55 protein-coding genes, 1 tRNA gene and 2 pseudogenes (1 of these 58 running past the window's edge) are annotated in these 56783 nt (G+C 63.1%); 30 read left to right on the forward strand and 28 right to left on the reverse strand.

Going from position 1 to position 56783, the window contains the following annotated elements; translation table 11 throughout:
- The 4 genes from QWE_RS20420 to thrC form a co-directional block, all read right to left on the reverse strand.
- Positions 1–188 (reverse strand): hypothetical protein (locus tag QWE_RS20420; protein ID WP_006728074.1); only part of this gene is annotated, 188 nt, incomplete at its 3' end.
- Complete coding sequence (locus QWE_RS20425; RefSeq protein ID WP_006728075.1) at positions 185–796, reverse strand: GNAT family N-acetyltransferase; 612 nt, start codon at positions 794–796, stop codon at positions 185–187. The genes QWE_RS20420 and QWE_RS20425, both read right to left, overlap by 4 nt.
- A 61-nt stretch (positions 797–857) precedes the next feature.
- Positions 858–2156: a M16 family metallopeptidase gene (locus tag QWE_RS20430; RefSeq protein WP_006728076.1), complete on the reverse strand. Its 1299-nt coding sequence runs from the start codon at positions 2154–2156 to the stop codon at positions 858–860.
- A gap of 20 nt (positions 2157–2176) precedes the next feature.
- The gene (thrC, locus tag QWE_RS20435) at positions 2177–3583 is read right to left on the reverse strand and encodes a threonine synthase (RefSeq protein ID WP_040300795.1); all 1407 of its coding nucleotides are present in this window, start codon (positions 3581–3583) and stop codon (positions 2177–2179) included.
- Positions 3584–3886: 303 nt separating this feature from the next.
- On the opposite strand from thrC, the gene QWE_RS20440 reads away from it, so the two are divergent.
- Positions 3887–4441 carry a hypothetical protein gene (locus QWE_RS20440; protein WP_006728078.1) on the forward strand — a complete coding sequence of 185 codons (555 nt, stop codon included), beginning with the start codon at positions 3887–3889 and terminating at the stop codon, positions 4439–4441.
- Positions 4442–4496: 55 nt separating this feature from the next.
- Here the strand turns inward: QWE_RS20440 and QWE_RS25380 are convergent, their stop codons facing one another.
- A complete protein-coding gene (locus QWE_RS25380) occupies positions 4497–4661 on the reverse strand; it encodes a hypothetical protein (protein WP_157790745.1) in 165 nt (54 codons plus the stop codon).
- A gap of 316 nt (positions 4662–4977) precedes the next feature.
- Positions 4978–5559, reverse strand: a complete 582-nt coding sequence (locus QWE_RS20450; protein ID WP_006728080.1) for a helix-turn-helix domain-containing protein — start codon at positions 5557–5559, stop codon at positions 4978–4980.
- Positions 5560–5687: 128 nt separating this feature from the next.
- Between QWE_RS20450 and QWE_RS20455 the strand changes: the two genes are divergently transcribed.
- Together QWE_RS20455 and QWE_RS20460 are read left to right on the forward strand one after the other, a co-directional pair.
- Entirely contained in the window at positions 5688–7049 is a 1362-nt protein-coding gene (locus QWE_RS20455) for an LLM class flavin-dependent oxidoreductase (RefSeq protein WP_006728081.1), read from the forward strand.
- 183 nt (positions 7050–7232) lie between these two features.
- Positions 7233–8153, forward strand: a complete 921-nt coding sequence (locus QWE_RS20460) for a diacylglycerol/lipid kinase family protein (RefSeq protein WP_040300797.1) — start codon at positions 7233–7235, stop codon at positions 8151–8153.
- 20 nt (positions 8154–8173) lie between these two features.
- Here the strand turns inward: QWE_RS20460 and QWE_RS20465 are convergent, their stop codons facing one another.
- From QWE_RS20465 to QWE_RS20475, 3 genes are all read right to left on the reverse strand, one after another.
- Positions 8174–8863, reverse strand: a complete 690-nt coding sequence (locus tag QWE_RS20465; protein ID WP_006728083.1) for an HAD family hydrolase — start codon at positions 8861–8863, stop codon at positions 8174–8176.
- 111 nt (positions 8864–8974) lie between these two features.
- Entirely contained in the window at positions 8975–9577 is a 603-nt protein-coding gene (locus QWE_RS20470; protein WP_006728084.1) for a TetR/AcrR family transcriptional regulator, read from the reverse strand.
- Complete coding sequence (locus tag QWE_RS20475; RefSeq protein ID WP_040300799.1) at positions 9577–9921, reverse strand: DMT family transporter; 345 nt, start codon at positions 9919–9921, stop codon at positions 9577–9579. Before QWE_RS20475 ends, QWE_RS20470 begins: the two co-directional genes overlap by 1 nt.
- 216 nt (positions 9922–10137) lie before the next feature.
- Here QWE_RS20475 and QWE_RS20480 point away from each other — a divergent pair, with 216 nt between their 5' ends.
- Positions 10138–10872, forward strand: coding sequence for a carbonic anhydrase (locus tag QWE_RS20480; RefSeq protein ID WP_006728086.1), 735 nt, complete (start codon positions 10138–10140; stop codon positions 10870–10872).
- 296 nt (positions 10873–11168) lie between these two features.
- Here the strand turns inward: QWE_RS20480 and QWE_RS20485 are convergent, their stop codons facing one another.
- Both QWE_RS20485 and QWE_RS20490 read right to left on the reverse strand, forming a co-directional pair.
- Entirely contained in the window at positions 11169–11543 is a 375-nt protein-coding gene (locus tag QWE_RS20485; RefSeq protein WP_100220956.1) for a nuclear transport factor 2 family protein, read from the reverse strand.
- Positions 11544–11634: 91 nt separating this feature from the next.
- A complete protein-coding gene (locus tag QWE_RS20490; protein ID WP_006728088.1) occupies positions 11635–12321 on the reverse strand; it encodes an ArsR/SmtB family transcription factor in 687 nt (228 codons plus the stop codon).
- A gap of 165 nt (positions 12322–12486) precedes the next feature.
- Between QWE_RS20490 and QWE_RS24865 the strand changes: the two are divergent.
- The 11 genes and pseudogenes from QWE_RS24865 to QWE_RS20540 form a co-directional block, all read left to right on the forward strand.
- Positions 12487–12792 (forward strand): annotated as a pseudogene (locus QWE_RS24865) (NIPSNAP family protein); the annotation flags it as partial.
- Between the two features lie 19 nt (positions 12793–12811).
- Positions 12812–13156, forward strand: a complete 345-nt coding sequence (locus QWE_RS20495; RefSeq protein WP_006728089.1) for an antibiotic biosynthesis monooxygenase family protein — start codon at positions 12812–12814, stop codon at positions 13154–13156.
- 62 nt (positions 13157–13218) lie between these two features.
- A complete protein-coding gene (locus tag QWE_RS20500) occupies positions 13219–13464 on the forward strand; it encodes a type II toxin-antitoxin system ParD family antitoxin (RefSeq protein ID WP_006728090.1) in 246 nt (81 codons plus the stop codon).
- Positions 13451–13765 (forward strand): type II toxin-antitoxin system RelE/ParE family toxin, encoded by a 315-nt coding sequence (locus tag QWE_RS20505; protein ID WP_006728091.1) that lies wholly within the window; start codon positions 13451–13453, stop codon positions 13763–13765. Before QWE_RS20500 ends, QWE_RS20505 begins: the two co-directional genes overlap by 14 nt.
- Before the next feature lie 55 nt (positions 13766–13820).
- Positions 13821–14501: a GntR family transcriptional regulator gene (locus QWE_RS20510; protein WP_006728092.1), complete on the forward strand. Its 681-nt coding sequence runs from the start codon at positions 13821–13823 to the stop codon at positions 14499–14501.
- 432 nt (positions 14502–14933) lie between these two features.
- On the forward strand, positions 14934–15524 hold the full coding sequence (locus QWE_RS20515; protein ID WP_006728093.1) for a biotin transporter BioY: 591 nt from the start codon (positions 14934–14936) through the stop codon (positions 15522–15524).
- A 26-nt stretch (positions 15525–15550) separates the two neighbouring features.
- Positions 15551–15982, forward strand: coding sequence for a DUF1284 domain-containing protein (locus tag QWE_RS20520; protein ID WP_006728094.1), 432 nt, complete (start codon positions 15551–15553; stop codon positions 15980–15982).
- Positions 15983–16055: 73 nt separating this feature from the next.
- Positions 16056–16298 carry a DUF1902 domain-containing protein gene (locus QWE_RS20525; protein WP_006728096.1) on the forward strand — a complete coding sequence of 81 codons (243 nt, stop codon included), beginning with the start codon at positions 16056–16058 and terminating at the stop codon, positions 16296–16298.
- Between the two features lie 63 nt (positions 16299–16361).
- Entirely contained in the window at positions 16362–16499 is a 138-nt protein-coding gene (locus QWE_RS25845; protein WP_006728097.1) for a hypothetical protein, read from the forward strand.
- Between the two features lie 18 nt (positions 16500–16517).
- Positions 16518–16859, forward strand: coding sequence for an MmcQ/YjbR family DNA-binding protein (locus QWE_RS20535; RefSeq protein WP_052018241.1), 342 nt, complete (start codon positions 16518–16520; stop codon positions 16857–16859).
- A gap of 192 nt (positions 16860–17051) precedes the next feature.
- Complete coding sequence (locus QWE_RS20540; RefSeq protein ID WP_006728099.1) at positions 17052–18182, forward strand: site-specific DNA-methyltransferase; 1131 nt, start codon at positions 17052–17054, stop codon at positions 18180–18182.
- Positions 18183–18363: 181 nt separating this feature from the next.
- Here QWE_RS20540 and QWE_RS20545 read toward each other — a convergent pair whose 3' ends face one another.
- On the reverse strand, positions 18364–18975 hold the full coding sequence (locus QWE_RS20545; RefSeq protein WP_006728100.1) for an HAD family hydrolase: 612 nt from the start codon (positions 18973–18975) through the stop codon (positions 18364–18366).
- Between the two features lie 3 nt (positions 18976–18978).
- Positions 18979–20085, reverse strand: a complete 1107-nt coding sequence (mutY, locus tag QWE_RS20550) for an A/G-specific adenine glycosylase (RefSeq protein WP_006728101.1) — start codon at positions 20083–20085, stop codon at positions 18979–18981.
- 82 nt (positions 20086–20167) lie between these two features.
- Between mutY and QWE_RS20555 the strand changes: the two genes are divergently transcribed.
- On the forward strand, positions 20168–20659 hold the full coding sequence (locus tag QWE_RS20555) for a DUF721 domain-containing protein (protein WP_006728102.1): 492 nt from the start codon (positions 20168–20170) through the stop codon (positions 20657–20659).
- A 200-nt stretch (positions 20660–20859) separates the two neighbouring features.
- Positions 20860–23130: a SulP family inorganic anion transporter gene (locus tag QWE_RS20560; protein WP_006728103.1), complete on the forward strand. Its 2271-nt coding sequence runs from the start codon at positions 20860–20862 to the stop codon at positions 23128–23130.
- Between the two features lie 11 nt (positions 23131–23141).
- Here the strand turns inward: QWE_RS20560 and QWE_RS20565 are convergent, their stop codons facing one another.
- The 3 genes from QWE_RS20565 to QWE_RS24525 are packed head-to-tail and all read right to left on the reverse strand — an operon-like array spanning position 23142 to position 29249.
- A complete protein-coding gene (locus QWE_RS20565; RefSeq protein ID WP_006728104.1) occupies positions 23142–25349 on the reverse strand; it encodes a CHASE2 domain-containing protein in 2208 nt (735 codons plus the stop codon).
- A 26-nt stretch (positions 25350–25375) separates the two neighbouring features.
- Positions 25376–27928, reverse strand: coding sequence for a FecR family protein (locus tag QWE_RS24520; protein WP_006728105.1), 2553 nt, complete (start codon positions 27926–27928; stop codon positions 25376–25378).
- A gap of 10 nt (positions 27929–27938) precedes the next feature.
- Entirely contained in the window at positions 27939–29249 is a 1311-nt protein-coding gene (locus tag QWE_RS24525) for a tetratricopeptide repeat protein (RefSeq protein WP_157790746.1), read from the reverse strand.
- A 438-nt stretch (positions 29250–29687) separates the two neighbouring features.
- Here QWE_RS24525 and QWE_RS20580 point away from each other — a divergent pair, with 438 nt between their 5' ends.
- From QWE_RS20580 to QWE_RS20600, 5 genes are all read left to right on the forward strand, one after another.
- On the forward strand, positions 29688–30989 hold the full coding sequence (locus tag QWE_RS20580; protein ID WP_006728107.1) for an NAD(P)/FAD-dependent oxidoreductase: 1302 nt from the start codon (positions 29688–29690) through the stop codon (positions 30987–30989).
- A gap of 10 nt (positions 30990–30999) precedes the next feature.
- Positions 31000–31353, forward strand: coding sequence for a DUF5368 domain-containing protein (locus QWE_RS20585; RefSeq protein ID WP_006728108.1), 354 nt, complete (start codon positions 31000–31002; stop codon positions 31351–31353).
- 185 nt (positions 31354–31538) lie between these two features.
- Positions 31539–32285 carry a DsbA family protein gene (locus QWE_RS20590; RefSeq protein WP_006728109.1) on the forward strand — a complete coding sequence of 249 codons (747 nt, stop codon included), beginning with the start codon at positions 31539–31541 and terminating at the stop codon, positions 32283–32285.
- A 507-nt stretch (positions 32286–32792) separates the two neighbouring features.
- Entirely contained in the window at positions 32793–36257 is a 3465-nt protein-coding gene (locus QWE_RS20595) for a chromosome segregation SMC family protein (RefSeq protein ID WP_006728110.1), read from the forward strand.
- A complete protein-coding gene (locus QWE_RS20600; RefSeq protein ID WP_006728111.1) occupies positions 36254–36676 on the forward strand; it encodes an Ivy family c-type lysozyme inhibitor in 423 nt (140 codons plus the stop codon). The genes QWE_RS20595 and QWE_RS20600 overlap by 4 nt, the downstream gene beginning before the upstream one ends.
- Before the next feature lies 1 nt (position 36677).
- Here QWE_RS20600 and QWE_RS20605 read toward each other — a convergent pair whose 3' ends face one another.
- Together QWE_RS20605 and QWE_RS20610 are read right to left on the reverse strand one after the other, a co-directional pair.
- Positions 36678–37844, reverse strand: a complete 1167-nt coding sequence (locus QWE_RS20605) for an MFS transporter (protein WP_006728112.1) — start codon at positions 37842–37844, stop codon at positions 36678–36680.
- A 384-nt stretch (positions 37845–38228) separates the two neighbouring features.
- Complete coding sequence (locus QWE_RS20610; RefSeq protein WP_040300819.1) at positions 38229–39542, reverse strand: enoyl ACP reductase FabMG family protein; 1314 nt, start codon at positions 39540–39542, stop codon at positions 38229–38231.
- Between the two features lie 358 nt (positions 39543–39900).
- Between QWE_RS20610 and ppdK the strand changes: the two genes are divergently transcribed.
- Positions 39901–42567 (forward strand): pyruvate, phosphate dikinase, encoded by a 2667-nt coding sequence (gene ppdK, locus QWE_RS20615; protein WP_006728114.1) that lies wholly within the window; start codon positions 39901–39903, stop codon positions 42565–42567.
- A gap of 194 nt (positions 42568–42761) precedes the next feature.
- Here ppdK and QWE_RS20620 read toward each other — a convergent pair whose 3' ends face one another.
- A complete protein-coding gene (locus QWE_RS20620; RefSeq protein ID WP_006728115.1) occupies positions 42762–43319 on the reverse strand; it encodes a hypothetical protein in 558 nt (185 codons plus the stop codon).
- 114 nt (positions 43320–43433) lie between these two features.
- On the opposite strand from QWE_RS20620, the pseudogene QWE_RS20625 reads away from it, so the two are divergent.
- Positions 43434–43640: pseudogene (locus QWE_RS20625) on the forward strand (addiction module antidote protein); the annotation flags it as partial.
- A 188-nt stretch (positions 43641–43828) separates the two neighbouring features.
- On the opposite strand, the gene QWE_RS20630 reads toward QWE_RS20625, so the two are convergent.
- Positions 43829–44743 carry an AraC family transcriptional regulator gene (locus QWE_RS20630; protein WP_006728117.1) on the reverse strand — a complete coding sequence of 305 codons (915 nt, stop codon included), beginning with the start codon at positions 44741–44743 and terminating at the stop codon, positions 43829–43831.
- Positions 44744–44857: 114 nt separating this feature from the next.
- On the opposite strand from QWE_RS20630, the gene QWE_RS20635 reads away from it, so the two are divergent.
- The 3 genes from QWE_RS20635 to QWE_RS20645 all read left to right on the forward strand — a co-directional run bounded on the left by QWE_RS20635 (position 44858) and on the right by QWE_RS20645 (position 46943).
- Positions 44858–45601, forward strand: a complete 744-nt coding sequence (locus tag QWE_RS20635) for an SDR family oxidoreductase (RefSeq protein WP_006728118.1) — start codon at positions 44858–44860, stop codon at positions 45599–45601.
- Positions 45602–45711: 110 nt separating this feature from the next.
- Positions 45712–46008 carry a cupin domain-containing protein gene (locus QWE_RS20640; RefSeq protein WP_006728119.1) on the forward strand — a complete coding sequence of 99 codons (297 nt, stop codon included), beginning with the start codon at positions 45712–45714 and terminating at the stop codon, positions 46006–46008.
- Positions 46005–46943, forward strand: coding sequence for an MBL fold metallo-hydrolase (locus tag QWE_RS20645; protein WP_006728120.1), 939 nt, complete (start codon positions 46005–46007; stop codon positions 46941–46943). Before QWE_RS20640 ends, QWE_RS20645 begins: the two co-directional genes overlap by 4 nt.
- 226 nt (positions 46944–47169) lie before the next feature.
- On the opposite strand, the gene QWE_RS20650 is transcribed toward QWE_RS20645, so the two are convergent.
- On the reverse strand, positions 47170–48105 hold the full coding sequence (locus tag QWE_RS20650) for a DUF1499 domain-containing protein (protein WP_006728121.1): 936 nt from the start codon (positions 48103–48105) through the stop codon (positions 47170–47172).
- An 86-nt stretch (positions 48106–48191) separates the two neighbouring features.
- The gene (locus QWE_RS20655; protein ID WP_193353720.1) at positions 48192–49178 is read right to left on the reverse strand and encodes a hypothetical protein; all 987 of its coding nucleotides are present in this window, start codon (positions 49176–49178) and stop codon (positions 48192–48194) included.
- A gap of 115 nt (positions 49179–49293) precedes the next feature.
- On the opposite strand from QWE_RS20655, the gene QWE_RS20660 reads away from it, so the two are divergent.
- Positions 49294–49620 (forward strand): hypothetical protein, encoded by a 327-nt coding sequence (locus tag QWE_RS20660; protein ID WP_006728123.1) that lies wholly within the window; start codon positions 49294–49296, stop codon positions 49618–49620.
- A 93-nt stretch (positions 49621–49713) separates the two neighbouring features.
- Here QWE_RS20660 and QWE_RS20665 read toward each other — a convergent pair whose 3' ends face one another.
- On the reverse strand, positions 49714–50274 hold the full coding sequence (locus QWE_RS20665; RefSeq protein ID WP_006728124.1) for a type 1 glutamine amidotransferase domain-containing protein: 561 nt from the start codon (positions 50272–50274) through the stop codon (positions 49714–49716).
- Positions 50275–50444: 170 nt separating this feature from the next.
- Between QWE_RS20665 and QWE_RS20670 the strand changes: the two genes are divergently transcribed.
- Both QWE_RS20670 and QWE_RS20675 read left to right on the forward strand, forming a co-directional pair.
- Positions 50445–50519 (forward strand) — tRNA-Gln (locus QWE_RS20670).
- A 248-nt stretch (positions 50520–50767) separates the two neighbouring features.
- The gene (locus QWE_RS20675) at positions 50768–52468 is read left to right on the forward strand and encodes an ABC transporter ATP-binding protein (protein WP_006728125.1); all 1701 of its coding nucleotides are present in this window, start codon (positions 50768–50770) and stop codon (positions 52466–52468) included.
- Between the two features lie 508 nt (positions 52469–52976).
- Here the strand turns inward: QWE_RS20675 and QWE_RS20680 are convergent.
- The 5 genes in view from QWE_RS20680 to QWE_RS20700 are tightly spaced (at most 33 nt apart) and all read right to left on the reverse strand, a layout consistent with a single transcriptional unit that may run on beyond the window.
- Positions 52977–53744: an iron ABC transporter ATP-binding protein gene (locus tag QWE_RS20680; RefSeq protein WP_006728126.1), complete on the reverse strand. Its 768-nt coding sequence runs from the start codon at positions 53742–53744 to the stop codon at positions 52977–52979.
- Positions 53741–54685 carry an iron chelate uptake ABC transporter family permease subunit gene (locus QWE_RS20685; RefSeq protein ID WP_006728127.1) on the reverse strand — a complete coding sequence of 315 codons (945 nt, stop codon included), beginning with the start codon at positions 54683–54685 and terminating at the stop codon, positions 53741–53743. Before QWE_RS20685 ends, QWE_RS20680 begins: the two co-directional genes overlap by 4 nt.
- Positions 54678–55655, reverse strand: a complete 978-nt coding sequence (locus tag QWE_RS20690) for an ABC transporter permease (RefSeq protein WP_006728128.1) — start codon at positions 55653–55655, stop codon at positions 54678–54680. Before QWE_RS20690 ends, QWE_RS20685 begins: the two co-directional genes overlap by 8 nt.
- On the reverse strand, positions 55655–56566 hold the full coding sequence (locus QWE_RS20695; protein ID WP_040300804.1) for a siderophore ABC transporter substrate-binding protein: 912 nt from the start codon (positions 56564–56566) through the stop codon (positions 55655–55657). The genes QWE_RS20690 and QWE_RS20695 overlap by 1 nt, the downstream gene beginning before the upstream one ends.
- Positions 56567–56599: 33 nt before the next feature.
- Positions 56600–56783: the 3' portion of a DUF6005 family protein gene (locus QWE_RS20700; RefSeq protein WP_006728130.1), read on the reverse strand. Its footprint extends 1130 nt past the window's final position; the window shows 184 of its 1314 coding nt (coding positions 1131–1314); the start codon falls outside the window, past its right edge — the gene reads right to left on this strand; its stop codon occupies positions 56600–56602.

The raw sequence follows: 56783 nt of genomic DNA on the forward strand, positions 1-56783 counted from the left end.
GTTCCAGGTGTCGACCGGATCTCGGTGGTGGCCGTCAGGTCGAGCGCATTGTCGTCGCGCGCAATCTTCACCGGCTCGACAGCGAAAGCCGCCGATGCGGCAAGGCACAGATAGGCTGTCGTGAGCGCAGCAATCCACAGGGCGGCGAGGCGAGGCACGGCGCGCGAAAGGGTTCGGGTATTCGTCATGAGGGCGTCTTGCCGTTCCGCGCCTTATGGCCGCCGATCCGGGAATACAGCAGATGGTCGCGCCATTCCCCGTTGATTTTCAGATAGTCGCGCAAAAGACCTTCCCGCTCAAATCCCGCTTTTTCGAGTAGCCTCAGGCTGTTGACGTTGTCCGGAATACAGGCTGCTTCGATACGGTGCAACTCGAGCGGCCCGAAGATGTAGGGAATAGCCAGCTGAAGTGCGGCAAACATGTGGCCTCGGCCCGCATGACGTTCGCCCATCCAGTAGCCGATCATGCAGCTTTGTGCCGCGCCGCGGCGGATGAGACCGATGGTAAGCCCGCCCAGCAAGGTGTTCTCGGCCTGATCGAAGAGAAAGAAGGGCACGGCCATGCCGGAGTGAAATTCCTGTTCATTACGCAGGACGCGCTGTCGAAACGCGCGCTCGGTCAGCTCGTCGGTGCGCCAGCTCGGCTCCCATGGCTGCAGAAAGGCGCGGCTCTCCTTGCGCAGCTGGTGCCATTGCTCGAAATCGCGGAAGCGGGGCAGGCGAAGGAGATGTCGTTCGCTGGCGATCTCCGGCATATCCGGCTGCCGGGACAGAAACCGAAACACCGAGCGCGTCATCGTCAATCCCCAAGCGATGTCCGGCGGGGTCCCCGCCGGTCGAAGTCTATGCCGGCGGCCTTTAGCCGACGGCCTTGCGGATACCGGCAGGCTGTGTGGTCAGCGCGCCCTTGATATCGTCGAGCGGAACCAGGTGATCCATCGGACCGATGGCCGAAAGCGTCGGAACCGTGTCGAAGAACAGGCGGCCCGCAAGGTCGGTCAGGCGATCGGTCGTGATGCCGGCAAGCCGCTCCATCATTTCCTGGTTCGGAATGGTGCGTCCATAGAGCATCATCTGCCGGGCGATCTGGCCGGCACGAGCGGCCGGGCTCTCCTGGCCCATCAGAAGCTGGGCGCGGATCTGCGCCCGCGAGCGCTCGATTTCCTGCTGGTCGATATGGTCGGATGCCTTGCGCAGCTCGTCGATGATCACGGGCACCAGTTCAGGCAGGTTCTCGCCGCCCGTCGCAGCGTGAATGCCGAAGATGCCGGTATCGGAAAAGCCCCAGTGGAAGGCATAGACCGAATAGCACAGGCCACGGATCTCGCGCACTTCCTGGAAGAGGCGGGACGACATGCCGCCGCCGAGAATGTTGGCAAGGATCTGCGAGCAGTAGAAGTCGCGCATGTGATAGGCCTTGCCCTCGAAACCGAGCAGCACCTGGGTATCCATCAGGTCGCGCTCTTCGCGGGACTCGCCACCGGTATAGTGGGCAGCGTCCATCACCGGCGTCGCAGACGGTGTCGTCGGCAGCGAGGCGAAACGCTGCTCCACCTGCTTAACGAAGGCATCGTGGTCAACCTTGCCGGCGGCCACGACGAACATCCGGTCGGTCGTGTAATTGCGCGAGAGATAGGCGCGGATCTGGTCGCTGGAGAAGGATTTGACCGTCTCGGGTGTGCCCAGAATGCTGCGCCCGATCGTCTGGCCACGATAGGCCTGTTCGGAGAAACGGTCGAAGACAACGTCATCGGGCGTATCGTCGGCTGCGCCGATTTCCTGCAGGATGACGTGTTTTTCGCGCTCCAGTTCCTCTTCATCGAAGACGCTGTCGGTCAGGATGTCGGCAAGGATGTCGACCGCGAGCGGCACGTTGTCCTTCAGAACGCGGGCATAATAAGAGGTGGTCTCCGTCGAGGTGGCGGCGTTCACTTCGCCGCCGACATTCTCGATCTGCTCGGCGATCTGCCGGGCCGTGCGCGTATTCGTACCCTTGAAGGCCATGTGCTCGAGCAGATGCGCAATGCCGTGCTCGGCTTCGGTCTCGTTACGCGAGCCGGACTTGATCCAGGTGCCGAGAGCCACGCTTTCCAGATGAGGCATGTTCTCGGTTACGACAGTCAAACCCGATGGAAGCCGGGTGCACTCAACATTCATGGTCCGTCTTTCCGCGCTTCCTACCTAACTGCTCGCGCCTGTTTACTGATAAAGCCTTCGATGGCTTTCAGTTCCGCGGGCAGGACTTCGAAGCGCTCCTCCCTGTCCATCAGATCAGCAAGCCACGCCGGAAGCGCGGGGTCAATACCGGAGGCCGATTTTACTGCGGCGGGGAACTTGGCCGGGTGGGCCGTCGCCAGAACCACCATGGGGCTTTGCGGCTTTTCGAATTTTTTCGCGACATGTACGCCGACGGCCGTATGCGGATCGAGCAGGTAGCCGGTCTCGTCGAGAACGGCGCGGATCGTCTTCGCCACTTCCTTCTCAGTCGCGCGGCCGGCGCGGAAATCCTTGCGGATGAACTTGAGAGCTTCCGGCTGAATCTCGAAGGCGCCGGACTGCTTCAGCCCCTCCATCGACGAACGGATGGCGGAAGCATCGCGGCCATAGGCCTCGAACAGTAGCCGCTCGAAGTTCGACGAAATCTGGATGTCCATCGACGGCGACGTGGTCGCCGAAACACCCTTCATCTCGTAGCGGCCGGTCTTGAGCGTCCGCGCCAGAATGTCGTTGTCGTTGGTCGCGATGACAAGCTTGTCGATCGGCAGGCCCATCTTCTTGGCGACGTAACCGGCAAAGATATCGCCGAAATTGCCTGTCGGCACGGTGAAAGACACCTTGCGGTCGGGAGCGCCGAGCGCAACCGCAGAGGTGAAGTAGTAGACCACCTGCGCCATGATGCGGGCCCAGTTGATTGAGTTGACGCCGGAAAGACCGACGCGATCCCGGAACGGTACGTCGTTGAACATCGCCTTCACCAGATTCTGGCAGTCGTCGAAATTGCCTTCGACGGCGATGGCATGCACGTTTTCATCCTTCGACGAGGTCATCTGGCGCTGCTGCACCGGCGAAACCTTGCCATGCGGGAAGAGAATGAAAATGTCGGTGCGCGCGCGACCGGCAAAGGCGTCGATCGCAGCACCACCCGTGTCGCCCGAGGTCGCGCCGACGATCGTCGCCCGTTCGCCGCGTTTCTCCAGAACATGATCCATCAGCCGGGCGATGAGCTGCATCGCCACGTCCTTGAAGGCGAGCGTGGTGCCATGGAAGAGCTCCAGCACGAAGGAATTCGCACCGGTCTGCACGAGCGGCGCGACAGCCGGATGCTTGAAGGTCGCGTAAGCCTCGTCGATCATCGCCCGGAAGACCTCCGGCTCGATCTCGCCATTGGTGAAGGGCAGCAGAACCTCGAATGCGACGTCCTCATAGGACTTGCCACGCAAGCCGCGGATCGCCTTTTTCGACATCTGCGGCCACTCGCGGGGCACGTAGAGACCGCCGTCACGGGCAAGGCCCGCCAGCAATGCGTCACAAAAGCCGAGGCTCGGGGCCTCGCCGCGGGTCGAAACATATTCCACGTCGCTCATCCCTAAAGTTCAAGAATTCGGAGCCGAAGCCGCCGTCAAACCTATGGCGTTTCGGATAAAGAGGTTTGCCCGTTTGCGCCAGTGCACCGGCCAGGATTTCGCAAGCCCGGCAGTCCTGCATGCCCGCGCTGATGTGGAGACTCCTGCCGGCTGTCGAAGGTCCATCGAAAATTGAAGCAAATTGCCGGCTACCCAATCGATTTTTGTCGTGGCCGCTGGTATAGACCATCCGCGAGGGCGCTGAAAAGCCTCAAGTTTGACTGTTTTTCGGCCTTTGGCCGAGCATGCGGAAGGTGAAGTCTCGTGTCTGTAAACGTGTCGCGCGGTGTTGTCGCCGTTTCGCTGATGATGGTTCTCTCGGGCTGCAATGCTGGTGGTATCGGCAGTAGTCTTGGCCTTTCGCCATCGGAGCCAGGAAACGCGGCTGCAGCCGCGGATCGGCAGGCTTTCGTCCAGGGCTTCTGCCCGCAGATTTCCCTGAGTGACGGAACAGCCTCCTATCGCACCTATGCCCGCGGCAAGGACGGCGATGCCGAGCAGGTCATCTTCCAGGCCTCGCTCGCCGACACCACGCGCTCCTGCGCGCGCACCGAAACATCGTTGACGATCAACGCGCTGGTTCAGGGTCGCCTCGTCGCAGGCCCGCAGGGCAAGGCCGGCACGATCAATCTGCCGGTGCGGGTCACTGTCGTGGATGGCGGTCAGGAAGTGTTCAACGAAGTCGAGCAGTATGCCGTGACGCTCACCGACGTGAACCAGCCGACTCAGTTCATCTACAGCAAGGCGGCGACCGTTCCCGGCAACATCTCCGGCACGGCCCGCGTCTTCATCGGCTTCGAACAGCCGAAGAAGAAGTAACCCTTTCAAGGAAAGTCGGCGGATCGAAAGATTGGGGTCTCATCCGACCCCTTCCTCAACCAAGCGATAGCTTGCTCTCGACAGTGATGAGGCGAGTGTTCAGGTCATCTGCGATTCGCATCGCGTTTGAGGCGTCCTGAAGTGCAGTCAGCACCTCATTGTACTGCCCGACAACTTCAATCTGGGTGCGCTTGATGTCGCGGGACCGCTCGTCGAGCATGGCTTCCGCCTCGTCCAGTCGGGAATGATCGCACCAAGTCGGGTGGACGTCTCGCTATGATGTTGGGACGCCACTTCGTGCAGGGAGTTCATCTTGCGATTGAGCTTCGTGATTTCGGTCTCAATGGAACCGAATTTCTCGATAGCCGCCTCTACCATGCTCAATGTCCGCCTTTGGCCATTGAAGACAGATTCAATCAGTGCGAGCAGCTTGGTCTCATCCATGCCAGTCATGCCGAAATCCTCAGGTTTCAAGGCAATATGGCATCCAGTCGCGTTTAGGACAAGAAAAGCGTCATTGATGCGATCGGCTATGCCTATGAGCGCCGCGTCAGGGCCACCAGATAGCGGGTTGCTTGCTCGCCGGCATTGACGAACACGCAATCGCTGGGCACGCCGAGTTGCAGGCAGTCACCCGTCGAAAGTTGATGGCTGCGTGTGCCCTCGATGAAGTCAAGGCGACCTTCGAGCACGTAGATCTGCTGGTGCTGGAAGCTGAAGGCAGACGCGGGGTAGGGCACCCGGACACCGGGCGGCAAAACCACTTCCAGAAGTTCGAGTTGGCCGCCATTGGCGGGGGAAAGCGTCCGCCTCGTATAGCCCGTATCCGGATCGGTCCAGAGCGGCTGCTCCTCGCGGCGTGCCAGCCGGTCCCCCTCGCGTTCGGCAAGGGCGAGAAGAACCGAGAGCGGCAGCCCAAAGGCGCCGGAGAGACGTCCGAGCACGGTCGCCGTCGGGCTCGCCTCGCAGCGCTCCACCTTGCTGATCATTGCCTTTGAAACACCCGATCGGGCCGCCAGCTCTGCAAGCGACCAGCCACGCGTTTCCCGCTCCAGTCGGACGCGCTCGGCGATCGCCCGCGCCTGGCGGTCCTCGGTGTGAGCATCGTCTCTGTGCACGGTGTTCCTCATCTCGCCCCTTGCCAAATGATCCGGCTGCGTCTTCTATAGTGGACGGGAACATACGATAGATGACGGCGCATCCACAAGTCGCCGCCTGTCGACAAAAGAGAGGGACGAACACGAGCATGGCACGCGAAATCCGTTTCAACGCCTTCGACATGAATTGCGTCGGTCATATCCAGCAGGGACTCTGGAGCCACCCGCGCGACCGCTCGATGGAATATACGAGCCTCGCCTACTGGACCGACTATGCAAAACGCCTGGAGGCGGGCCTGTTCGACGGTATCTTCCTCGCCGATGTCGTCGGCATTTACGACGTTTTGAGCGGCAGCCCGGCGCCCGCACTTCGCGGTGCCGTGCAGGTGCCGGTCAACGATCCCATGATGCTGGTCCCGGCCATGGCGGCGGCCACCCGCCATCTCGGCTTCGGCGTCACGGCCAATCTCACCTACGAACAGCCCTTCCTTTTTGCCCGCCGCATGGCGACGCTCGATCACCTGACCGGCGGCCGAATCGGCTGGAACATCGTGACCGGCTATCTCGACAGTGCGGCCCGCGCCATCGGCCTCGACGGCCAGATGGCCCATGATGATCGCTACGATCTCGCCGACGAATACATGGAGGTCATCTACAAGCTTCTCGAAGGCAGCTGGGAAGACGGCGCCGTGGTGGCCGACAAGACGGCGAAAGTCTATGCCGATCCGCAGCGTGTGCATCCCGTCCATCATCATGGACGTCAATACCGGGTGGATGCCTATCACCTCTCAGAACCCTCGCCGCAGCGCACGCCGGTTCTCTATCAGGCCGGATCCTCGCCGCGTGGCCGACAGTTCGCCGCGACCCACGCCGAATGTGTCTTCGTCAACGGTCAGAAGAAGGAGGGCGTCCGCGAGATCGTCACCGACATCCGTGCGCGTGCCGAGGGTCTTGGACGGCATGGTGACGACATCAAGGTTTTCCTTGGTGCCACCATCGTCACCGGCCGCACCGAAAAGGAGGCACGGGACAAGTTCGAGGACTACCGCCAATATGTCAGCTCGGAGGCCGCGCTCACCCATGCCGCCGCCTCGATGGGCATCGACTTCGACAAGTTCGACATGGACGAACCGGTCGAGACGGGCAAGAGCCAGGCGATCACCTCCAACATCAAGGCCATGGACCGCGCCGCCGGCCCGCAATGGACCAAGCGCAAGCTGATCGAGCAGATGGTGCTCGGCAGCCGCCAGCCGCCGCTTGTCGCTTCGGCCGATCAGGTCGTCGACTGGTTGGTGGACTGGGTCGAGGACACCGGCGTCGACGGCTTCAACCTGTCGCGCACGGTCGTGCCGGAATGCTTCGACGACATCATCGAGCTGGTCGTTCCACGGCTGCAGGAGAAAGGTCTCTACAAGACCGAATACCGCGAAGGGCCGCTGCGGGAAAAGCTCTTCGGCAATGCCCGTCTGAGCGACCGACATGTTGCCTCGACTCATCGGCAGAAGGTCTGACGTCGCCGCGCATAGGTTGCGGGATCCATTTGTCGCAACAGTTGCTGCAACTTGCTCTCGCCAACTGAGAAGTGCTAGATTCGTCTTCTGAAAAGAGACGGTCCCTCCGCCTGGTCGGCACGATGATGTCGGCAGTCGAGGGGAGCGAGGTGCCTGGTCGGGCGCCTGCGGTGGGAGGCCTTATTGAAAATTGCAGTTGTGAGAAACCCCATTGCGGGCGGCCAAGCCGGCCAGAAGCAATGGGCTCCCTTGCTTGCCGCCTTCCGCCATCGTTTCCCGGATCTGGAAATCCATGAAAGCCGCTCCAGCGGGGATGCCCGCAGGCTCGCCCGCGAGCTTGCCGCGGGGCCCTACGACGTCATCGTGGTGGCCGGTGGTGACGGCACGATCAGCGATGTCGTCGACGGTGTGCTCACCTCGTCGCGCCCCGAGATGCCGCTCGCCTTTCTGCCGATTGGCACGGGCTGCGATTTCATCCGGAACTTCAAGCTTCCGGGCGATCCGGCTGCCCTTGCGGAGCATGTCGCCAAGGCTCCCGTCCGAAAGATTGATGCCGGGCTGCTGGTCAGCCGCGATGCATCCGGAAACGAGCAGCGTCGCCACTTTGCCAATATCGCCAGTGTCGGCATCTCCGGCGAAATCGTCGATGCTGTGAATGCGCCTGGACGAAGACGCATCTTGAACGGCCCCCTCCGCTTCAGCGTGCATGCGGCGCTCGCGATCCTGCGCTATCGTCCCTATGATTTCGAAGTGCTGATCGATGGCATGCAGGTGCATCAGGGCAGGCTAGCGATCGCGGCGATTGCCAATGGCGGCTGGTTCGGCGGCGGCATGAACATCACGCCGGATGCCGATGTTGCCGATGGCCTGTTCGACATCGCCGTCATGCGCGAGGAAAAGATCCTCGGCCTTCTGAATTTACTGGGACGCCTGCATTCCGCCGGCCATGTCGGCCATCCGCTCTTGAGTTTTCACAAAGGACGCCGTGTCGAAGTGCGGCCGCGCGATCCCCAGCGTTTCCCCGTCGAAATCGACGGCGAAATGCCGATCCGGGGCGGTTTCGTCGCGGAAATCCTGCCCCAGGCACTGACCATCCGGACCTGAGCCCGGCGATCGTCAGAAAATTAGAACGCGCCTTCCCATTCGGCCATGGCGGCGATCACGCCCGGCAGGTCCTGCATGCGGGCAATCACGGTTTCCGCACCGGCATCCGTCAACCGGTCTGCATGCGAAGGATAGGTATGCGATGCACCGGTAAAGCCGATGACGCGCATGCCGGCTTCGCGCGCGGCATGCACGCCGTGCACGGAATCCTCGATGACGATGCACTTTGAAGGGCTGACATTGAACTGCTTGGCACCATGAAGGAAGATATCAGGCTTCGGCTTGACCCTGTCGGCGCCGAGATCCTTCGCCGAATAGATATGCGGCGCGAAGAAATCCTTGAGGCCGACCTTGGTCAGCATCATGTCGAGACGGTGTGAGGAGGAATTGGAGCAGATGCAGCGCGGACCGGCGAGCCGCGCCAGCGCATATTGCACGCCTTCGATCGCCTTCACCTCGCGGGCGAGCTTCTGGTCGAGCAGCTGTTCCGATTTGTCGATCAGGCTGGCCGAGAGCGGGATATCGATCTCCTTCTCGATCGACAGGAGGATGTTCTTCCAGGTCATGCCGGCGAAGCGCTCGCCCATCTCCTCGACCGAGATCGGATAACCGGCCTCCGTCAGAAGCTTCGATTCGACCTTGGCCGCAATGATCTCGGAATCGACGAGCACGCCGTCGCAATCGAAAAGGGTGAGATCGAAGCCGCTCATGGAAATATCCGTCCTGTGGTCCTGAAGAAGGCGGCTTCCTACACGATTGGCGAGGCGAGGACAATCATGCCCGGCGCATGGCAGATCTGCCGGCCGCTCCGGTTGCTCGCCTCAGGTGGCGGCCATCGCAAGCAGCACGGCCTCGAAATCCTGGGGGTAGCGCTTGAGCCCGCCGTCCTTCTCCATCATGTCCGCGAGCCACACGCCGTCGGCAGCAAGCCGCACGGCAACGAGCCGCTGATCGCCATCGGTTTCGGCATGCTGCGCCATCCGCCCGTCGAGCCATGTTGACCACAGCGAGCACAGCGCTGGTTCCGAGACGATAGCAACCGAAAGTGCCGCCCAGAGGCTGCGCTCCCCCAGCAGTCGGTCCGAGAAGCAGGCCCGCACATAGGCTCGCGTGAAACGTCCGCGCGCTAAAGGATCATCTGCCAGAGTCCGGTCGATTTCCTGATCCATCTTGTCGAGCAGATCCTCAAAGACAGCGGCCAGCAGCGTCTGCTTGCTGTCGAAATGATGGAGCAGCCCGCCCTTGGTGACGCCCGCCCGTTCGGCGACCGCCTGGATGGTGATCGCCGACGCCCCCTGTTCGGCGGCGATCTGAGCCGCACAGTCCAGCAATGCCCGCCGCACCTGTTCCGGCTGTTTCTTGCGGTGGTGGGCCGAGAGCAAAGCCTCGGCCGGGGAGGACCCAGACAAGGATGCGGGCGCCATCAGTGCGAGACCGTCTTCGACAGCGTGTTCATCACAATGACACCGGCAACGATCAAGCCGATACCCGCAAGCGCCGGAAGATCCAGGCTCTGCTTGAGGTAGAACACGCTGATCAGAGCCGTCAGCACGATGCCGAGCCCGCCCCACATCGCATAGGCGATGCCAAGCGGCATGCCCTTCAGTGCCTGCGAGAGCAGGTAGAAGGAGGCGACATAGAACATCACCATGCCCGCAGTCGGCAGAAGCTTGGTGAACTGCGCCGACTTCTGCAGCAACGTGGTGCCGATCACTTCAAGCACGATGGCGGCGGCGAGTGCGCCATAGGCGGTCAATACGGGGTTCATGGACAGGGCTCTGGAAATAGGATGGTCTGAACATACCGTATGGTCGGTTTGTTTGACAAGCGCGCCCTGGATGCAAAGGCGAGGCAGTCCTGCAATCTGCAGGAAGCAAAAGATTAATTATAGAACATAATATTAACATATCACAATTTCGCCCGGTTCCGCGAGCGAGCTTGCCCTCGGCCGTCCGGCCACCCCGTCATCAAGAGGACATCCAGCATGTGCCAGGAATGCGAAACGCAAGGCCTCAACCGTCGCAACCTTTTCAAGCTCGCCGGCGTCGGCCTGACCACGGCCGCCCTCATCGGCAGCGCACCCGCGCGCGCCGCCGCCACGGCGCCCTCCAGCTCATCGGTGACGACGCCGGCAGAAGCGCTGGCGCGGCTGAAGCAGGGAAACAGGCGTTTCGTCGAGGATGCCGAAGCCTGCGCCTCCAACCTTGTGGCGATCCGCGGCGAACTGGCCGGCGGCCAGCAACCCTGGGCCACGATCCTCACATGCTCGGACAGTCGCGTCAGCCCTGAACTGGTCTTCGGCGGCTCGACGCTCGGAGAACTCTTCGTCATCCGCAATGCCGGCAACGTGCTCGATACCGGCGCGCTCGGCACGATCGAATACGGAACCGAACATCTGAAGTCGCCGCTGGTCGTCGTCATGGGCCACAGCAAATGTGGCGCCGTCACCGCCGCCTGCGACGAAGTCACCAAGGGTGCCGTGCCCGGCGGTTCGATCGGCAAGATGGTTCAGCCGATCCTGCCCGTCGTGCTCTCCGCCAAGGACAAGGGCGATGGGCTTGTTGCCGAGACGGTCCGCCTCAACGCGATCTCCGGCGCCCGGCGCATTGCCGATGAAAGCCATATCGTCAGCGAACTCGTCTCCTCGGGCGCCGTGAAAGTCGTGGCGGCCGTCTATGACATCGCCAGTGGCGAAGTCGAATTCATCGAAGATCTCTGAGCAATTGGGGCAGGGGGCAGCAATGCCCCCTCCAACGCCTATGGGCGCGAATTGTGTTCCGTTCAGCCGGCTGCCGGAAACATCGGGAGAAACCGCCTCGCGGAAAAGTAAATCAGGCTCTCGGTCATTGCCCTGACCTTCCGATCCTCGGCACGAAGTTGCGATGCAGCCGATGCTTCCGCAGGGAAAGCAGCCTAAGAACGAGGCGCCGCAAAGTATCCCTACGCCCTCGGCAGGATAGTGGTCGCCAAACCTGGTGAGCACAAAGGGTGGTGAGAACTGTGTTGCCTTAAGCGTCAAGGTTTGACTGTCCCTTGATGAAAAAGCATTTGCCATTTGCACCCGTCATATTTCCAAATGGAGCTTCTCAGCACACACTGCACCGAACCATTGGGTGTAGAGCGTCTGGTCTCGTAGGTGAGCAGCACAGCGTCGCTGGAAATCGGTTTCAATGCGTAGTTCGCTGTCTCCACATTGTTTCCGTCGGTTCCAGGCTCTCGCTCCAGCAGTTCCATGATGGTCGTCCGGTCGTAGACGCTCCCGGACGCTCCAATTTCCATGAAGCCGTCAGCGAGCAGGATTTCTAAAGTTCGCCGGCAACGCCTCGTGTCGGGCTGATGGAGGGCTTCTTCCAATGACTGGATTTCCTCAAGGCTGGGAATGCTGGTCAATGTCTTACCTCGCTGGCACTGTTGTCCAAACTGCTAGCTGCATGCGACGGGCAGCTGCCCTGGCTCTCTTCCCTTTTCTATCTGAGTCCGTTCAGTCTGCTGCCGGAAACATCGCCAGAAATCGCCGTTCTCCCTCAGCCGAAAACCGGATGATCCGGCTCTCCTCCACCCGCCTTGCATGGCCATGATCGAGGAAGTGCGAGAGCAGTGCCGCCCCGAGCGAGCCGGCGAGATGGGTGCGCCGTTCACTCCAGTCGAGGCATGCCCGGCAGAGCGGCCGCCGCTTGGCTCTGAGGCTGGCGATATCGAGACCCTGACCCGCGAGCAGGGTCTCGCCCTCAGCCGTCAGCGTCAGCGCCTCGTCCTCCGCGCGGATCGCCCCTCGGGCGATCAGGCTGTCGAGCATGCGCACGCCGAAATCGCCGGCCAGATGATCGTAGCAGATCCGCGCCTTGCGCAGTTCCGGCTCCTTCGGGCCGGTGCGATGGCGCAGGTGACCGCGTGTCGCCGAAAAGCTCATCAGGCTCTCGATCATCACGCCCACCTGATCATCCGCCAGCGCAAAATAGCGATGCCGCCCCTGTTTACGCTGGGCAAGCAGACCACCCTCTTCGAGTTTCGACAGATGTGAACTTGCCGTCTGCAGCGTGACGCCGGCAGCGCCCGCCAGTTCCGTTGCCGTCAGCGCTCTGCCGCCGATCAGCGCCAGCAGCATGTTGGAGCGGGCGGGATCGCCGATCAGCGAAGCGATGCGCGCGATATCAGGTCCTTCCGCCATGATCGTCTCCTTGGGGTGACAGCAGTCTGCATGCGCAGTGTAGTCGATGCTTCGATCCCGGTCGAACTATCGAGCATACACAATGCTTGCGAGACTTCGATGCCGATCGAAGCATCGCCTTGTGTCGCCATGGCAAACCCACCTCGCAAACCACGAGGAGCCAACATGATCACCTGCATCATCCGCTACCGCATCGACCCCTTCGGCCGCGACGACTTCGCCACTTACGCCCGCAACTGGGGCGAGGCCATCCCGCGCTGCGGCGCCGAGCTCGTCGGCTATTTCGCTCCGCATGAGGGCTCCGCGACCACAGCCTATGGCATCTACAACATCGAAAATCTCGCAGCTTATGAAGCGTACCGAGCAAGGCTCGCCGCCGATCCGCTCGGCAAGGCCAATTATGAATTCGCCAGAAACGCCCGCTTCATTTTGGAGGAAGATCGCCTCTTCCTGACGAATGTCTCCAACCCGCCATCGTCGAGGTCCAGCAATGATCGCCGTCATCTTCGAAGTGGTGCCTTTCGTCGGCGAGCGTCACCGCTATCTCGATCTCGCCGGAGAACTGCGAGAGCACCTGGAAGCGACCGATGGCTTTCTCTCCGTCGAGCGTTTCGAAAGCCTGACGACCCGCGGCAAGCTGCTCTCGCTCTCCTTCTGGCGCGACGAGGAGGCTGTGCGCCGCTGGCGCGAGACGGAAGAACACCGCGCTGCCCAGGCCACCGGCCGAGGCGGCGTCTTCGCCGCCTATCGCCTGCGCGTCGCCCAAGTCCTGCGTGACTACGGCCTCGAAGACAGGGCGGAAGCACCGGAGGACAGCCGGGCACGGCATGGGTGAGGCGAAGGCTTTGACAAACTTTGCCATCGCCGCCATCTTGGTCGCATGACTGGAGATAGACCATGGCAACGATGAACGTATCCCTTCCCGATCCGATGAAGGCCTGGGTCGAGCGTCAGGCCGAGAGCGGTCGCTACGGCAATGCCAGCGACTATATCCGCGACCTCATCCGCAAGGATCAGGAGCGGCTGGCTGCGTTCGATCAGCTTCAGGCTGCCATCACCAAGGGTATCGAAAGCGGTCCGCCGGAAACCTTCGATCCGGAGGCCTTCAAACGGCGAATGCGCGAGAGCCATGGCGCCCGCTAGCGCCCGCTACACCCTTGCGCCTGAGGCTCTACGAGACCTCGAAGATGTATGGGCCTATGGGGCGGAGACTTGGTCTGCCGATCAGGCAGACCGTTACCTCGATGAACTCGTCTTGGCCTTCGACCGGGTTGCCCGATCTCCGACGCTGTTTCGCGAGCGCCTCGAATTCATGCCTCCGGTCCGGATCTATCCCTATCGCAGTCATCTCATTGTCTATGTGGATATAGAAGGGCAGGTGGCGATCCTGCGTATTCTCGGCGGTCGGCAGGATTGGCAGGCGATTCTGCGGGCGCTCGACTGACGCGTGCCTCGCCTCTCCCTCGACAAGCCGGCAGCCGCTGACTATGCAGGAACCCATGCCGAAAAAGCCGGAAGATTCTCCCGAGGATACGATTGTAAGCCGCATCAGCCGTGCGCTGGCGGAGCGCATCATCCATGGTGAACTCGTGCCCGGTTCGCGGCTTGCCCAGGACCATATCGCCGAGGAATTCGGCGCAAGCCATGTGCCCGTGCGCGAGGCCTTTCGCCGGCTGGAGGCGCAAGGCCTCGTCGTCAGCATTCCGCGTCGCGGTGTGCGGGTCGCGACCTTCGACCTGAAGCAGGTGCGCGAAGTCGCCGAGATGCGCGCCGCCCTCGAAGTGCTGGCGCTCCGCCACGCCGCCCCGAACCTGACGCCGGATGTGCTCGCCGCCGCCGAAGAGGCCGCCGCCGACGCCGACAACGCCAAGGATGTGCGAACCTGGGAGGAGGCGAACCGCCGCTTCCACCGCCTGATCGTCTCCACCTGCGGCATGCCGCGCCTGCTCTCTGTCATCGACGATCTCCACGCCGTCTCCGCCCGCTTCCTCTTCGTCTCCTGGCGCGCCACCTGGGAAGCCCGCACCGACCACGACCACCGCGCCATTCTCGAAGCCTTGAAATCGGGTGACGCATCGGAAGCCGCCCGCATCCTGGAGCGTCACGTCCAATGGATCGGCCGCGCGCCTCTGCCGGTGCCGGGCCGCGCTGAGACCGAAGGTTTTGCGATCGTCGGCTGAGTGTCGCCCGAGCCGTGCCGACGCACTCCACCTCCCCCTTGAGGGGGGAGGTCGCCGCAAAGCGGCGGGTGGGGGTGAAGCTCGCTGACCTGTCCGACTTCCGCCTACTTTGATTGCTGCCATATCGCCATCATTGCCCGGATCCGCCGCCGGATCACCCCACCCCGGACCTCCGGTCCGACCCTCCCCCTCAAGGGGAGGGTGTTGGTTGCGGGGAGAGGGCAGGGTGAGGGACAGCAATTCGGTCCACCCAGTCTCAAAAGTATAGATAAAAAGAACCGCCATGCCTCAGGCAAGTCGGCCGCCTTCGCCTTTCTGGCGCCTGCGCTGCCTATACGGCCAGATTCCTAATCCCAGCACCTTGGCAGCGCATGATTCCATAGATAAAAGATTCTCCGTCACTTCAAATTATCTATAAAATGGAGATTACCTATGGCAACCATCCTCGCGCCCGCATCCCGCAGTTTCGATCCGCTCGGCATTTCAGGCCGATCGCTTCCCATGCAGGCCGCGCTTCTCCTCATCGGCACGGGCGTGCTCGCACTCGCCTCGCAAATCGCCGTGCCCATGGTGCCGGTGCCGATCACCCTGCAGACCTTCGCCATCACCATGATCGGCGTGCTCTATGGCTGGCGTCTGGGCGCGCTGACCGTGCTTGCCTGGCTCGGCGAGGCAATGATGGGCCTGCCGGTGCTGGCGGGCGGCAGCGGCGGTTTGGCCCCCTTTCTCGGCCCGACGGCCGGCTATCTCGCAGCCTTCCCGATCATCGCAGCGCTCGCCGGTTATCTCGCGAGCAAAGGCTGGACGGGTACCCATGTGGTCAAGAGCTTCCTCGCCCATTTCTCCGCCAACATCCTGTGCCTTGCGATCGGCGGCGCCTGGCTGGCCTATCTCATTGGTGCCGAAAAGGGCTTGAGCCTCGGGGTCACGCCCTTCATCCTGGGTGCTGTGCTGAAATCGGCACTCGCGGCTGCGCTGCTGATGGCGCTGGCCCGACGCAAGGCACAGCCGCTCGACCTCTGAGCTCCAGATATTCGACAGAAACACGCATGACCGTCCGGCTCCGCGCCCACCACCTGCTCTGCATGCTGACCTATGTCGGCAAGGGCTATTCGCCCGCCTTCGTCGAGAATTACGAGGTCATCGCCGCAAGGCTCTCGACCGGCGAGGAGATCGAGCTGGTGGCGGGGCCGGACGATATCTGCGGCCCGCTCACTGCAGATCCCGAAGCCCATTGCCATGGGCCGGGCGTCATCGAGCGGGACCGTGAAGCAGCAGACGCAGTCGCCCGTCTCATCGGCAGTCCGCTGCCGCCGGGTGCCCGCATCACGCCATCAGCCGCACTGCTCGCCCGCCTCCGGAAAACCTTCGCCACCGGCGAGATTCGTCGCGCCTGTTCGGGCTGCGAGTGGTCGGGGCTTTGCGATCATTTAGTGGATGGAGGTTTTTCCGGCGTGCGGGTGGCGCGCGGCGCCGGATGAGGGTGTATCAGCCGCTTTCGTGTGTCTGCCGTTGGGTGTAGTGTCTTTTACATCGAGACGGGAGGAAGCCGAGATGAACATGCGGTCGATCATTGTGCGCGCCACCTGGGACGACGAAGCCGAAGTCTGGCTTGCCACAAGCGATGATATCGAAGGTCTGGCGGTCGAGTCGGAAAGCATGGAGAAGCTTCAACCGAAGGTCATGGCGGCTGTCGCAGACCTGTTGGAGCTAAACGGGGTCGGCTCCGATCTGCCGGAAATCCCAGTGCACATTCTCGCAGAACACATCGGCAAAGTGCCGAATCCGAGCTTTTGACGCGGATATGGCAAGCTATCTCCGCGAGTTGAAGGAGCGCTTGTCAGAAGCGGCTGCACCTTCATGCGGCCGGGAAAGGGCGATCACGAGATTTGGTATAGCCCCATCACCAATCGCCATTTCACCGTCGATCAGGGTGTGAAGTCCCGCCATACAGCCAACGAAACGCTCAAACAGGCAGGTTTGCCGAAAGCGTTCTGAGTGGAAGGTGAAACCGCCGTGATCACCCTCGACATGCTGCGCCAGCTCATCCTCGCTCTGCCGACAACGGAGGAAACCACCTCCTGGGGTGCGGTGTCCTTCAAGGTCAACGGCAAGGCCATGCTCTTCTGGAACCCTACCCATGACTGCCCGGTCTTCAAGGTCCCTTTCGAGGAGCGCGACCATTTGATCGAGATGGAGCCCGACACCTTTTTCACGACAGACCATCATCGTCCCTATCCGATGGTGCTCGCCCACCCTGATCGCCTCGATATCGAATGGGCGCGGGAAAACCTCACCCGCGTCTGGCGGGCGCAGGCGAAGAAGGCGGTGGTGAAGGCCTGGGATTCGGGGCGGTGAGGGGTATTGACAAGGAAAACAGGGAGCTTCCCGACCCTTCATCTGTCATTCGGACGTCTTTTCCCCACTGGCGAGAAGATGGAGCATCCCACCCCCGCACAAATTCTCAACCCTCTTCACGCTTCAGTAACCAAGTTCGGTAACCATAAGCATCGTGTTCCCGTGCTGCGTCAGCGTAAGAGTGAGTAACCGATGGCTTCTGTATTCCCGATTGCCGAACTCCGCCGTTCGTCCGACCCGCTTGCCTGGGTCGACAGCATCATCAAGGGCGATTGCGTTTCCGCCCTCGAAGCCCTTCCAGACAAATCCGTCGACGTCATCTTCGCCGATCCGCCGTATAACCTACAGCTTGGTGGTGCCCTGCATCGTCCCGACCAGTCGGTTGTCGATGCCTGCGACGACGAATGGGACCAGTTCGCCTCGTTCGAAGCCTATGATGCCTTCACCCGCGCCTGGCTACTCGCCTGCCGCCGCGTGTTGAAGCCGACCGGTACGATCTGGGTCATCGGCAGCTATCACAACATCTTCCGCGTCGGCGCCACGCTTCAGGATCTTAACTTCTGGATCCTCAACGACATCGTCTGGCGCAAGACCAATCCGATGCCGAATTTCAAGGGCCGCCGGTTCCAGAACGCCCATGAGACGATGATCTGGGCCTCGCCCGATCCGAAGGCCAAGGGTTACACCTTCAATTACGATGCGCTGAAGGCCTCGAATGACGACGTGCAGATGCGCTCCGACTGGCTTTTCCCGATCTGCTCGGGCGGCGAGCGGCTGAAGGGTGACGACGGCAAGAAGGTCCATCCGACCCAGAAGCCGGAAGCGCTTCTCGCCCGCGTCATCATGGCGTCCACCAAGCCGGGCGATATCGTGCTCGATCCCTTCTTCGGCTCCGGCACCACGGGTGCGGTGGCAAAACGTCTCGGCCGTCATTTCGTCGGAATTGAGCGCGAGCAGGATTACATCGATGCGGCCTCAGCCCGCATTGCGGCCGTCGAGCCTTTGGGCAAGGTCGAACTGACCGTCCTGACCGGCAAAAAGGCCGAACCCCGCGTCGCCTTCAACGTGCTCTTGGAAGCCGGCCTCGTGAAGCCCGGCCAGGTCCTGACCGATGCCAAGCGCCGCCACTCCGCCATCATCCGTGCCGATGGCACGTTGACGGCAAATGGCGAGGCGGGCTCGATCCACCGCGTTGGTGCCAAGGTGCAAGGGCTCGATGCCTGCAATGGCTGGACCTTCTGGCATGTCGAAGAAAAGGGTGCCCTGAAGCCGATCGACGACCTGCGCTCGATCATCCGCAGCCGCATGGGCGGCCTGGAGTAAACACAGCGGATCGGCACCTGAATCGCGCCGGTGCCGATTTTCATTTAGATTAGAATAACTTCACATTCTTGTGATCAGCTTCGAGCAAGTCGAAGCCTTTAATCGGGCTGCATTCGATCTCAAGGGATCGATCTGGCGCGGGCAGGGGTCCGCCAACTCCACCCGCGCCAGCGCCTTATTCTCAGGCAGATACACCCAGCGCGTCGAGATCCGCCTTCAGCTTTTCCGCTCCGGTGAAATGCACCGCCTGCCAGCCGGCAGCGCGCGCGCCTTCGACATTCGCCAAGCTGTCGTCGATGAAGACGGAATGCCCAGGAGACAGGCCGAAGTCTTCTGCATGCCGTTCGTAGATCGCGACGTCAGGCTTGATCAGACCCACTTCGCCCGAAACCGTCACGCCGCGCGGCAGGTTGAGGAAGGGATACATCTTCCGCGCCTCGATGAAGGTATCGGCGGCGAAGTTGGTGAGCATCGTCACGTCGCGGCCGGCATCGATCAGTCCGGTCATGATGGCGACGCTGTCCTCATAGGCATGCGGCACCATCTCGGCCCAGTGTTTGCGAAAGGCGCGGATATGCGCTTCCTTCTCGGGAAACTCTGAGATCAGCAGCGCTTCTGCGTCAGCCCAGCTGCGGCCGCGGTCCTGCTCGATATTCCAGTCATGGGTGCAGACCGTCGCGAAGAACTCCGCCCGCTCATTCGCGTCCGGGATGATCCGCTGATAAGGCAGGTTCGGATCGTAATGGATCAGCACCTTGCCGATGTCGAAAACGATATGGCGGATTTCGGTCATGTCTTAGCCCTTGAGTGTTGGAAAGGCGGTTGGAATAGCCGCTGCAATTGCTTTCTTCATGACAGTCGGCAGCGCTTCACCATCAAGTTCGGTGACGGGCACCCAGAAACCGTGATTGACGGAGGGGCGGTCGATCGGCCCGACGCGGTAGATCGAAAGCAGAAGCTCGAAATGGGTGAAGACATGGGAGATCGCGCCCGCCGCCTGCCAGTCGGCCGGGAAGGGGGCAGCCTCGATCCCCGTTTCCCCGTCCTGGCGCGAGGTCCAGTCCGTCGTCGGGACCTCCGTCATGCCGCCGAGAAGCCCGCTGTCGATGCGCTTGCGCAGCAGAAGTTGCCCGTCGCGATCGACGGCAATGAAGGCGGCCCCCAATCGCAGCGGCTTCGCCTTCTTCGCCGCCTTCACCGGAAAACGCTCAGGCTCGTCGGTGGCGAGCGCCACACAGGCATCGTTGAACGGACAGAGCGCGCAGGCCGGTCGCTTCGGCGTGCAGATCGTGGCGCCCAGATCCATCATCGCCTGGGCGAAGTCCCCGGGCCGGTCGGTCGGCGTCAGCTCCGCGACCTTAGCCTTCATCTGCGGTTTGGATCCCGGAAGCGGCGCATCGATGGCAAAGAGCCGCGAGATCACCCGCTCGACATTCCCGTCCATGACCGCGGATGGCCGATTGAAAGCAATCGCCGCAACCGCAGCCGAGGTATAGTCGCCGACGCCCGGAAGTGCGCGCAACCCCTCTTCGGTATCGGGAAACACGCCGCCATGCTCTGATGCCACGGCCTCCGCGCATTTCTTCAGATTGCGGGCGCGGGCGTAATAGCCAAGCCCTGCCCAGGCCGCCATGACATCCTCGTTCGGCGCCTCCGCGAGATCCTTGACTGTCGGCCAGCGGCTGATGAACTTGGCAAAGTAAGCCTTCACCGCCGCAACCGTCGTCTGCTGCAGCATCACCTCCGACATCCAGATGTGGTAGGGATCGGGTCTCACACCGCGCTTCGCGGCTGCGGGCGAGATGCGCCAGGGAAGCTCGCGATGATGCCGGTCATACCAGGCAAGAAGCGTGGCGGCCGTCGGTCTTGTCGGTGCTTTGCTGGGGAGTGTCACGCCGGTCATTTGCGAAGAGAGGGGAGGATGGCCTATATCTGGCCAAAGCAGTCGCCCGTTCAAGGGCCGATGTGAAGGATCCCCAGAGGCCATGGCCACATTCAAGGGCGCAAACCAGATCTCCGAGATCGCCAACGGCATCGTCGACCCGGTGCTGGCCAGGCGTGCGGGCATCAACACGGCGCTGCTCGGCTCCTGGGAAGACATTGTCGGCGAAGGTTTTGCCGATTGCACCCGGCCTGAAAAGATCGCCTGGCCACGCCGCTCCGATCTGCCTGAAGATGGTGGCCACCGTCCGGGTGTGCTGACGGTTGCCTGCGAAGGCGCGCGTGCGCTCTTTCTCTCCCATGCCCAAGGCGAACTGATCGCCCGCATCAACGGCTTCTTCGGTTATCCCGCGATCGGCCAGGTCCGCATCGTCCAGAAGCCGGTTTCGGTGGCGATTACCAAACCTCGCATCCGCAAACTGGAGGGCGAGAAGGCCCGCCGACTCGAAGCGATGATGGACGGTATCGAAAACGAGAACCTGCGCCGCGCCGTCGAGCGCCTCGGCACTGCCGTCTTGCAGGCGAAGCGCAAATAGAAACCGGCTCTCCCCTCTGCACCTGACCCGTTGAAACCGCGGGGTTTTCCCCTTCGACCTTAGCCTTTTCTGCACCCGATCCGGCCAAGTTTGGGCCGATCCGGATGGTCGCGTTGCCTGTCACGCCAGCGCCGTCTACCAGTCGGTGAGCCGGCAAGACGTCACCGGCGGCGAATGCCTTTTCAAGAGCAGGAAAAGCCGTGAACATCCACAATCCAGCGCCAGCCCCCGATCGCAAAACCGCGGTCGATGTCGTCTCACGACAGCGGGCATGGCGCTATACGGTTCCGAGCGCCGCCAGCCGCACCCTTGCCCCCGTGCTCTTTGCGATCATCGCCGGCATCGACGGCCTGGGCACAAGCATTGCCTTTGCCGCGCTGATCTTTGCCGGGCCGCTGGCTGCGGGTTTTTCCATGGGCGTCGGCGTCATCTTGCTCTCCAGCATTGTCATGGCGCTGTGGATTGGGCTGCGCAGCCGCTATCCCTCGAGCATCGGCCAGGTGCAGGAGGCGAGCATCGCCATCCTTGCGACCGCGATCGCAACTGCCACCCTGCATCTGGAATTCGCTCCCGAGGAGGTCAAGGTCGCCACTGCCTTTGCCATTCTGGGGTCCAGTGCCGTGGTCACCGGTGCGGTCTTCTGGCTTTTCGGCCTTGGCCGCTTCGGTCGGCTCGTGCGCTTCATGCCCTATCCGGTCGTTGCCGGTTTCCTCGCCGGCTCCGGCTGGCTGCTCATCCAGGGCGCCGTGATGATGATCATCGGGGATCGCAACCTCGTCGATCTCCTGGTCCGCCCCGAGGGGCAGCAGGCGGTCGCTAATCTCTATGTCGCGGTCGTCTTTTCGATCGTCATGGTCTTTGCCATCAGGCGCTCGACGAGCCCTTTGACCATGCCGCTCATCCTCCTTGGCGGCGGTCTCATTTTCTATGGCATGCTCGCGGTGATCGGTGTCGAAAGCGAGCAGGCAAGGGCGATGCAATGGCTTCCCGCCATGCCCGCAGGCCCGGGTTTTGCTCTCGCGCAGCCAGTGCACGTCGTCACGTCTGCCGACTGGTCAGTGGTGCTGCAGGCCCTGCCGGCGATTATCTCCGTCGCGCTGCTCGGCATGGTCGGGCTTCTGCTCAACACCAGCGGTCTTGAAGTTGCGACCCGCCAGGAGATCGATGCCGATGCCGAACTGCGCACGACCGGCATCGCCAATATCGTCGCCGGCGGCTTCGGCGGTGCGCCCGGCTTTACCGGCCTGTCGATGACGCTGCTCGCAAACCGCATGGGTGCGAAGGCCCGTTCCGTCGGTATAGCGACGGCCCTGATGCTGGCGCTGATGCTGCCCTTTGCCGGTGAACTGGCCGGCGCCATGCCGACATTCGTTGCCGCCGGTCTGATGATCGCGCTCGGCATCGAACTGATCCAGGACTGGCTGTGGCGCACCCGCACGCAGCTGCCGCGCATGGAATGGCTGGTCGTTCTCGCCATCCCGCTCGGCATGGCCGCCTTCGGTTTCATGGGCGGAATGGCGCTCGGACTTGCGCTGTCCATCGCCACCTTCGTCTACAATTATGCCCGTCTGTCGGTTATCCGCGTCAACGCCTCGCTGCGCGAACGCAAAAGCAGCATCGACCGCCCGCCGGCCGAAAACAGCCTGATCGAGCTGGAAGGCGAGCAGGTCCAGGTGCTGGAACTGCAGGAATTCCTGTTCTTCGGAACGGCAGAACAGATCATCGAGGCGATCCGGTGCCGACAGCAGGATCGGAGCCGCCTGTCGCTGCGCTTCGTCGTCATCGATTTCCGCCGTGTCAGCGGCATGGATGCGGCCGCCGCCGCGACTTTCGTCAAGATCCGCAACCTGCTGGCCGGCAGCGAAGTCGAGCTCGTCTTCAGCAGCCTCTCGCCCGAGATCGAGCAGGCCCTGGCCAGAAACGGCATCGATTTCGTCTCCGACCCTTGTGTCGGCCGCGAGCGTGATCTCGACCATGCCCTGGAGCGCTGTGAGGAGCGGCTGATCGCCGCCATCAGTCGCGAGGAGACCTGGCAGGACATCGAGGATTATTTCGCCCAGACCATTGGCCCGAGTGCACGGCTGAAGGATCTGGTCGCCTCGATGGAGGAAATTCGCCTGCAGCCGGGCGACCGCTTCATCCGGGCGGGAGAAGCGGGAGAGGATCTCTTCCTGCTCTGGACCGGCCGCGCCAAGGTCGAAGCCGTGCTCGCCAACGGCAAGCGCCTGCGCCTGCGTACGGTGAAGCCCGGCGTCGTGCTCGGCGAAATCGCCATCTATCGCGGTGGCCCGCGCACGGCCGACGTCGTGGCGGAGGTGCCCTCGACCGCTTATCGCCTCGCCCGCCGCCAGCTGCGCTATCTCGAACAGGCCGATCCCGAGCTCGCGCTCCTCGTCCACCGCCTCTGCGCCACCACGCTTGCAGAACGGCTCACCATCGCCAACCGGGTTGTTCAGTCTCTGCACGAATAGCAGTTGGAAGGCTACTTGCTGCTCGCGGTAAACACGCCGTCCCAGTCTGCAGGAGCGGTCTCCGGAAGCAGGGCGAGCCGCTCTTGATAGAGCCTGTGCGTGCCGGAGAGCGGGTTCTGTGGCAGTGACAGGAGGTCCTTCAGCAGGTTGCGTGCGGTTCCGAGATCGCCCGACTGCCAGGCCCCGATGAAAGCCGCATGGGCGTGCAGCAGATCAGCCAGGTCCGAGCTCATCGCATCGCGGACACCAATCAGCACATGCAGCGTCACCGGCGCCTGCCGCCCGACCACGCGCACCCGGTCGACCTCGGCAAACAAAAGTCCCGTCGTGCCAGCCCGTACTTCCTCGGTCACCAGGATCGAGACCTCGTAAAGCTTGGTCATGCCCTCGACGCGCGAGGCGAGATTGACGCTGTCGCCGAGGCAGGAATAGCTGAAGCGCTGGTCTGAGCCGAGATTGCCGACACAGGCCATGCCGGTGTTGAGGCCAATCCCGATCTTCAGTTTCATGCCGCTCTCTCTGTTGAGACGGTCGAGGGCCGCGACCATGTCGAGCGCCGCAAGACAGGCTTTTCGCGGATGGTCTGCAATGTCGAGCGGTGCGTTCCAGAAGGCCATGATCGCATCGCCGATATATTTGTCGATCGTCGCCTCGCGCTCCAAAAGCACGTCGGTCATGGGCGTCAGGAAATTGTTGAGGAGCCCCGTGAGCTCGGTCGGCGTCATCGTTTCGGAGAGGCTGGTAAAGCCCCTGATGTCGGAAAAGAGAATGGTGAGCTCACGGTCCTCACCACCGAGCGTCAGCCCCGCCGGATTTTCCGACAGGCGTTCCACCAGGGTCGGAGACAGATAGCGCCCGAAGCTTTCGCGCACGAAACGCTTTTCCCGATGGGTCAGCATCAGGAGGAGGGGCAGGGCGGTCAGCAGGACTGCTCCGAGGGCTGCCATGGGCAGCAGCGGGTCGAAAAGCGTCAGCGCCCGGGAAAAGGCAAGCCAGGATCCGCCCGCGATAAGCCCGGTCAGAAGTATGCCCGTCGCTACAGAAACGGCCGGAGCAGCGGTCGCCAGCACCAGAAGCAACACCAGACCGACGGTGATTGCCGCCGCCCGTTCGGCCCCGATGATCCAGTCGGGCCGTTGCAGGAAGACGCCGCTGGCGATCTGGTCGATGATCTCGGCATGCACCTTGACGCCCGGCATGGCCGGGTCGACCGGGGTCGCCACGATATCGCGCAGACCCAACGCACTTGTGCCGACCAGCAGGATGCGTCCCTGGATCATCCCTGCCAATGTGTCTGATTTGGCCGGGTCGAAGAGATCGGCGGCCGATATGACCGGCATGTTCGGAAGGCCGGAATAGTAGATCCAGATCTCGCCGTCGGCCGAGAGCGGCACATCGAGCGCCCCGACCCTCAAGTCGGTGAAGGCCGAACCTTCCTCCGTGCCTCCAGAGCGCAGCACGAAGGAGCCTTCTTGTTGTGCGATCCTCAGCGCCTCGATCGAAAGCGCCGGGTAGAGCCGATCACCGCTCATGGAGACGAGCGGGAAGGTGCGGATGATGTTATCAGGCGTTGGCGGGAAAGAGAAATACCCCATTGCGGTCGCGCGTTCGGTCAGCGCGGAAAGGTTGGACAAGGCGCCTGAATAGGGCGTGAGCCGCGCCCGCGGATCCGGGCCCAGAAAGGAAAAGCCCGCCTTCGGCTCCGGTGGCGGTGCCGTGGTTTCGTTGCTGAGCGCAATCCCGAGCGCCACGGCATTTGAGGCGATGGCCTCGGCCAACTGTTCGTCCGGGTCCGGTAGACCGGCTCCGACCTCGATCGCAATCCCCTGGCGCCGCATCTCTTCCATAAGTCGCGCCGGTGCCGTCCGGTCGGGTTCGGAAAACACGATGTCGAAGCCGATGGCTGCAGCGCCAAGACCGCTTGCCTGCGTGACCATCTCGGCCACGGTCCGCCGAGACCATGGCCACTGTCCGAGTCTCTCGATCGAGGCCTCGTCGATGTCGATGACGGCAACCGGCGGGTCTGTCGCTTCGCGCGGTTTGATCACCTGATACGTATCGAAGACCAGCGCCGTCAGCCGGAAGGCCTGGGGTGCAAACGCGGCATGCGCGGTGATGACCGCAACGAGTGCCGCCGCCCCCATCATCATCACCCCAAGCTTGCGCCGCTGCGTGGAGGAGAGACGCCGACGAGGGCTGGGGGGCTTGGGCTTGGCCATCGTCGGGCGCCTCGGCGCAGCCGCTGTCACTGAGCGACGCCCGAGGTGCTGCCGGCAAAGATCCCGGTCGATGACCAGCTTCCGTCGGTTGCCGTGAAGTTACCCATGATGCCCTTGACCGGGTCAGTGCCATTGGAGGCGAAGGCGCCGGTGACGCTGCCGGAGGCGACGCCGGTCGTGATGTTCCCACTAAATGTCGGGGCATTGCTGGCGAAGTTCACGCCGGCGCTGAAGCTCTTGCTGTCATAGTTGGACACGGAAACAGTCCCGGAACGCGCGCCGAAATCCATCGTCGAGCTCATCGTGCCCGTGGCGATATATTGGGCGCTGCCATTGACCACCGTGCCAATGGCATTGCCGTTGTAGGTCGCGGAACCGGAGGTCGGCAGAGCGCTGTTTTCCGGCTGCTTGCCGATGATCCAGTTGCCGAGATGAACGCTGTAAATGCTCTCCGGTCCGGAAGCTTTGCCCCACCAGCCCCAGGTCATGAATTCGCAGCTATTGCAGATATCCGAACTCGTATTGCCGTTGAAGATCTTGGCGGGCACGACGGCGGACGACACCATGTAGGCCTCGCTGGAGGAGTCCACTGCGGCGATCAGCTGGTCGGTGAGGTAGACTTCCTCATAGCCATCATAGTTTTCGCTATCGAGGAAATCCGCGAAGTAGTCTCCAGAGTCCGAGTAGATCCCACCCTTGAAGGTGCCGCCCGCCTGATTGAATGTGAAGGTGGTTGTGCCGGTGAAGAGCTCCGTATCGTCGGTCCACATATTCGTGGCCGCTCCGGAAGAAAAGCCGCCGATCTCTCCGGTGAAGCTACGGCTGGCTGTGCTGGTGACGCCGTCGTTTCGGCTGGCGACCTGCACCGTGTCGTAGCCGTCCAAACGGTCCTCGATGTCATACATCTCTCCAGAGCCGAGCACGAGATATTCCCCGTTCGCACCGAAGACCTGGTCCGCCGCCGCACCGTTGCCGAGCGTCTCCACATAACCCGCCTGGCCCGAATTCGATGTGGGATTGCTCGTCTGGTAGGATCCCGAGACGCGGCCTGTCATCTTGTAGGCGCCTGCCGTCTCCTTGAAGCTGCCGGCCATCACCTGGATTCTGCTGCGTTGGGTGGTGCCGTCGCCAGAGATCGAGATCGAGCCCTGCAGCAGCCGTGCGGCAACGCCATTCCCGCTCACACCGCCTACATAGAGGTCGCTCGCAGAAGCACGCATGGGCGTACTCTCACCAGCAAGGAAGTTGCCATTGTCATAGAAAGGTACTTGCACTCCTCCGATCGAAGCTCCACCGTTGAGCGGATCGCGTTCCACCGTGTAGCGGTAGACCTGACCCGGTGAAAAGACCTCGCGGGCATCTGCGGCCTTCCCGCCGACGATGTAGACCGGGTCGGAATTGTCGTCGGACTCAAGAAAGTAGGCGATGAAGTCACCGCTGCCGGTATAGGCCGTGCCGCTGACGGAGCCGAGGCTGCCGATCGTCCCGCTGACATCGGTCTGCGTCAGCGTCTCGGTGCCTACAGGTTTCTGCAGCGATACCTGCCCCAATTGGCCGAAGGTTCCGGTGAAGTTGCCATTCTGAGCGACAGTGAGAGTGCCCGATACCGGTCGGAAACTGACGTTTCCGTTGATGTCAATGTAAGCGGTCGCCTGCGCCGAGCCATCCCACGGCGCATCCGGTTCCGGATCAGCTGGATCAACGGGGACCGTCGGCTTCGCCGGACCGACCGGCACCTGCGGCCTCGTCCCGACATCGCGCTGCGACGCACTCGCCACCTCCTCGACCGGCGCAGTCACGACCGGACGTGGCGTCGGCACGGGGATGGCATTCTCAGACGGCAACTGGGCGGAATTGCTCTCAGCAACCGGGCTGCTGGCCACAGTCTGCTCCGTCGGCGCATTGCTCGCGCCACCGCTCTGGCCAGGCCGGCCGGCGAGAACCTGCTGCAGCCCGCTCACCCATTGCGGCGGGGTGCGCTGGACGCGCGGCTGTCCGTCGCCGGCAACGATGGAGAAGCCCTGTTTGAACAGCCGCTGCGGCGCGCCATTGCCGGTGAGCTGGACTTCCTTGCCATAGACCAGCGTCATGTGTGGTGGCAGCGGCTGGCCGTCGGACGTCTTGCCGCTGAGGTTGATGTCGACCACTGCGCCGCGAATGCCGGCCGTGCCGATCGGCGTCTTGATCGTTACATTGCCGCTCGCCTTCGATGCCTTGCCGCCGATGAAGCGCAGCGCCCCCTTGCTTATCGTCGCCGCCAGCGCAGCCGTATTCTTCTCCGGGTCATAGACGAAGCTGTCGATCACCACGGAGGAGTTCGGACCGACCGTGAACGAGGTGCCGTCGGCGAGCAGGATCTGCACGAGGCCTGCACCGCTGGTCTCGATGCGGTGATTGCGGATCACGGGGTCGCCGAGCGAGATCAGGCGCGCCTTGCCCGCGCGGTCGATGGCGCTTGCATCGGGATTGACCGCCGCGGTGATACCAGCGACATCGGTCTCCGCGCTAACGGGAGACGCCACGACGACGAAGAGTGCCGCGGATGCGGCGAGCAGGGCATGACGGGTGTTCGGCTTCATCGTGATGCTCCTAGAACGCGGACTGGATGCCGATCGACAGCGAGATGTTGTCGAAGCTCTTGATGTCGTAGTTCGACCAGACCTTGCGGTAGCCGGCCTCCGCGACAAGCGCCACGCGCTCGCTGAAGGGCACGATCTGGCGCAGGTTGAGGCTGAAGTCGGTGTCGCGCTGGCGCTCCGCCGAATTGATCATACTGTCGGGATCGTCATAGCCGCGTCCGGCAACGGCCGCTTCCACCCCGGTGATCCAGGCGGGCCCATCGCCGATAAGGGCGGCATAGCGATAGGTGCCGGAGATCGCCCCGCCCAGTTCGCTGGAGGACAGGTAACCCACCTCCGCGTCGCGCCGGGTCGCAAGAAGGCGCCCCGTCAGGCTTAGGTCTTGTGTGAGATTGTGCGACCAGGAGACCTGGCCGTCGAACCGATGGCCGCTCTGCAGATTTGCGGTGCGGCGGGATTTGGTGTTGGAAAAATCCTCGTAGCGGTATTGCAGGCTGCCAGAGAGAGTGTCGACCGGTGTGACCTGCCAGTCGATCGTCGTCGAGACCCCTGCAGATGCCATATACCGGTCGCCCTCGATCAGCACGCCGCTGGTGGTGAAGAGGACGGAGAGCGTCCGGTCGTCGAGCCCGAAACGTCCGAGATCGAAAACCGGGCCGGCATAGGCCTCGACCGCGGCCGTGTTCAGCGCGTCGCGGTCGCGGTAGCCGGCGGCATAGCCGGACAGGCCCGCCTCGAGCGATAGTCCCTGGATGTCGGTGTCATGGCGATAGCGCAGACCGCCATTGACGAAGCCGTTGAAATCCTCGCCGGCGACGCTCAAGCCATCCAGCGTGTAGGAAAGGCCGTTCAGCGTCACAGTCGAATTGCCCGGACCCGCATTGGCATTGCTCTGATACCGGATGCCGGTCCTGATCATGCCGGAGAATTGCGAGGGGGCGCCGCGCTGGTCTATGGCCGAAAGATACTGGTCGACCTTGGCGGATACCTCCGGCGGCATGTCGCCTGCGGACTTCGTCCCGTCGAAATACTGGCGCGCGGTCTCGTAGGCACCGAGGCGATAGTAGAGAACGCCGAGCTCCAGCTGCAGCCGGGGCAGGCCGGGCGCATAGATCAGCATGCGTTCGAGCGTCGAGATCGCACCTTCCAGATCGCCGGCTTCGGAGGACAGCGCCGCATATTCAAAGGCGGTGTCGAGATCGTCGGGTGCTGCCATCATCCGGCCGAACAAGGCTTTGCGCTTCGCCTCGATCTCGTCGATCGATGCGCTGCCGGCCCGGGGCGCGACGTTTTGGGATTGCTGCGCCAGCGCTCCGCCCACGGACAACGCCAAGCATACCGCGGCAAGGGCAAGACTGAAATGAGGGGCGGCGAGAGAGAAGGTCTCCCGGCTCTTCGGAAAAGTCATGGGACAAGGAACTCTGACTGTGATCGAGCTGAAATCTCTAGGCACGTTAAGGTCTTGTTAGAATAACTTAAATCCGACTGAACCGGCCAAGTTTGGGCCTTTGCCCGCTTCATCGGTCCTACGCGATGAATTGTTATAGGCGTGACGAACCCGCGGCAATGCGCGGGCGCGGATATCCCCGACGACAGTCTAGTACGAGATGTCAATAACTACGTTGCATTGAAGATACGAAATAGTATATATATGGTGTGATGATCAACGATGGGAGCTTCAGCGGTAAGCGAAGCTGTCTCGGCGAAGCGTCATGCAGAAGAGGCGAGGGGCGCCTGCGTCACCCCGGGGGAGGAAGCAATGAAAACGAGCAGACGACAGTTTTTCGGTCTGGCGGCCGGCGGAGCGGCACTGGCCGCAGCACCTTTGCAGGGCGCGACGGCACAGCCCGTCAAGACCAGTGCCCGCATTCTGATCCTCGGCGCAGGCGCGGCCGGAACGGCACTTGCCAACCAGCTGTCCACCCGGCTCGACGGCGCCAAGATCACCATTCTCGATCCGCGCAAGCAGCACTGGTACCAGCCGGGCTTCACGCTGATCGCCGCAGGCCTCAAGCCCGCCTCCTATTCGGTGTCCGGCACGGCCGACTGGCTGCCTTCAGGAGTCGAATGGATCGAGGAAGGGGCGGCCGAAATCGATCCCGACGGCAAGAAGGTGGTGACGGAGAGCGGCAAGGCGATTGAATACGATTTCCTCTTCGTCGCGACCGGTCTCAAGCTCGACTACGCGGCCATCGAGGGCATGTCGCTCGACCTGATCGGCAAGGACGGCATCGGTTCGGTCTATGCCGGCCCCGATTACGCCGAGAAGACCTGGGCGGAGATGAACCGCTTCACCGACAAAGGAGGCCTTGCCCTTTTCTCGCGCCCGGCCACCGAGATGAAATGCGCCGGTGCTCCGCTGAAATACACCTTCCTCACCGAGGATTATCTCACCCGCAAGGGCACCCGCAGCAATTCCAAGATCGTCTATGCCGCTCACAACAAGGCGCTGTTCGGCGTGCCGATCGTCTCCGAAAAGGTGCGCATGCTCTATGAGGAGCGTGGCATCGACACGGTCTACGAGCACGTGATGAAGAAGATCGATCCCGTGCGCAAGGTCGCCACCTTCACCACGCCGGAAGGCGACAAGGAGTTGGGCTACGACTTCACCAATGTCATCCCCCCGATGCGGGCGCCAGATGTCATCCTGAACAGCTCGCTGCCCTGGGCCGACAAATGGGTGGGTCAGGGCTGGGTCGAGGTCGACAAGCACACCCTGCGCCACATGCGCTATCCCGATGTCTTCGCGGTCGGCGACATCGCCGGCGTGCCCAAGGGCAAGACGGCGGCCAGCGTCAAATGGCAGGTGCCTGTCGCCGTAGACCAGCTCGTCGCCCAGATCGAGGGCCGCGAGAGCAAGGAAAGCTACAACGGCTACACCTCCTGCCCGCTGATCACCCGCATCGGCTCGGCCATGCTGGTCGAGTTCGACTACAAGGACAATCTCGTCCCGTCCTTCCCCGGACTGATCGCCCCGCTGGAAGAGCTCTGGATTTCCTGGCTGATGAAGGAGATCGCCTTGAAACCCACCTATAACGCCATGCTGCGCGGTCGCGCCTGAGGAGGATGCCATGAAGGACATGACTGTCGGAATGATCGTCGCGGTTCTCGAAGAGATCTTCGGCCATACCCTGTTCTGGATCATGGTCGCGGTCGCAGCCGTGATCACGCTCGCTTATCTCTACGTGCTGATCCGCGATCGCCAGGTTTCCTGGAAGAAGTTTCTGCTGGCCCAGCTTGCCATGCCGGTCGGCGCCATCGGCGCCGTCTGGTTCGTGCAGGCCGTGACCCGCTCCGGCTTCGGCGACATCGGCGGCCCCGTCGATGTCATGGTGTTGCTCGGCGTGGCTGCCATGGGGGCCATCGGCATCGCGATCCTCGTCTATACGGTGCAATCGCTGGTGAGCCGTCCCGCGGCTCGCTGAAAAGCGCGTTGAAGTCAGATCAGACCGGCAGGCCCATTGCTTGCCGGTCTCTGCGTTTTTGCTGTGGGGACGATAAAAAGGTCACGGATCTTTGATTTTTCCGGGGGGAGCCTGCCTTGTTTGGCGCCTTTTGCCGTTATAACGGTGAAGCCATCCAAGATCCTTGCAACGCAGGTAACTGACCCATGTCGACATCCGAACTCTCGATCACCAAGCGTCGCCTCCTCGGCGGTATCGCCATTGCCGCTGTCGGTCTGGCGCTCACTGCCTGCAGCGACGCCGAAGACAAGGCCGCCAGTGCCGAGCCCAATCCCGCCGTCAGCAACGAGACCACGGCCTCGACCACCTCTGCCCAGATCCCGACTGCCGATCGCGACGTCGACATGGAAGAGGCATTGAAGCCCGGCCCGCTCAAGGAGATGGCCCTCGGTGACCCGAACGCGCCGGTGAAGGTCATCGAATATATGTCGATGACCTGCCCGCATTGCGCGCATTTCCACGAAAACACCTTTGAGGCGATCAAGACCAAGTATGTCGATACTGGCAAGGTCTACTTCGTGCTGCGCGAATTCCCGTTCCCGCAGGACACGGCATCGCTCGCAGCCTTCATGCTGGCGCGCTGCACGACCGAAGACAAGTACTTCCCCTTCGTATCTATGTTCCTGAAGCAGCAGCGCACCTGGGCGGCGCCGAGCGATGGCGATGTACGTAACGCAATGCTGCAGCTGTCCAAGATGGGTGGTTTTACACAGGAGACCTTCGACGCCTGCTTGACGAACGCCCAGCTTGCCGGTGATGTGTCGGCAGTCCGCGATCGCGGCGCCCAGGAATTCGGAGTTCAGTCGACCCCGACCTTCCTGATCAATGGCAAGGCCTATTCGGGGGACATGTCGGTTGACTCCATGTCGGCCCTCTTCGACAGCATGCTCTGATCGACGTTCCGTTCTGACGACGGGCGCCGGGGACACCCGTGCGCCCGTTTGTCTGTCTGGTGGTTGGATGCGCGTGGGCGGCGTTGATCGCTCTTCTCCCCGCTTGCGGGGAGAAGGTGGCGGCAGGTCGGGCGCAAATTCTGCGCCGAGGATGAGGGGCAAAATTCTGCCGTTTCAGTCCGCGCTACCCCCCTCTGCCCTGCCGGGCATCTCCCCCACAGGGGGGGAGAGCGGAAACCCGCCGGCCTCTCGTTTCTTCTCAACTGTTCTGCAGTCTGTCCGTCGTCCCTTCGCGGCGGTGGCGGCTCCATACCCAACGCCAGCGGTGACCGCGACAAGTGCCGCGCGCCGCTCTCCCCCCTCGTGGGGGAGATGCCCTGCAGGGCAGAGGGGGGCGCTCTCGTTCGACTTCAGTGTCTTGAGCCTTAAGGCCTCGGCCGTCAGCCCCGCATCCGACCCTGCGGGCCACCTTCTCCCCGCAAGCGGGGCGACGGGGAGGCTGTGCCCGTGAAATTCAACCGCCTCCGCGTCGTCGGTTTCAAGTCCTTCGTCGAACCCTCCGAATTCGTCATCGAACGCGGCCTCACCGGCATTGTCGGGCCGAATGGCTGCGGCAAGTCGAACCTCGTCGAAGCGCTGCGCTGGGTGATGGGCGAGAATTCCTACAAGAACATGCGCGCGTCGGGTATGGACGATGTCATCTTCTCCGGTTCCGGCAACCGCCCGGCGCGCAACTCCGCGGAAGTCGGCCTCCACCTCGACAATTCCGACCGCACCGCACCCGCCGCCTTCAACGATGCCGACGAGATCCAGGTGACGCGCCGCATCGAGCGCGGCAACGGCTCGGTCTACCGCATCAACGGCAAGGAGGCCCGCGCCAAGGATGTGCAGCTGCTGTTTGCCGATGCCTCGACCGGCGCCCGTTCGCCCTCCATGGTCGGTCAGGGCCGCATCGGCGAGCTGATCCAGGCCAAGCCCCAGGCCCGCCGGCAATTGCTGGAAGAGGCCGCCGGCATTTCCGGTCTGCATTCCCGCCGCCACGAGGCAGAGCTTCGCCTGCGCGCCGCCGAAACCAATCTCGAGCGGCTGGAAGACATTACCGCGCAGCTCGAAAGCCAGATCGAGAGCCTGAAGCGCCAGGCCCGACAGGCCAACCGCTTCAAGCAGCTGTCTGCCGACATCCGCGCCCATGACGCCATGCTCCTGCATATCCGTTGGTCGCAGGCCAAGCAGGCCGAAGGCGAGGCGGAAAGCGCCCTGAACCAGGCGATGTCGACGGTTGCCGAAAAGGCGAACCAACAGATGGAGGCGGCCAAGCTTCAGGCCGTGGCGAGCCTGAAGATGCCGGAACTGCGCGAGGAGGAGGCCAAGGCCGCCGCCGCGCTGCAGCGCCTGCAGATCGCCCGCAGCCAGCTCGACGAGGAAGCCAACCGTATCCTGCGCCGTCGCGATGAGCTGACCCGTCGTCTCGCACAGCTCGACGAGGACATCCGCCGCGAGGAACGCTTGGTCTCGGAGAATGCCGAGGTCATCCAGCGGCTGGCGGAAGAAGAGGCTGAACTCGAGGAAATCCTCGCCGATGCCGGCCGCTTCGGTGAAGAGGCAAAGGAAGCTTTCGAAGCCGCCGCCGCAACGCTTGCCGACAGCGAACGCGACTTCACCAGGCTGACCGCCGAGCGCGCCGAAGCTGCTGCCGGTCGCAATCAGCTCGAACGCGCCATCCGCGATCTCGCCGAGCGCCGCGCCCGCCTCGAGCGTCAGGTCTCCGACGCCTCGCGCGAACTCTCAGACATCTCCGACCGCATCGCAGCGCTTCCCGATCCGGACGAGAAGCGCGAAATGGTCGAGATCGCCGAGCAGGCGGTCGCCGATGCCGAAAGTGCGGTCATGGAAGCCGAGGCTGCCCTCAATGAGGCCCGCCGCACCGAAAGCCATCTGCGCCAGCCGCTTGAGGCCGCGCGCGCCCGCGTCAACGGGCTGGAGACCGAAGCGCGCACCATCGCCCGCATCCTGGCGAGCACGACCACCGGCGATTTTCCGCCGGTTGCTGACGAACTCTCCGTCGATCGCGGCTTTGAAACCGCCCTCGGGGCCGCTCTCGGCGACGATCTCGACAGCGCGCTTGATCCGGAAGCCCCCGCCCATTGGCGTGGCAATGGCGACGGGGCAGGGGATCCGGCTCTGCCATCCGGCGCAAAGCCGCTCCTCGCCCATGTCCGCGCACCCGCGGCGCTCACCCGGGCTCTGCGTCAGATCGGCGTGGTCGAGGAAGCCGATGCGCTGCGCTTGATGGCAAGCCTTGCCCCCGGCCAGCGCCTCGTCACCCGTGACGGCGCCGTCTATCGCTGGGACGGCCATGTCACCGGTGCCGATGCCCCGAGTGCCGCTGCCCTGCGTCTCGCCCAGAAGAACCGCCTCGCCGAAATCGAGCGCGAGACCGAGGAAGCCCGCGACCAGATGGTTGAGGCCGAGGATCGTCTCGCGGAAGCCGCCGACGCCATCCGCGCCGAGGAGGCTCGCCTTGCCGACGCTCGCGATCGCAGCCGCCTGACGGTCCGCGCGCTCGCCGAAGCCCGCGATGCCCTTGCCCAGGCCGAACGCGCCTCGGGCGATCTCATCCGCCGCCGCGAGGTGATCGAGGAGGCGGTCAACGGCCTGAAAGCCCAGATCGAGGAGATCGTCGAGCAGGAAGAAACCGCCCGCATCGAGATGGAAGAGACGCCTGATCTCTCCGCCCTAGACGCCCGCCTGCGCGACGCCGAAGCCGTCGTCGCCCGCGACCGCGGTCTGTTGGCCGAGGCCCGGGCCCGTTTCGAGGGGCTGGCCCGCGAAGACGAGATGCGCCGCCGCCGCATCCTTTCGATCCGTCAGGAAAAGCAGAACTGGCAGAACCGCGCCAAGTCTGCAGAAGAACACATCGCGACGCTGCGCGAGCGCGAGGCGGAAGCCCGCGACGAGATCACTGATCTCGAAATGGCGCCCGACGAATTCGAGGATAAACGCCGCAACCTGATGACCGCCCTCGACAAGGCCGAGAAGGACCGCCGCGAAGCCGCCGACCGCCTGATCGAGGCCGAGACCCGCCAGCGCGAGGCCGACCAGAAGGCGGCCGCAGCACTCGCCGAACTCGCCGAAAGCCGAGAGAAGCGCGGCCGCGCCGAAGAACGTCTCGTCTCTGCCCGCGAATGGCGCATCGAAGCCGAGACCCGTATCCAGGACACGCTGAATGTCGGCCCGCACGAGGCCTTCCGCCTGACCGGCCTGAAGGATCCGAGCGAGATCGGCGATCTGCGTGAGGTCGAGCGCAATCTCGACCGGCTGAAGATGGAGCGCGAGCGCTTGGGCGCCGTCAACCTGCGCGCCGAGGAAGAGCAGAAGGAACTCTCGGACAAGCTCGCCGCCCTGATCAAGGAGCGCGACGACATCATCGATGCGATCCGCAAGCTGCGCGGCGCGATCCAGAGCTTGAACCGCGAGGGCCGTGAACGTCTGATCGCCGCCTTCGACGTGGTCAACGCCCAGTTCCAACGCCTCTTCACCCACCTCTTCAACGGTGGTACGGCCGAACTGCAGCTGATCGAAAGCGACGACCCACTCGAAGCCGGCCTCGAAATCCTCGCCCGCCCGCCGGGCAAGAAGCCGCAGACCATGACGCTGCTTTCGGGCGGCGAACAGGCGCTCACCGCCATGGCGCTGATCTTCGCGGTGTTTCTCACCAACCCCGCGCCGATCTGCGTGCTGGACGAAGTGGACGCGCCGCTCGACGACCACAATGTCGAGCGCTACTGCAACCTGATGGACGAAATGGCCGCCTCCACCGAGACCCGTTTCGTCATCATCACCCACAACCCCATCACCATGGCCCGCATGAACCGCCTCTTCGGCGTCACCATGGCCGAGCAGGGCGTCTCCCAACTCGTCTCCGTCGACCTGCAGACGGCGGAGGCGCTGCGCGAGAGGGAGCTGGTGTGAGAAAACGCATTCTGGCTATCGCCGCCGCCCTCAGTCTGAGCGCCGCGCCCATCTGCGCCCAGACCGCGTCCACCTCGCTCGCCGGCAACTACCTGCCGAGCGTTCTGGCCGCATCCCCGGCGCATCGCGACAGTCTGATGGAGATGATCAAGGGTCAGCCGGGTCTCCCCTTCTGGGTGCGGGCCCTGGTGCGCCAGCCGCGTTACGTCGCGCTTGCCTCCGAGGAGGTCGCCGTCAAGGACAAGCGTATGCAGCTGTTTCGCGCCTGCGAGCCGCGGACCTGCGAAACGAGCTGGATCCGCGTGCTTTACTCAGAAGATGGCAAGCGGGCGCTGCTCTACGTCTCCGACGCCAAGCTCGGCATCAAGATCTTCGGCGATCCGACACCGGAAGAACTGACCTTTCTGGTGCGCCCCTGAATCAAGCAGCCAGCTTCTTGCGCCTGGCCGGTCCGACTGGCAGCGCGCCGCTCGCCAGGATCGATCCGAGCACCAGCGGCAGGCAGACGAGATAGGCGTTGCGGATGCCGAAGGCCTCGGCCACGAAGCCCAAGAGCGGCGGCCCTAGGAAAAAGACGACGAACGCCATCTGCGCGATTGCCGCGACATTGATGACGGCGGGGCGGTCCGTGCGCTGGGCAGCCGCCGAGACCGCCATCGGATAGACCGCGCTGCAGCCGGCGCCCATCAGCGCGAAGCCGATGAGTGCGAGATAGGGATGCGGCGCAAGCCAGGCCATGGCGATGCCGACGGCGGCGACCGACAGCAGCACCCGGCCGACGAGGCGCGCACCGAGGCGGTCGACCACCGGATCGACGGTGAGCCGCGCCAGCGCCATGAAGAAGGCAAACAGCGTCAGCCCCGAGCCGGAGATGAAGGGCGAAACGTCGAAGACCTCTTCCATGTAGATCGTCGACCAGTCAATGCCGGCACCCTCAATCAGGAAGGCCGAGGTGCCGATGATGCAGAGCGGCAGCAGCGCCAATGTCGGCAGCGCAAAATGCGGCGCCTTGTCCTCGGCACCTGCCTTAGTGAGGACGGGGGCGTTCTTCATGCCCGCGATCGTGATCGCGCCGATGACGAACATCAGCCCCAGCAGCACATGCATGTGCATCTGCATGCTGATATCAGCCTGGCGCACCAGTGATGCCGTGATCGCGGTGACGAAGAATCCGAGGCTCCAGCAGCCATGCGCGCGATTCATGATGCCGAAACCCGCCTGCGCCTCGATACGGCCGATCTCGACATTGAGACATATCTCCAACGCGCCAGCGAGCAGGCCCATGAGGAAAAGGGTCGCAAAGACGAAGGGCGCGGAGGGCAGCAACGGGATGAGCGACAAGAGCGCCATGACGCCGAGCAGGCAGATGGCGAGCGTCGTGCGCGAACCGAGCCGGACGATCAGCGGCGAGGAGAGGGTGAGCGAAATCAGCGAGCCGATCGCCATGCCGATCAGGGTCATGCCGAGTTCCGCCTTGTTGACCCCGAGTTGCACCTGCAGATCCGGCAGCCGGGAAAACAGCGATCCCGTGCACATGGCAAACAGAAAGAAGGCGATATAGACGCGAAACTGCGGCTGGAAATGCATCGGCGAGACTCGATTTGTCTGATGACCAGTCAACGGCGTGCCAGCATTCGTCGGGCAAGTCCAGTGACGCCAGACGCCGATCGGTTCGCCCCCGGAAAAGGCTTTATGTCTTGGTTGGGCGTTTTGCGATTGTCTGCTCTCACGGCCAGCCCCATACACGCCGTCATCCTCGGCCTTGTGCCGAGGATCTGCCAAGGGTGGCCAGGAAGGGGGGTAGGGGAGAGGCCATAAGCGTCAAGCAAATAGCAGCGGCGGTAGATCCTCGGCACAAGGCCGAGGATGACGACGGAGATGGACTCAGCGAACGAAAAATGCCGGAAGCAAGCCTCCGGCATCTTTCTATTGGCTACTGCCTATTCGCTATTCGCTATTCGCGTCGCCCGCTCAGCCCGCCTTGTTGATCTGCTGCGCGACCAAATCGTGGTTGAGCCAGAGAACCGGCGCAGACGGGTTGGCCATTTCGCCATAGATCAGCGCGCCGGTCGCCTCGACCACGAGCACGCTCAGATAGTCCGAGATCAGCGCCTTGCCGTCCTTGTGCATCTGGGCGATCTCTTGCGAGGTGCCGATGGTGATGTCGGACTGGCCCTGGCTGTTGGGCATCGGCCAGTTGTTGAAGTCGTAGAACGGCTTCATGACTTCGCTGACCTGGAAGTCGGCGATCTTCTGCAGCACGTCATCGACGGTCACACCCTCGACCAGCAGCGCTTCGCAATCCGCCCAGATCTTATCGGCGCGGGCGCCGGGATTTTCCTTCTTCAAGGCCTTCAGGAGCGGCAGAAGCGGCAGCTCGATGCCGGCGAAGACATCGGACGAATTGGTGCGGATCTCGGGGCAGTTGAAGACAGTCGCCTTGATGCCGGAAGCGTAAGCCTCTTCGGCAATCGCCTCGAGCTTCATCTTGGCATAGCCCTGGGTGTAGTTCGTGTAGGTCTGCCAGCGGTATTCGTCGCCGATCAGAATGCCCGTGCCGTGATAGCCATAGGCCGAGTAACGCACCTGGCCGCCGCTCTTTTCGATGCGGGCGCGGATCGCAGCGCTGCCCTCGATCAGGTGGCGGAAAGTGTTGGCCGAGACTTCGTCGAAGTTCTGCAGGATGAGCTTGCCGAGATCGCTGTCGAGCAGCACCTGGGAAGACATGTGGCGTGCGCCACGGCCCTTGTAGATGCGGTTGGCAAGAACGAGGAAGACCTTGGCCTTCGGAATGCCGCCAGCCATGGTGTGGGCGAAATGAACGTTCTTACCGTCGGCAATCATGCCTTCCAGCTCGGCCATGATCTTGGCCACGGCATCCTGGAAGCGCTTTACGCCAACCTGGCGGCACTTTTCGATATGCGCCCAGTCGAGCTTTTCGGTTTCCCAGTTCTCCAGCGTCAGCGGGGCGAGAAGATCCGTCGGCGTCGGTTCGCCTTCCGGTGCATCGAGATCGAAGCCAGCCATGGCGGGAATGTTGATGATCCGGCCGCCGAGATTGGCTTTCGCCTGGGCGAGTTCTTCGTCGGTCAGCGGGCGCAGCTTGTTGTTTTCGTCACGGCGACCGACGGTGATTCCGATGATCTCCATGCCGGCCTTCTTGGCCTGGTCGAGCAGGCCCGTGACATAGCCACGGCCGAACAATTCGCCGAAGAGCACGAAGACGTCGCCCTTCTGGTAAAGCTTGTTCTGCGGGATCTCAGTCAGGGAAACCGGGCTGGTCATGGTCATTTTTGATTCCGGATTACAATTGCTGTGATTGCCCACTAGCAAAGACTGAGCTGCAGTGCATCAACTGGAAGCGATTTCTCCGGTCATTTTAAGTGACCGTTTATCGCATTGCGTGATGAGCTGTAACAATCGGGGGCTGTCCGTCGACCTGCTGGCCTGTCGAAAGGCGGCCTCGCGGCCGCCCGATCTCGGCATCACGTCTCTGAACGAATCTCACATCGCCGTGAGCCTATTCCGGCTCGACCGCCGCAATTATGATGCATTGCAGCATAATCTTGATGGCGTGGCGTTTCCAATCCGTCACATTTGCTGTAAATGGTGGAAAAACAAGCCTGTTCGGGTGGAGAAGGCAATGCGCAAGTGGGTTTACACCTTCGGCGGAGGAGCGGCCGAGGGGAGTAGGGCCGAGATCGATCAGCTGGGAGGCAAGGGCGCCAATCTCGCGGAAATGGCGAGCCTGGGCCTGCCGGTGCCGCCCGGGCTCACGATCGTGTCAGATGCCTGCGGCCTTTATTACAAGAACGACAAGACGCTCTGCGACGACTTGAAGGCCCAGGTGCTCGATGGCATTGCCGGCATCGAGGCCGCGACCGGCCGCGCCTTCGGCGACACCAGCCACCCGCTTCTTTTCTCCGTCCGCTCCGGCTCGCGCACCTCCATGCCCGGCATGATGGACACGGTCCTCAATCTCGGCCTCAACGATCACACGGTCGAAGCGCTCGGCCACCATTCCGGCGACGCCCGCTTTGCCTGGGACAGCTATCGCCGTTTCATCCAGATGTATGGCGATGTCGTCATGGGCCTCGACCACGAGGTGTTCGAGGAAATCCTCGAAGACGAAAAGGCAAGGCTTGGCCACGAACTGGACACAGATCTCTCTGCGCTGGAATTGCAGCACATCGTCGCGCTCTACAAGGAACTGCTGAAGCAGGATCTCGGCCAGCCCTTCCCGCAGGACCCGCATGTCCAGCTCTGGGGCGCGATCGGCGCTGTCTTTTCCAGCTGGATGAACCCGCGCGCCAAGACCTACCGCCTGCTGCACAAGATCCCCGGCGAGTGGGGCACGTCCGTCACCGTGCAGACCATGGTCTTCGGCAATCTTGGTTCGACCTCGGCGACCGGTGTAGCCTTCACCCGCAATCCCTCGACCGGGGCACGAGAGCTCTACGGCGAGTTCCTCGTCAACGCGCAAGGGGAAGACGTGGTTGCCGGCATCCGCACGCCGCAATCGATCACCGAAGCCGCTCGTATCGACAGTGGCTCCGACAAGCCCTCGCTCGAAAAGCTGATGCCGGAAGCCTTCGCCGAATTCCAGGCGATCTGTAACCGGCTCGAATCCCATTACCGCGATATGCAGGATCTCGAATTCACCATCGAGCGCGGCAAGCTCTGGATGCTGCAGGCCCGCTCGGGCAAGCGGACGACCAAAGCCGCGATGAAGATCGCCGTCGACATGGTGGCGGAAGGCCTGATCTCGGAAGAAGAGGCGGTGATGCGCATCGAGCCTTCCTCGCTCGATCAGCTGCTCCATCCAACGATCGACCCGCGCGTCACCCGCCATGTCATCGGCTCGGGACTTCCCGCCTCGCCGGGGGCGGCAACCGGCGCCATCGTCTTTACCGCCGAAGAGGCGGTGGAGGCGGAGAGCGAGGGCCGCAAGGTCATTCTCGTCCGTGTCGAGACAAGCCCCGAAGACATCCACGGCATGCATGCAGCCCAGGGCATCCTGACCACGCGCGGCGGCATGACCAGCCACGCGGCCGTCGTTGCCCGTGGCATGGGCATTCCTTGTGTCTCCGGCGCCGGCACCATGCGCGTCGACCTGCGCAACGAAAAGCTCATCGGCATGGGCGTGACGCTGGGGAAGGGCGACATCGTCACCATCGACGGCTCCTCCGGCCAGGTGCTGAAGGGTGAGGTGCCCATGCTGCAGCCGGAACTCTCGGGCGATTTCGCCCAGCTGATGCAATGGGCCGACCGAACCCGCCGCATGACCGTGCGAACCAATGCCGACACGCCCGCCGACGCCCGCGCCGCCCGCTCCTTCGGCGCCGAAGGCATCGGGTTGTGCCGCACCGAACACATGTTCTTCGAGGGCGAGCGCATCCATGTGATGCGCGAGATGATCCTCGCCGAAGACGAGGCCGGTCGTCGGGCGGCCCTCGACAAGCTCTTGCCCATGCAGCGCTCGGACTTCACCGAACTCTTCACCATCATGCACGGGCTTCCCGTCACGATCCGCATGCTCGATCCGCCGCTGCACGAGTTCCTGCCGAAGTCGGACGAGGAAATCGAGGAAGTGGCAAACGCCATGGGCCTCGAGCCCGGCTTCATGCGCCGCCGCATCGACGCGCTGCACGAGTTCAACCCGATGCTCGGTCACCGCGGCTGCCGCCTTGCCATCTCCTATCCCGAGATCGCCGAAATGCAGGCCCGCGCCATTTTCGAGGCCGCCGTTGCCGCTGCCCGCGAGACGGGTGCCCCCGTCGTGCCGGAAATCATGGTCCCGCTCGTCGGCCTGCGCTCGGAACTCGACTATGTGAAGGCCGTGATCGACCGCGTCGCGACCGAAGTCATGGGCGAGGCGAAGCTCGAGATTTCCTATCTCGTCGGCACGATGATCGAGCTGCCCCGCGCCGCGATCCGCGCCCATATCATCGCGGAAGCTGCCGAATTCTTCTCCTTCGGCACCAATGACCTGACCCAGACAACCTTCGGCATGTCGCGCGACGACGCCGCCCGCTTCATCCCGACCTATCAGCGCAAGGGCATCATCATCCACGACCCCTTCGTCTCGCTGGATTTCGACGGCGTCGGCGAACTCATCCGGATCGCTGCCGAACGCGGCCGCAAAACGCGTCCCGACATGAAGCTCGGCATTTGCGGCGAACACGGCGGCGACCCGACCTCGATCCACTTCTGCGAGGATGTCGGCCTGGATTATGTGTCCTGCTCGCCGTTCCGCGTGCCGATCGCGAGGCTGTCTGCGGCTCAGGCGGCGATCAAGGCCAGGGGATAAGGTTTTGCGTTCCTCACTGGGTCAGAACAACAGGTCCAGCAAAGTCTCGCTTTCCGAAAATGGCTTCGATCTAAAATCGATGTCTTCGGAAAAACTGAATGTTGCGAACGCGTTGCCCTCTGCATCGCGTCCGAGATGTCGTTGCAGCTTGGCTACCGTTGCCTCGTCCGCCCCCAGACTACGCATCCAGTTTTTCAGAACAGTCTCTGCTGCATCGAAATCGCCATTCGCGTTTCCGCCATAACGCTGCAGCACCGCAGGCAGATCGTTGAGGGGAGCGACCCGCTGCCGAGATTGGCGTCGCGCCGCGCAAAAGCAATCGTATCGATCAACGTTCTCGCTTCGTTGACGAGAGACTTATCTGCGTTAGGAACACCCTTACCGAAATCATCGCATACGAGTGACGCGCCAGCGGGCGTGAGGACAAGGTTGTAGCCTGTCAGCGTCTTGAAGAGGTCTACATCGCTTTGCGTATAGCTGTCATCACGTGCTGCGCTGCCGTCGATGGTTCCCTCGGCGCTGCCGATAAGCCAGCGCGCCACGCTTTGCTGTGTTGTGGTTGGTCCATCCGACGGTGTCCACGTCCAGTCATAAGAGCCGTCTTCCTGCCGCTCGATATACTGCTTCACCGAGGCGTCGTTCAGCAGGTTCTGGAATACGGTGTTGTTGTCGAGATCGAACGATCTGATGTTGGAGGCGCCGGCATGGGACGAGTCAGCAGAAGTACTTTTGGGCGCGGTAATAGTCTGCATCGCAATTCTCCCTAACGTGTATTTCTATGTACGGCACCCTTATGGAGAGCATTGCTTGTCCCTGGCTGATGTTGACGCAGGTGCGAAGGATCGCAAAGGCTGAACAGATGACTAAAAACTGACGACGCGGCCTATATCGCCCATGCGCTGGGTGTCGTTGCCCGCGCCAAGGGCATGGCCGGGATTGCGCGGGAGGCGGGGCTGTCGCGGGAGCAGCTTTATCGCACGCTCTCCAGCGAGGGCAATCCGACGCTCAAGACGACGCTTGCGGTGATGAAGGTGCTGGGCATTTCGCTGACGGCGGATGTGGCGGGTGAGTGAGCTCGCAGTCGCTGTCTGGCACTGTCTCGTGTCCAGACATCGCGATCTTTGGTGACGCTGTTGATACTAAATAGCACGGTGTCTGTAGCCGCCTCGTTTCTCGCCCAAACACCTCCAGATGTGCCACCGCCATGCGCCCGAATTGGATCACGTGCCAGTCAATGCAGGTGAACGAGCACCTCATGGCTCTATCCAGCGGCTATCTGTCCTGCCCTTGCAAACCGCCCAGGTGGCATGCCGACATGCCGGCTGAAGGCCGTGCTGAATGTGCTGGCCGAGCTGTAGCCGACCTTTTCAGCGACGGCGTCGAGGCTTAGGTCCTGGCGCTGCAACAGGTTCTTCGCAAGTGCCATCCGCCAGGTCACCAGATATTCCATCGGCCGCATGCCGACTGTCTGGTGGAAGCGATCGAAAAAGGCCGAGCGCGACATTGCTGCATGCCGGGCAAGCGCCTCCACGGTCCAGGGCCGATGGACCTCTGCATGCATAGACTTGAGCGCAAGCGCAATGCGCGGCTCGGCCAGTCCGCGCAACAGGCCGGGCGGCGCCTCGTCGGCCGGTGCGCTGCGCAGCGCCTCGATCAGCAGGATCTCGACGTAACGCTCAAGGATCAACTCGCGCCCGACATCCGCGCGCCCGGCTTCATCTCCGACCAGCCGCACGAGTTGCGTCAGCCGCTCTGCGCCGCGCACATGGATCATGCGGGGCAGGAGCGAAACGAATAGCGAGGCATCGGGCGCCTCGAAGGAGAAATAGCCACCGAACTGCCGCATGGCCGGTTCGCCCTCCTGCCGTCCGTGCCGAGTCTCGGCATCGGGTGCAGCCGCCATGGCCTTTGGGTCGATCGAAACAGGCGGCGCCGGTTCGATGCTGCCCATAGTGAAGGCCGGCGTCGCAGGTAGCAGCACGAAATCCCCTTCTTCGAGGATGACGGGCGCTTCTCCGTCGACCGCGAGACGGCATCGCCCCTTCGTCACCGCACAGAAACCCGGCTGGCCGAAAGAGGCGTAACGCACCGCCCAGCGACCGGCACCGCTGATGCCCTTGGAAAAAATGGCGCGCGGTTTCAGCAGCGCGATGATATCGGACAGAGGGTCACGCATCTGGACTATCTCGAATGAAAATAGGACTTAAAGTCGATGAAAGTCCAGGATAGCGCGGCTAAACCTGGGACGTCAACAGCAAACACCTCAATTAAACACCTCCAGGAGTTCCCCATGCCGACCATTCTCATCACCGGCTGCTCGTCGGGCTACGGCCAGCACATCGCCCGGCATTTCCTCGACCGCGGCTGGAGCGTGATCGCCACCATGCGCACGCCTCGGACCGACCTGTTCCAGCCGTCCGACCGGCTGCGGATCTTACCCCTCGACGTGACCAAGTCCGAGAGCATCCGTGCCGCCCTGGAGGCCGCAGGCCCGATCGACGCGCTAGTCAACAATGCCGGGATCGGCGTGGTCGGTGCCTTCGAGGCAACGCCGATGGAGCATATCCGCAAGGTCTTCGAGACCAACACCTTCGGCACCATGGCGATGACCCAGGCGGCGATCCCCGGCATGCGGGAACGCGGCACTGGCGTCATCGTCAACGTTACCTCCAGCGTCACGCTCGCGCCGATGCCGCTCGCCGCCGCCTACACGGCGAGCAAGCAGGCGATCCAGGGCTTTACCCAATCGCTCGCCCATGAACTCGCCACCTTCGGCATCCGGGCCAAGCTGGTCGAGCCCGGTTATGCCCCGACGACCCGCTTTGCCGCCAATACCGATATCGATGTCATGGATCTTCTCCCCGGCGCCTATCTCGATTTCGCCCGGCCGATCTTCGAAGCCTTCGCCGCTCCTTCGGTCGTCACCCGCGAAAGCGATGTTGCCGAAGCTGTCTGGCAGGCGGTGACGGATGGTACCGACCAGGCACGCTATCCGGCGGGTGCAGACGCGGTGGCGCTGGCCGCCGCAGCGTGATCGGGCAGCGTCCGGTTCAAGATCGGAGCCTGGGGCAGTTGCCGCAGGCTCGCGCTCCGGGTTAGATCGGGTGGAGCCGCATCCTGCGTCGCATCCACCGGAGACCACTCATGCCTGGCTATTCCGCCCGTCCGCCCGCCATCCCGACCGTGGTCCTCGACGATGCCGTCACCCGCATCACCCGCTGGGATTTCGAGCCGGGTGCTGCAACAGGCCATCACACCCATGGCCTCGGCTATGTCGTCGTGCCGCTCACCGATTGCCATTTCCTGATCGAGGATGTCGAAGGTTCGCGCCGCGTAACGAGCAAAGCCGGCGAGGCCTATCGCCGGGATGCGGGCGTCGAGCACAATATCATCAACGGCGGCAACCAGCCGATGAGCTTCATCGAGATCGAATACAAATGAGCGGCAAGGACGCCGAAACGAGCAATCAGGTGGTGCCGCAATTCGTCACCAGCTTCGAGCCGCATCATGGTGTGGCGGTGCCGGTGGCAGACGGCGTCGAGCGTCTGACTGCGCCCAATCCCAGCCCCTTCACCTTCCACGGCACCAACACCTATATCGTCGGTGCGAAATCGGTCTGTGTCATCGATCCCGGTCCGGACATCGACGCCCATTTCCAGGCCCTGATGGCAGCACTCGATGGCCGTGAGGTGACCCATATCGCCGTCAGCCACACGCACCGCGACCATTCCCCGCTCGCCCGCCGCCTGAAGGAAGAGACCGGTGCCGTGATCGTTGCCGAAGGCCCGCATCGCCCGTCGCGCCCCTTGTTCGAGGGCGAGCTGAACCCCTTCGCCGAGAGTTCCGATACGGATTTCATCCCCGACCATGCGCTTGCCGATGGAGAAACGGTCGAAGGCGACGGCTGGCGGCTGACGGCCGTGCACACACCCGGCCACACGGCGAACCATGCCGCCTTCGCGCTCGAAGACACCGGCATCCTCTTTTCCGCCGATCACGTCATGGCCTGGGCGACCTCGATCGTCGCGCCCCCCGATGGTGCGATGAGTGACTACATGGCTTCTCTGGAGCGCCTGCTGACCCGCGATGACCTTCTCTATCTGCCGGGTCATGGCGGTCCGGTCAGTGAGCCCCGCGCTTTCGTCCGGGCGCTGCGCACCCACCGTCTGATGCGCGAGCGCGCCGTGTTGGAGCGCATTCGACAAGGCGATCGCTTCATCCCCGACATGGTCAAGGTCATCTATGCCTCGACCGATCCGCGCCTGCACGGGGCGGCAGCCCTCTCCGTGCTCGCCCATCTCGAGGATCTGGTGGAGAAGGGCCTGATCGCCACGGATGGCCCACCGAAACTGTCGGGAGAGTATAGGCCGGGCTGAGAGGTCACGAGCCTTCGGCTTGCCCCCCACTGTCGGCTTCGCCGATATCTCCCCCACAGGTGGGGAGAGTGGAGGTTGTTGCCGACGCCCGCGTTCATCCGCTCTCCCCCGTGTGGGGGCGGTGCCCGGCAGGGCAAAGGGGGGTCTCTCATGGGCGATAGCCCTGCCCATAGGGCGAGAGTCCACGCAGTCACAGAGGTTGGTGCCAAGCAGCACAAGGCCAAACTCAGTTCCCGGCAATCCCCAGCAGCTCCGCGTCCAGCGCATGCAGAAAACCTTCCGCAATCCGGTCGCTGATCCCGAGATCATGCGGCCCGTAGCGGGAGGCGACGCGGATGTCGACGAGCGTCATCTCCGCCTCTTCGCGAAGCCGGACCACCGCATCGAAGGGCAGGCCGAGGACCGGCGTACGGGTGGCAAACTGCAGCCGGGCCGTCCCCTCCGGTTCGCCGTCGGAAAGCGGCACGAGCAGGCTGGGCTCGGGGCGCGCGGTGGGCAGCGGACCGCTTTCCGGCAGCGCATCCTGGGTAGCAGGTGCCGTGCCCTCGGCTTCCGCCTCGACCGGGCTTTCCGTCGTCGGCCGCAGCTCCAGCGCCGGCAGGCCATATTCCTCGCCGCGGCTCGCCGTCACCACCAGCCGGTTCTCCGTCGCCACCTTTCGCACCGCCTCGTAGACGCGGTCGATCGCCCCCTCGTAGCGCCGGCCGTTCAAGCCCGGATAGGCGGCAAGCTGCGCCTCTCCGGAATTGGCCGGCAGGTCAGGGCGCGGCAAGAGATGTTGCGGCACGTTGGGCAGGGATACGAAGGCCGGCCGGTCGGCAAGATCGGTCGAAACCTCGGTCAGCTTCGGCTTGGTGACGTAGAGGTAGTAGCCATAGCCGGGCAAAGCGAGCGGCAGGGCCGCATAGATCAGCGCCCAGGCGGAAGCCACGCCCCCGAGCGCCCCGATCTGCCATAGCCGGGCAAGGCCGAGAAGCGCAAGCGGAACGGCAAGCGCCGCGGGTAGCGCGGATGCCAGCACCAGAAGCACGAATTCCGGCGTCGAGAGCGGCCCGAAGCGATGCGCCAGCACGACGATCAGCAGCAAGCCGAGCGAAAACAGCGCCAGCCGTCGCGCCAGAAAGGCGGAACGGGACACCGGACGGTCATAGCGGATATGCATCAGGAACTACCGGAATCAGAGGCGACATTGACCGCTTGTAACGGCTGACGCTGAAGGCGTCGACTGGCAATGCAGTCTGCTTCGCTTCACGGCTGGCGGTTGCGCCCTCCGCCGAGAAGCGGATTGTCGCCGACTTCCGGCCCCGGAATGGTGCTGCCCTCTGCCGGGCTGTCGAAGCTCTCCGGCGCCTCCAAGAGGCCGTCCTCGACGGCCGGATCGAGCGGCGCAAGTTCTGGGCCGTCGAGGAGCTCGGGAAGCGGCGGGGCATCGGGTGAAAGCGGCACGTAAAGCGAGACGGTGACGATGACCGCGATCACCATCAGCCAGGAGCCGATGATCCGCGCCGGGATGGTAAGCCAGGCGCCGCGGAAGGGCCGCAGCATCATCCCGGGAACGACGAGGATCCAGAGAGCAGCGAGCACGGCGGTGAAGGCGAATTCCTTGATGCCGATGCCGAAGTCGTCGAGCCCGATGAAGAGCGACAGGGACAGGCCGACGACGGCCGCCGCCACCGGTGCCGCAAACCGGCGGATAAACGCTGGAAGCCAGAGGACAACGCCTGACAGCATCACGGCGATGGGGGCGATCAGGAAGAGTTCGTGGCCGAGCGGGCTTTGCAGAATGGCGCTGAAGATCGGATCGAAGAACAGCAGCACCGGCGCGATCACGCCGAGAAAGGCCCCCGCAATCGACAGGACCTCTCTTCGCCGCTCGGCCATGCCGATGGCGACTGACAGGCCGAGCATGGCCAGCACCAGGTCATAGATCGACAGCGTGAAGAGATAGCCGAGCTCGAAGAAGGCGAACTCATGCGGAATGGCGAGCGAGCCCGCAACCGACAGGACGCCGGCGAGAAACACGCCAAAGGCGATCCGGAAGGCCGGCGTGCGAACCCCGGCGAGGAAGCGTTCGGCTGCAGCGCTCGTCTTGCCCGCGGTGCTTTTGACGGTGGCCGGATCGCGGATCGCCGCATCGCCGCCCTCGCCATGCGCCGTGCTGCGCACGGCCCCCGAAGGTCCGCTCTTTCCCGTCGCCCGCCCCGATTTCCTGTGTGGCTGCTTCTGCTTCTTCATGCCCGAGGTCCGATCTTGCGCGGCAAGCCGCAGCATCTCAGCCTATTCCACAGGAGACTTGATTTGTCACCGCTCGCCGCTGCACTCTCTCGTGAAAGCCGAAAGGATCAGGGCCATGGCCATCGTCATGCTGACGGCCGTCACACGCTTCGAGCGCAAGGCGGCGACGAGCTTCGTCTTCGACACCGTCAATCGCCTCGGCGGCTGGATCGACGACGTGCACATGTATTCGAACCTGATGAACACGATCCGCATGACGCTGCCGGCCGGCGCATTTGGCGCGCTGGTCGAGGCGCTGGAAGAGGGCGGCTTGTCCATGTCGACGCCGGAGGGGCTTGGGGAAGTCGGTGATCCGCAGACCGAGCGCATGGCGACGCTGCAGCTCACCTTCATCCACGACGAGCCGGACCTGAAACGCGAGGTGCCGCAGGTCCCCGGATGATGGCGTGCCGTTGTCACGAGAAAGAACGCGCGAAAAACCCGGCGGTTGCCCGCCGGGTTTTCGTTTCTTGCCTGGTCAGCCTGGCCGGATCGATCAGGCGGCGCGGCGCTGATGGCGGCCTTCCTCGACCTCCTCGACGATCTTTGCGACGAAGGCGTTGAGATCGTCAGGATTGCGCGAGGTGATGATGCCCTGGTCGGTAACCACGGCCTCGTCGCGCCAGTCGGCACCGGCATTGATCATGTCGGTCTTGATCGAGGAGAAGGAGGTCGCCTTGCGACCCTTGACGGCGCCGGCCTCGATCAGCAGCCAGGGACCATGGCAGATGGCAGCGACGGCCTTGCCGGAATTGATGAAGGTCTTCACCACGTCGACGGCCTTCTGCTCCTTGCGCAACAGGTCGGGATTGATCTGGCCGCCGGGAATGATGAGAGCATCGAAGTCATCGATCTTGACCTCTTCGAGGGTGAGATCGACATCAACGGTGTCGCCCCAGTTCTCTTCGTCCCAGCTCTTGATCGGCGCCTTTTCGAGCGAGGCGATCTTGACCTTGGCGCCCTTGGCGGTGAGCTGCTCCAGCGGCACGCGCAGCTCGGAGCGCTCATAGCCATCGGTCGCGAGAATGAGGATGCGGGCGGATGTGATGGAAGGCATGATATGTCCTTGTCGTTGGGTTTTCGTCGTGGGGGATGAAAAGGAAACGACGCCGCCGCCGCATCGTTCCGGGAAAAACGCGAAAGACCCTTCCGAAGGTGTTGCCGCCCGGCCTGCGCTTTGCTAATCAGGCCGCGATTTGCAGCGCTCAGTCTCGCCTGCAACTCTGTTGGGGCGTCGCCAAGCGGTAAGGCACCGGTTTTTGGTACCGGCATTCCCAGGTTCGAATCCTGGCGCCCCAGCCATTGTCTAAGCCACCACTTATGTCTCGGACAGTCAGCCCTCACCAAGTCATCGCGTCCGCCACGCTGCATGACCACCGTGGGCATCTCTCGGCTTACCTGCTGCAAACGGCTGACCTGCAAAAATCCATAACTTGACTGAAATTGTTATATATTGCATGACCACGCGGCCTTTGCCGTAGTTGATCGTACCCTGCATCCGTCGCCCGCCAGCGCCATTGATCACCCGGCAGACTTTGCAGGAACATCGCATGCTGAAACAATTCTTCGCCTATTACCGCCCCTGGAAAGGTCTGTTCTGGCTGGATTTCTCCTGTGCCGTCCTCTCCGGCCTCCTGGAGCTTGCCTTCCCGCTCGCCGTCACCGCCTTCATCGACCGGCTGCTGCCCACCGGCAACTGGACGCTGACGCTGATTGCCGCCGCCGGCCTGCTCGCCATCTATGTGGTGAACGCCGCGCTGATGGCGATCGTCATTTATTGGGGCCACAAGCTCGGCATCAACATCGAGACATCGATGCGCGCCAAGGCTTTCGAGCATCTGACGACGCTCTCCTGGCGCTGGTATGACACGGCCCGCACCGGCAAGCTGGTTGCCCGCGTCACGCGTGACCTCGAGGAAGTGGGCGAAGTCGCCCATCATGGCCCCGAAGACCTGTTCATCGCCATCATGACCTTTGTCGGCGCCTTCATCCTGATGCTCAATCTCCATGTCGAGCTCGCGCTGGTCACAGCCCTCATCGTGCCGGGCACGGTTGCCATCGTCTCGATCTATGGCGGCCGCATGACCCGCACCTGGCAGGAGATCTATGGCCGCATCGGCGCCTTTAACGTCAGGCTGGAAGAAACGATCGGCGGCATTCGCGTGGTTCAGGCCTATGCCAACGAGGATCACGAGCGCAAACTCTTTGCCAAAGACAATGCCCGCTACCGCAAGACCAAGCTCGACGCCTACAAGGTCATGGCCGCCTCGTCCTCGCTGCATTACATGGGCATGCGCTTCGTCCAGGTGGTGATCATGGTGATCGGCTCGGCCTATGTGCTCTCGGGCGCCATGACGACCGGCAGCTTTGTCGGCTTCCTGCTTCTGGTCGGCGTCTTCTTCCGCCCGCTCGACAAGATCAGCGCCGTCATCGAAACCTATCCGCGCGGCATTGCCGGCTTCCGTCGTTACCTGGATCTGCTCGCAACCGAATCGGAAATCACCGACAGCCCAAACGCCCGCCCGGTCTCGACGCTATCAGGCGAAATCGTCTTCTCCGACCTCTCCTTCGCCTTCACACCCGGTCGCCCCGTGCTGCACGACATTTCGCTGCATGTGAAGCCGGGCGAGACGATCGCCTTCGTCGGTGAATCCGGTGCCGGAAAATCGACGCTTCTGTCACTTTTGCCGCGCTTCTACGAGCCGACCTCGGGCACCATCAGCATCGACGGTCTGGCTCTGCCGGACATGACCGTCGAGAGCCTGCGTCGCCAGATCGGCCTCGTCTCGCAGGATGTCTTCCTGTTCGGCGGAACACTGCGGGAAAACATCGTCTATGGTCGCATCGGCGCAAGCGATGACGAGGTGCTGGAGGCCTGCCGCCGTGCCCAGTTGTCGACCATGCTGGAAAACCTGCCGGAAGGTCTGGACACCATCGTCGGCGAGCGCGGCATCATGCTATCAGGCGGCCAGAAACAGCGTGTCGCGATCGCCCGCGCCTTCCTCAAGGATCCGCCGATCCTGCTGCTCGACGAAGCGACTTCGGCCCTCGACAGCACGACGGAGCGCGAGATCCAGTCGGCGCTGGAGGAGCTCTCCAAGGGCCGCACCACACTCGTCGTCGCCCACAGGCTCGGCACCATCCGCAATGCCGATCGCATCGTCGTCATGCAGCAGGGCCGCATCGTCGAAGTCGGCAACCATGCCGAACTGATGAAGCGGGAAGGGGCCTATGCCAGGCTCGCCGCCTGACGGAGCGGGGGCGGGCCCCCTCTGCCCGGGGCCTCATCTGCAATGGATGGCTGCCGTTAACGAGCTCTTCGGGGAGACCGATGCCTGCCAGTTGCACGCTTCTCGCGCACCTTCGGCGCCGGCGGCGAACCACACATAGCCGCCATCGGGTATCGAGGTCTCGTCAGAGCCGCAATCCTCGCCGAGAAGACGGGAGATAGCAGTGCTGCTCCAGCTAGAGATCCGCCTCCCGAAAGCAGCGGCTCCGATCATGGCACCAAGCAGGTCCGCATGCTCATCGAGCAGCCCAGCCGTTGGTATGGTCTGGCCCCTGCTCGAGCCGGTCGGTCTATGTGTCAATGTGGGCTCACGGCAGGCGCAGTTCACCTCAGTTTCGATCACAACTTAGTGCAGGCCGCCGGGATCGCGCGGCCAAGATGCCGCCGATGACCCGCCGGGAGGTTTCTCTCGGCGCCCAAACTGCAGCCGTCCACATAAGCCCGCTTCGGACCAAATACTGCCGCCGTGCCTAGCCCATCCGGGCATATTGCAGCGCAAGCCGCATACCCGCAGTCTCGACCACCGGCACTTCAAACCCGTAGATCGCCTCCAGCACCTCGGTCCGCATGATCTGATCGGGCGGACCATCGGCGGCGATCCGGCCGTTTTTCATTGCGATGATCCGGTCGGCGCTCGCCGAGGCATGGTTGATGTCGTGCAGCACGATGACGATGGTGCGGCCGGTCTCGTCTGCTAGCCGGCGCAGTTCCAGCATCAGCTGGCGGGCATAATACATGTCGAGATTGTTCAAGGGCTCGTCGAGCAGGATGTAGTCGGTGTCTTGCGCATAGGTCATTGCCACCATCACCCGCTGCCTTTGGCCGCCGGAGAGGCGGTCGAGCGTGCGACTGGCGAGGTCGCCCAACTCGAATCGGGCAAGCGCCTCCTCGACCATCGCCTTGTCCTCGGTCGTCATCCGCCCGCCGCTATGCGGAAAACGGCCAAAGCCAACCATTTCGCGTACGGTGACGCGAGGCGGCGGGCCGGAATCCTGGCGGAGGATCGCGAGCTTTTTTGCCAGCACCTTGCCCGGCGTGGTCGCGACAGGCAGGCCATCGATGGTAACGCTTCCCTGTTGCAGCGGCAGCAGCCTCGCCGTGAGCGAGAGCAGCGTCGACTTGCCCGCTCCGTTCGGGCCGACCAGCGCGGTGAGGCCACCTTTGGGCAGGGTGACGTCGATGCCCTCAAGCACGCGCTGGCCCTCGCGAGTGAGGCTGACGGATTGGATCTCGATCATCGGGTGCGCCTCGCAAACAGAAGCAGGATGAAGACAAGGCCGCCGACGAAGTCGACGACAACAGAGAGCGTGCCGGCCTGGCCAAGCCCGTGCTGCAACAGCGTCTGCCCGCCGACGAGCACGATGATGCCGAGCAGCATGGCCACCACGAAGACGGAAGCATGCCGGCGCGAGGATGTGAGCCGTTCGGCGAGCGCTGCGATCAGCAGGCCGAAAAAGGTGACGGGACCGACGAGCGCTGTGGAAACGGCAACCAGCAGCGACACCACCAGGAGGTGGATCATGATCTCGCGATTCCACGCGATGCCGAGACCGATCGCCGTGTCGCGTCCCAGCGCTGCGATATCGAGCTGATGCCGGCGCGAGACGAGGAAGGCGCCTGCGATCACGGTGACGAGTGCCGCAATGGCAAGCAGATCCGTATTCGGCGAGGAGAAATTGGCATACATCGCGCGTTGCGCCACCGCGAACTCCTGCGGATCGATCAGTCGGGCAATGAGATTGGTCAGGCTGCGGAACAGCCCGCCGATGACCACGCCGGCGAGCAGCATCAGCGTCAGATCCATCCGGCTTTTCAGCGCCGGCCAGAGGATCAGTATGGCAAGCAGCATCAGGGCGGACGCTTCCATGCCGAATTTCAGATGCGGCGAGAGCGAGACATATCCCAGCCCGCCGAGCGCAAAGACGAGCGCTGCCTGACCGAACTGGTAGAGCGCGTCCAGCCCCATGATCGAGGGCGTGAGGATGCGGTTGCCGGTGATCGTCTGGAAGGTGACGGTCGACAGCGCAATGGCAACAGCGACGGTCACCAGCGCCGCAAGCCGGATGCCGCGCAACTCCAGCGCAAAAGCGATATTGCCGCGCAGGTTGACCGTCATGAAGGCGATGATGGCCAAGAGCGCAAGACAGAGGAGAAGGCCGATGACGATCCGGTCACGCATCGCGGCGCTCCCTGAGGATGAACCAGAGGAAGACCGCCGGTCCGATCACGCCCATCACCGTGCCGACGGGGATCTCGTAAGGGAAGCGCATGATGCGACCGGCGATATCCGAGGCGAGAACGAGGATCGCCCCGCCGAGCGCCACCAGCGGCAGCGTGCCCCGCAGATTGTCGCCTAAGATGCGTGAGACGAGATTGGGCACGACGAGGCCGACAAAGGGGATCAAACCGACAACGACGACCGAGAGCGCCGACATGACCGAGACCAGCACCAGCCCGATCTGGGTCATGCGGCGATAATCGATGCCAAGGCTGGTCGCCTGGTCCTCGCCAAGCGCCATGATCGTCAGCCGGTCGGCGATCACGATGGCAGCGCCGACGATGACGACGGCGACGAAGAGCAGCTCATAGCGGCCCTTCAGCACGCCGGAGAATTCGCCATTGGTCCAGATGTCGAGATATTGCAGGAGATCACTCTGCCAGGCGACATAGGTGACGGCAGCCCCGACTACGCCGCCATAGACAAGGCCGAAGAGCGGCACGAGATGCGGCTGTTCCGGCGGCAGGCGATGGGCAGTGGCAAGAAACAGCGCGGTGCCCGCGAGCGCACAGCCGCTGGCGACCAGGGCCTTCACGCCGAGGCCGGCTGCCGGCAGGAACAGCGTCACGATCAGAATGCCGAGCGCTGCACTCTGGGCGGTGCCGGCCGTCGAGGGCTCGACGAAACGGTTGCGCGTCAGCGTCTGCATGATCTGGCCGGCAACGGCGAGCCCTGCGCCGCAAAGCACGGCGGCGAGCGTGCGCGGCAGCCGGCTGATGGCCATGAGATCGGCAAAGGGCATCGCCCCGCCACTGCCGGAGAGCGAAATCTCCTGTACGCCGATCGCAAGGCTCAACATGACGAGAAGCGCCAGGCAGAGCCCGGCGCCAATCATCACGCGGCGATGTGGTGTATCAGAGATGGCAGACATCACTGGCTGGCGGAGAATGCGGCCTCGATCGCCGCCAGCACCCGTTCAGTGGCCTTCAATCCGCCTGCGGCAATGTAGAAATCCGCCGACGGCAGATAGACCACCTGGCCGCTCTTCCAGGCCTTGGTCTCGGCGACCAGCGCATTGTCGAGCGTTGCCTTGGCATTCTGGTCATTGGCGCCGATGGCGGCGGCCCGGTCGAGCACGAGTAGCCAGTCGGGATTGGCCTTGGCGATGAATTCGAAGGAAACAGGCTCGCCATGGGTGGCAGCCTCGACATCTTCGACCGCCGCCGGCAGGTCGAGCGCCTTGTGCACCCAGCCGAAGCGGGAATCGATCCCGTATGCGGTAATCTTTGGCCCGTTGGTCATCACGATCAGCCCCTTGCCCTTGCCCTGAACGGCGGCCTTGGCACGGGCAAGTGCTGCGTCGAAATCGGCAACCGCCTTCTCGGCCTCCGCCTGCTTCCCGAAGATCGCGCCATAGGTGAAGGCCCGCTCGCGCGCCTGCTCGACCACATCGACGCCGTCCATGGTCATGTCGAGCGAGGGCGCGACCTTCACCGTTTCCTTTTCCTTGCCGGAGGAGCGGCCGCCGAGGATGATGAGATCAGGCTCAAGCGCGCTCAGCGCCTCCAGATCTGGCTCGAAGATGTCGCCGACGACTTCCGCCTTGCCCTTCAGATCCGAGAGTTCGGAGAGATAAACGTTCTCCGGAATGCCCGCCGGCATGACGCCGATCGCCAGCAGCGTGTCGAGGGCCGCGATGTCGAAGACGGCAACCTTCGACGGCGTTCCCTCGACGGTGACCTTGCCGGCATAGGTCTCGACATCGAGCGCAAGGGCCGGCATGGCGGCAAGCGTGAGGCCGGCGGCGATCAGTGCGCGGCGGGTAAAGGGGCGTATGGTCATGGTCGTTTCTCCCGAAAGACTGATGGTCATGGTTCAGCCCAGCGCCTTCAGGCGCGGAGCCGCTGTGTCTTGAAAACCGGCACTCCAGGCGTCGAAGGCGGCGCCCAGCCGGGTCTTGATGGAGGTCTCGAAGCGGTCGGCGCGGTCGAGCCTGCGCGTCACGTCCTCGATCAGTCGCCGGTCGCCGGTCTGGGCGAGCTTCATTGCGGCGAAGTGG

The sequence above is a fragment of the Agrobacterium albertimagni AOL15 genome (genome assembly GCF_000300855.1).
Lineage (GTDB): Bacteria > Pseudomonadota > Alphaproteobacteria > Rhizobiales > Rhizobiaceae > Allorhizobium > Allorhizobium albertimagni.

Coding starts and splice junctions, on each gene's coding strand:
- QWE_RS20675 (WP_006728125.1), top strand. CDS start 50,768: ATGCTGAAACAATTCTTCGCCTATTACCGCCCCTGGAAAGGTCTGTTC.
- QWE_RS20580 (WP_006728107.1), top strand. CDS start 29,688: ATGAAAACGAGCAGACGACAGTTTTTCGGTCTGGCGGCCGGCGGAGCG.
- QWE_RS25845 (WP_006728097.1), top strand. CDS start 16,362: ATGCGGCCGGGAAAGGGCGATCACGAGATTTGGTATAGCCCCATCACC.
- QWE_RS20610 (WP_040300819.1), bottom strand. CDS start 39,542: ATGACCAGCCCGGTTTCCCTGACTGAGATCCCGCAGAACAAGCTTTAC.
- QWE_RS20660 (WP_006728123.1), top strand. CDS start 49,294: ATGGCCATCGTCATGCTGACGGCCGTCACACGCTTCGAGCGCAAGGCG.
- QWE_RS20665 (WP_006728124.1), bottom strand. CDS start 50,274: ATGCCTTCCATCACATCCGCCCGCATCCTCATTCTCGCGACCGATGGC.
- QWE_RS20490 (WP_006728088.1), bottom strand. CDS start 12,321: ATGGCGGAAGGACCTGATATCGCGCGCATCGCTTCGCTGATCGGCGAT.
- QWE_RS20545 (WP_006728100.1), bottom strand. CDS start 18,975: ATGACCGAAATCCGCCATATCGTTTTCGACATCGGCAAGGTGCTGATC.
- thrC (WP_040300795.1), bottom strand. CDS start 3,583: ATGAGCGACGTGGAATATGTTTCGACCCGCGGCGAGGCCCCGAGCCTC.
- QWE_RS20540 (WP_006728099.1), top strand. CDS start 17,052: ATGGCTTCTGTATTCCCGATTGCCGAACTCCGCCGTTCGTCCGACCCG.
- QWE_RS20605 (WP_006728112.1), bottom strand. CDS start 37,844: ATGCATTTCCAGCCGCAGTTTCGCGTCTATATCGCCTTCTTTCTGTTT.
- QWE_RS20475 (WP_040300799.1), bottom strand. CDS start 9,921: ATGAACCCCGTATTGACCGCCTATGGCGCACTCGCCGCCGCCATCGTG.
- mutY (WP_006728101.1), bottom strand. CDS start 20,085: ATGACCGGCGTGACACTCCCCAGCAAAGCACCGACAAGACCGACGGCC.
- QWE_RS20455 (WP_006728081.1), top strand. CDS start 5,688: ATGGCACGCGAAATCCGTTTCAACGCCTTCGACATGAATTGCGTCGGT.
- QWE_RS20425 (WP_006728075.1), bottom strand. CDS start 796: ATGACGCGCTCGGTGTTTCGGTTTCTGTCCCGGCAGCCGGATATGCCG.
- QWE_RS20585 (WP_006728108.1), top strand. CDS start 31,000: ATGAAGGACATGACTGTCGGAATGATCGTCGCGGTTCTCGAAGAGATC.
- QWE_RS20680 (WP_006728126.1), bottom strand. CDS start 53,744: ATGATCGAGATCCAATCCGTCAGCCTCACTCGCGAGGGCCAGCGCGTG.
- QWE_RS20565 (WP_006728104.1), bottom strand. CDS start 25,349: ATGGCCAAGCCCAAGCCCCCCAGCCCTCGTCGGCGTCTCTCCTCCACG.
- QWE_RS20505 (WP_006728091.1), top strand. CDS start 13,451: ATGGCGCCCGCTAGCGCCCGCTACACCCTTGCGCCTGAGGCTCTACGA.
- QWE_RS20555 (WP_006728102.1), top strand. CDS start 20,168: ATGGCCACATTCAAGGGCGCAAACCAGATCTCCGAGATCGCCAACGGC.
- QWE_RS20515 (WP_006728093.1), top strand. CDS start 14,934: ATGGCAACCATCCTCGCGCCCGCATCCCGCAGTTTCGATCCGCTCGGC.
- QWE_RS20500 (WP_006728090.1), top strand. CDS start 13,219: ATGGCAACGATGAACGTATCCCTTCCCGATCCGATGAAGGCCTGGGTC.
- QWE_RS20590 (WP_006728109.1), top strand. CDS start 31,539: ATGTCGACATCCGAACTCTCGATCACCAAGCGTCGCCTCCTCGGCGGT.
- QWE_RS20510 (WP_006728092.1), top strand. CDS start 13,821: ATGCCGAAAAAGCCGGAAGATTCTCCCGAGGATACGATTGTAAGCCGC.
- QWE_RS20695 (WP_040300804.1), bottom strand. CDS start 56,566: ATGACCATACGCCCCTTTACCCGCCGCGCACTGATCGCCGCCGGCCTC.
- QWE_RS20645 (WP_006728120.1), top strand. CDS start 46,005: ATGAGCGGCAAGGACGCCGAAACGAGCAATCAGGTGGTGCCGCAATTC.
- QWE_RS24520 (WP_006728105.1), bottom strand. CDS start 27,928: ATGAAGCCGAACACCCGTCATGCCCTGCTCGCCGCATCCGCGGCACTC.
- QWE_RS20630 (WP_006728117.1), bottom strand. CDS start 44,743: ATGCGTGACCCTCTGTCCGATATCATCGCGCTGCTGAAACCGCGCGCC.
- QWE_RS20465 (WP_006728083.1), bottom strand. CDS start 8,863: ATGAGCGGCTTCGATCTCACCCTTTTCGATTGCGACGGCGTGCTCGTC.
- QWE_RS20470 (WP_006728084.1), bottom strand. CDS start 9,577: ATGGCGCCCGCATCCTTGTCTGGGTCCTCCCCGGCCGAGGCTTTGCTC.
- QWE_RS20430 (WP_006728076.1), bottom strand. CDS start 2,156: ATGAATGTTGAGTGCACCCGGCTTCCATCGGGTTTGACTGTCGTAACC.
- QWE_RS20640 (WP_006728119.1), top strand. CDS start 45,712: ATGCCTGGCTATTCCGCCCGTCCGCCCGCCATCCCGACCGTGGTCCTC.
- QWE_RS20520 (WP_006728094.1), top strand. CDS start 15,551: ATGACCGTCCGGCTCCGCGCCCACCACCTGCTCTGCATGCTGACCTAT.
- QWE_RS20635 (WP_006728118.1), top strand. CDS start 44,858: ATGCCGACCATTCTCATCACCGGCTGCTCGTCGGGCTACGGCCAGCAC.
- QWE_RS20620 (WP_006728115.1), bottom strand. CDS start 43,319: ATGCAGACTATTACCGCGCCCAAAAGTACTTCTGCTGACTCGTCCCAT.
- QWE_RS20495 (WP_006728089.1), top strand. CDS start 12,812: ATGATCGCCGTCATCTTCGAAGTGGTGCCTTTCGTCGGCGAGCGTCAC.
- QWE_RS25380 (WP_157790745.1), bottom strand. CDS start 4,661: ATGCTCGACGAGCGGTCCCGCGACATCAAGCGCACCCAGATTGAAGTT.
- QWE_RS20690 (WP_006728128.1), bottom strand. CDS start 55,655: ATGTCTGCCATCTCTGATACACCACATCGCCGCGTGATGATTGGCGCC.
- QWE_RS20525 (WP_006728096.1), top strand. CDS start 16,056: ATGAACATGCGGTCGATCATTGTGCGCGCCACCTGGGACGACGAAGCC.
- ppdK (WP_006728114.1), top strand. CDS start 39,901: ATGCGCAAGTGGGTTTACACCTTCGGCGGAGGAGCGGCCGAGGGGAGT.
- QWE_RS20650 (WP_006728121.1), bottom strand. CDS start 48,105: ATGCATATCCGCTATGACCGTCCGGTGTCCCGTTCCGCCTTTCTGGCG.
- QWE_RS20655 (WP_193353720.1), bottom strand. CDS start 49,178: ATGAAGAAGCAGAAGCAGCCACACAGGAAATCGGGGCGGGCGACGGGA.
- QWE_RS20685 (WP_006728127.1), bottom strand. CDS start 54,685: ATGCGTGACCGGATCGTCATCGGCCTTCTCCTCTGTCTTGCGCTCTTG.
- QWE_RS20480 (WP_006728086.1), top strand. CDS start 10,138: ATGTGCCAGGAATGCGAAACGCAAGGCCTCAACCGTCGCAACCTTTTC.